The organism is Sphingopyxis panaciterrae (genome assembly GCF_011762125.1).
GTDB lineage: Bacteria > Pseudomonadota > Alphaproteobacteria > Sphingomonadales > Sphingomonadaceae > Sphingopyxis > Sphingopyxis panaciterrae.
The window spans coordinates 262,587-306,903 of record NZ_JAASQN010000006.1 but is presented as its reverse complement, the minus strand read 5'-3'; the positions used below and the strand labels follow the sequence as shown (position 1 = coordinate 306,903).

Annotated in this window: 42 protein-coding genes, 1 tRNA gene and 1 riboswitch (1 of these 44 running past the window's edge); of the genes, 21 read left to right on the top strand and 22 right to left on the bottom strand. The window is 67.1% G+C overall.

Features of this window, described 5'->3' with window-relative positions; translation table 11 throughout:
* Positions 1 to 182 precede the first annotated feature (182 nt).
* On the bottom strand, positions 183 to 2,015 hold the full coding sequence (gene typA / locus FHR22_RS19425; protein ID WP_166945318.1) for a translational GTPase TypA: 1,833 nt from the start codon (positions 2,013 to 2,015) through the stop codon (positions 183 to 185).
* A gap of 206 nt (positions 2,016 to 2,221) precedes the next feature.
* On the opposite strand from typA, the gene FHR22_RS19420 reads away from it, so the two are divergent.
* Entirely contained in the window at positions 2,222 to 3,619 is a 1,398-nt protein-coding gene (locus FHR22_RS19420) for a cytochrome ubiquinol oxidase subunit I (RefSeq protein ID WP_166945317.1), read from the top strand.
* Positions 3,616 to 4,623, top strand: coding sequence for a cytochrome d ubiquinol oxidase subunit II (locus FHR22_RS19415; protein ID WP_166945316.1), 1,008 nt, complete (start codon positions 3,616 to 3,618; stop codon positions 4,621 to 4,623). The genes FHR22_RS19420 and FHR22_RS19415 overlap by 4 nt, the downstream gene beginning before the upstream one ends.
* Before the next feature lie 324 nt (positions 4,624 to 4,947).
* On the opposite strand, the gene FHR22_RS19410 is transcribed toward FHR22_RS19415, so the two are convergent.
* A complete protein-coding gene (locus FHR22_RS19410; protein WP_341786972.1) occupies positions 4,948 to 5,544 on the bottom strand; it encodes a 5'-methylthioadenosine/S-adenosylhomocysteine nucleosidase family protein in 597 nt (198 codons plus the stop codon).
* A 79-nt stretch (positions 5,545 to 5,623) separates the two neighbouring features.
* Positions 5,624 to 6,154 carry a hypothetical protein gene (locus FHR22_RS19405; RefSeq protein WP_166945315.1) on the bottom strand — a complete coding sequence of 177 codons (531 nt, stop codon included), beginning with the start codon at positions 6,152 to 6,154 and terminating at the stop codon, positions 5,624 to 5,626.
* A gap of 279 nt (positions 6,155 to 6,433) precedes the next feature.
* Between FHR22_RS19405 and FHR22_RS19400 the strand changes: the two genes are divergently transcribed.
* The 3 genes from FHR22_RS19400 (at position 6,434) to FHR22_RS19390 (ending at position 9,412) form a co-directional block, all read left to right on the top strand.
* Positions 6,434 to 7,402 carry a bile acid:sodium symporter family protein gene (locus FHR22_RS19400; protein WP_166945314.1) on the top strand — a complete coding sequence of 323 codons (969 nt, stop codon included), beginning with the start codon at positions 6,434 to 6,436 and terminating at the stop codon, positions 7,400 to 7,402.
* A 65-nt stretch (positions 7,403 to 7,467) separates the two neighbouring features.
* Entirely contained in the window at positions 7,468 to 8,679 is a 1,212-nt protein-coding gene (locus FHR22_RS19395; RefSeq protein ID WP_166945313.1) for a toxic anion resistance protein, read from the top strand.
* 7 nt (positions 8,680 to 8,686) lie between these two features.
* Complete coding sequence (locus tag FHR22_RS19390; RefSeq protein ID WP_166945312.1) at positions 8,687 to 9,412, top strand: hypothetical protein; 726 nt, start codon at positions 8,687 to 8,689, stop codon at positions 9,410 to 9,412.
* A gap of 60 nt (positions 9,413 to 9,472) precedes the next feature.
* On the opposite strand, the gene FHR22_RS19385 is transcribed toward FHR22_RS19390, so the two are convergent.
* From FHR22_RS19385 to hemC, 7 genes are all read right to left on the bottom strand, one after another.
* The gene (locus FHR22_RS19385) at positions 9,473 to 10,876 is read right to left on the bottom strand and encodes an FAD/NAD(P)-binding protein (protein ID WP_341786962.1); all 1,404 of its coding nucleotides are present in this window, start codon (positions 10,874 to 10,876) and stop codon (positions 9,473 to 9,475) included.
* Entirely contained in the window at positions 10,873 to 11,766 is an 894-nt protein-coding gene (locus FHR22_RS19380) for a TauD/TfdA dioxygenase family protein (RefSeq protein WP_166945311.1), read from the bottom strand. Before FHR22_RS19380 ends, FHR22_RS19385 begins: the two co-directional genes overlap by 4 nt.
* Positions 11,767 to 11,928: 162 nt before the next feature.
* The gene (locus FHR22_RS19375; RefSeq protein WP_243853864.1) at positions 11,929 to 13,068 is read right to left on the bottom strand and encodes a CaiB/BaiF CoA transferase family protein; all 1,140 of its coding nucleotides are present in this window, start codon (positions 13,066 to 13,068) and stop codon (positions 11,929 to 11,931) included.
* A complete protein-coding gene (locus tag FHR22_RS19370) occupies positions 13,061 to 14,263 on the bottom strand; it encodes an acyl-CoA dehydrogenase (RefSeq protein ID WP_166945352.1) in 1,203 nt (400 codons plus the stop codon). The genes FHR22_RS19375 and FHR22_RS19370 overlap by 8 nt, the downstream gene beginning before the upstream one ends.
* A gap of 75 nt (positions 14,264 to 14,338) precedes the next feature.
* Entirely contained in the window at positions 14,339 to 15,250 is a 912-nt protein-coding gene (locus FHR22_RS19365; protein ID WP_166945310.1) for an MICOS complex subunit MIC60, read from the bottom strand.
* A 19-nt stretch (positions 15,251 to 15,269) separates the two neighbouring features.
* Positions 15,270 to 15,956, bottom strand: coding sequence for a uroporphyrinogen-III synthase (locus FHR22_RS19360; RefSeq protein ID WP_166945309.1), 687 nt, complete (start codon positions 15,954 to 15,956; stop codon positions 15,270 to 15,272).
* Positions 15,953 to 16,906 (bottom strand): hydroxymethylbilane synthase, encoded by a 954-nt coding sequence (gene hemC, locus FHR22_RS19355; RefSeq protein WP_166945308.1) that lies wholly within the window; start codon positions 16,904 to 16,906, stop codon positions 15,953 to 15,955. Before hemC ends, FHR22_RS19360 begins: the two co-directional genes overlap by 4 nt.
* A gap of 60 nt (positions 16,907 to 16,966) precedes the next feature.
* Between hemC and tsaD the strand changes: the two genes are divergently transcribed.
* From tsaD to FHR22_RS19335, 4 genes are all read left to right on the top strand, one after another.
* On the top strand, positions 16,967 to 18,001 hold the full coding sequence (gene tsaD / locus FHR22_RS19350) for a tRNA (adenosine(37)-N6)-threonylcarbamoyltransferase complex transferase subunit TsaD (protein WP_166945307.1): 1,035 nt from the start codon (positions 16,967 to 16,969) through the stop codon (positions 17,999 to 18,001).
* Entirely contained in the window at positions 17,998 to 18,993 is a 996-nt protein-coding gene (locus FHR22_RS19345) for an NAD(P)H-dependent glycerol-3-phosphate dehydrogenase (protein WP_166945306.1), read from the top strand. The genes tsaD and FHR22_RS19345 overlap by 4 nt, the downstream gene beginning before the upstream one ends.
* A gap of 106 nt (positions 18,994 to 19,099) precedes the next feature.
* Entirely contained in the window at positions 19,100 to 20,635 is a 1,536-nt protein-coding gene (locus tag FHR22_RS19340; protein ID WP_208417809.1) for a lipopolysaccharide biosynthesis protein, read from the top strand.
* A gap of 68 nt (positions 20,636 to 20,703) precedes the next feature.
* Positions 20,704 to 21,810 carry a DNA alkylation repair protein gene (locus tag FHR22_RS19335; protein WP_166945305.1) on the top strand — a complete coding sequence of 369 codons (1,107 nt, stop codon included), beginning with the start codon at positions 20,704 to 20,706 and terminating at the stop codon, positions 21,808 to 21,810.
* A gap of 17 nt (positions 21,811 to 21,827) precedes the next feature.
* On the opposite strand, the gene FHR22_RS19330 is transcribed toward FHR22_RS19335, so the two are convergent.
* From FHR22_RS19330 to FHR22_RS19315, 4 genes are all read right to left on the bottom strand, one after another.
* Positions 21,828 to 22,112, bottom strand: a complete 285-nt coding sequence (locus tag FHR22_RS19330) for a DUF3325 domain-containing protein (protein ID WP_166945304.1) — start codon at positions 22,110 to 22,112, stop codon at positions 21,828 to 21,830.
* Positions 22,109 to 23,635, bottom strand: a complete 1,527-nt coding sequence (locus tag FHR22_RS19325) for a PepSY-associated TM helix domain-containing protein (RefSeq protein WP_208417808.1) — start codon at positions 23,633 to 23,635, stop codon at positions 22,109 to 22,111. Before FHR22_RS19325 ends, FHR22_RS19330 begins: the two co-directional genes overlap by 4 nt.
* Before the next feature lie 20 nt (positions 23,636 to 23,655).
* Entirely contained in the window at positions 23,656 to 23,964 is a 309-nt protein-coding gene (locus FHR22_RS19320; RefSeq protein ID WP_166945302.1) for a hypothetical protein, read from the bottom strand.
* A 132-nt stretch (positions 23,965 to 24,096) separates the two neighbouring features.
* Positions 24,097 to 25,782: a YadA family autotransporter adhesin gene (locus FHR22_RS19315; RefSeq protein WP_166945301.1), complete on the bottom strand. Its 1,686-nt coding sequence runs from the start codon at positions 25,780 to 25,782 to the stop codon at positions 24,097 to 24,099.
* An 89-nt stretch (positions 25,783 to 25,871) separates the two neighbouring features.
* On the opposite strand from FHR22_RS19315, the gene FHR22_RS19310 reads away from it, so the two are divergent.
* Both FHR22_RS19310 and FHR22_RS19305 read left to right on the top strand, forming a co-directional pair.
* On the top strand, positions 25,872 to 26,249 hold the full coding sequence (locus FHR22_RS19310) for a hypothetical protein (protein WP_166945300.1): 378 nt from the start codon (positions 25,872 to 25,874) through the stop codon (positions 26,247 to 26,249).
* 7 nt (positions 26,250 to 26,256) lie between these two features.
* Positions 26,257 to 26,477: riboswitch (cobalamin riboswitch) on the top strand.
* A 178-nt stretch (positions 26,478 to 26,655) separates the two neighbouring features.
* Positions 26,656 to 28,509, top strand: coding sequence for a TonB-dependent receptor plug domain-containing protein (locus tag FHR22_RS19305; RefSeq protein WP_166945299.1), 1,854 nt, complete (start codon positions 26,656 to 26,658; stop codon positions 28,507 to 28,509).
* A 61-nt stretch (positions 28,510 to 28,570) separates the two neighbouring features.
* Here the strand turns inward: FHR22_RS19305 and FHR22_RS19300 are convergent, their stop codons facing one another.
* Positions 28,571 to 29,428, bottom strand: coding sequence for an ABC transporter substrate-binding protein (locus FHR22_RS19300; protein ID WP_166945298.1), 858 nt, complete (start codon positions 29,426 to 29,428; stop codon positions 28,571 to 28,573).
* Between the two features lie 53 nt (positions 29,429 to 29,481).
* Between FHR22_RS19300 and FHR22_RS19295 the strand changes: the two genes are divergently transcribed.
* From FHR22_RS19295 to FHR22_RS19285, 3 genes are read left to right on the top strand one after another with little or no spacing between them, the layout of a single operon-like run.
* The gene (locus FHR22_RS19295) at positions 29,482 to 30,474 is read left to right on the top strand and encodes a FecCD family ABC transporter permease (RefSeq protein ID WP_166945297.1); all 993 of its coding nucleotides are present in this window, start codon (positions 29,482 to 29,484) and stop codon (positions 30,472 to 30,474) included.
* A complete protein-coding gene (locus FHR22_RS19290; protein WP_166945296.1) occupies positions 30,468 to 31,244 on the top strand; it encodes an ABC transporter ATP-binding protein in 777 nt (258 codons plus the stop codon). Before FHR22_RS19295 ends, FHR22_RS19290 begins: the two co-directional genes overlap by 7 nt.
* 2 nt (positions 31,245 to 31,246) lie before the next feature.
* Positions 31,247 to 32,704 carry a cobyric acid synthase gene (locus FHR22_RS19285; protein WP_166945350.1) on the top strand — a complete coding sequence of 486 codons (1,458 nt, stop codon included), beginning with the start codon at positions 31,247 to 31,249 and terminating at the stop codon, positions 32,702 to 32,704.
* Positions 32,705 to 32,773: 69 nt separating this feature from the next.
* On the opposite strand, the gene FHR22_RS19280 is transcribed toward FHR22_RS19285, so the two are convergent.
* Positions 32,774 to 32,847 (bottom strand) — tRNA-Gln (locus FHR22_RS19280).
* 168 nt (positions 32,848 to 33,015) lie between these two features.
* Between FHR22_RS19280 and FHR22_RS19275 the strand changes: the two genes are divergently transcribed.
* Entirely contained in the window at positions 33,016 to 34,308 is a 1,293-nt protein-coding gene (locus FHR22_RS19275) for an FAD-dependent oxidoreductase (RefSeq protein WP_166945295.1), read from the top strand.
* Complete coding sequence (locus tag FHR22_RS19270) at positions 34,305 to 34,709, top strand: DoxX family protein (RefSeq protein ID WP_279588438.1); 405 nt, start codon at positions 34,305 to 34,307, stop codon at positions 34,707 to 34,709. The genes FHR22_RS19275 and FHR22_RS19270 overlap by 4 nt, the downstream gene beginning before the upstream one ends.
* An 84-nt stretch (positions 34,710 to 34,793) precedes the next feature.
* On the opposite strand, the gene FHR22_RS19265 is transcribed toward FHR22_RS19270, so the two are convergent.
* On the bottom strand, positions 34,794 to 36,065 hold the full coding sequence (locus FHR22_RS19265; RefSeq protein ID WP_166945294.1) for a dipeptidase: 1,272 nt from the start codon (positions 36,063 to 36,065) through the stop codon (positions 34,794 to 34,796).
* 127 nt (positions 36,066 to 36,192) lie between these two features.
* Here FHR22_RS19265 and FHR22_RS19260 point away from each other — a divergent pair, with 127 nt between their 5' ends.
* On the top strand, positions 36,193 to 37,368 hold the full coding sequence (locus FHR22_RS19260) for an acyl-CoA dehydrogenase family protein (RefSeq protein WP_166945293.1): 1,176 nt from the start codon (positions 36,193 to 36,195) through the stop codon (positions 37,366 to 37,368).
* Here the strand turns inward: FHR22_RS19260 and FHR22_RS19255 are convergent.
* A complete protein-coding gene (locus tag FHR22_RS19255) occupies positions 37,365 to 37,700 on the bottom strand; it encodes a metalloregulator ArsR/SmtB family transcription factor (RefSeq protein WP_243853862.1) in 336 nt (111 codons plus the stop codon). The genes FHR22_RS19260 and FHR22_RS19255 overlap by 4 nt on opposite strands.
* A 70-nt stretch (positions 37,701 to 37,770) precedes the next feature.
* Between FHR22_RS19255 and FHR22_RS19250 the strand changes: the two genes are divergently transcribed.
* From FHR22_RS19250 to FHR22_RS19240, 3 genes are read left to right on the top strand one after another with little or no spacing between them, the layout of a single operon-like run.
* Complete coding sequence (locus tag FHR22_RS19250) at positions 37,771 to 38,730, top strand: acyl-CoA desaturase (protein ID WP_208417807.1); 960 nt, start codon at positions 37,771 to 37,773, stop codon at positions 38,728 to 38,730.
* Positions 38,711 to 39,916: a M20 metallopeptidase family protein gene (locus FHR22_RS19245; RefSeq protein ID WP_166945292.1), complete on the top strand. Its 1,206-nt coding sequence runs from the start codon at positions 38,711 to 38,713 to the stop codon at positions 39,914 to 39,916. Before FHR22_RS19250 ends, FHR22_RS19245 begins: the two co-directional genes overlap by 20 nt.
* Complete coding sequence (locus tag FHR22_RS19240) at positions 39,913 to 40,158, top strand: GlsB/YeaQ/YmgE family stress response membrane protein (RefSeq protein WP_166945291.1); 246 nt, start codon at positions 39,913 to 39,915, stop codon at positions 40,156 to 40,158. The genes FHR22_RS19245 and FHR22_RS19240 overlap by 4 nt, the downstream gene beginning before the upstream one ends.
* A 50-nt stretch (positions 40,159 to 40,208) precedes the next feature.
* Here FHR22_RS19240 and FHR22_RS19235 read toward each other — a convergent pair whose 3' ends face one another.
* From FHR22_RS19235 to FHR22_RS19225, 3 genes are all read right to left on the bottom strand, one after another.
* Positions 40,209 to 40,592: a GxxExxY protein gene (locus FHR22_RS19235; RefSeq protein ID WP_166945290.1), complete on the bottom strand. Its 384-nt coding sequence runs from the start codon at positions 40,590 to 40,592 to the stop codon at positions 40,209 to 40,211.
* Between the two features lie 58 nt (positions 40,593 to 40,650).
* Positions 40,651 to 42,240: an L-aspartate oxidase gene (nadB, locus tag FHR22_RS19230; protein WP_166945289.1), complete on the bottom strand. Its 1,590-nt coding sequence runs from the start codon at positions 42,238 to 42,240 to the stop codon at positions 40,651 to 40,653.
* A 125-nt stretch (positions 42,241 to 42,365) separates the two neighbouring features.
* Entirely contained in the window at positions 42,366 to 43,289 is a 924-nt protein-coding gene (locus FHR22_RS19225) for an ABC transporter ATP-binding protein (protein ID WP_166945288.1), read from the bottom strand.
* 113 nt (positions 43,290 to 43,402) lie between these two features.
* Between FHR22_RS19225 and FHR22_RS19220 the strand changes: the two genes are divergently transcribed.
* Complete coding sequence (locus tag FHR22_RS19220) at positions 43,403 to 43,963, top strand: DUF4402 domain-containing protein (RefSeq protein ID WP_166945287.1); 561 nt, start codon at positions 43,403 to 43,405, stop codon at positions 43,961 to 43,963.
* A 64-nt stretch (positions 43,964 to 44,027) separates the two neighbouring features.
* Here FHR22_RS19220 and FHR22_RS19215 read toward each other — a convergent pair whose 3' ends face one another.
* On the bottom strand, positions 44,028 to 44,317 hold the 3' portion of the coding sequence (locus tag FHR22_RS19215) for a TetR/AcrR family transcriptional regulator (protein WP_208417806.1). The gene runs 280 nt beyond the window's last position; only the last 290 of its 570 coding nucleotides appear in the window; its start codon lies beyond the right edge, outside the window — the gene reads right to left on this strand; it ends in the stop codon at positions 44,028 to 44,030.

Below are 44,317 nucleotides of genomic sequence, written 5' to 3'. Positions count from 1 at the left end.
GGGGGTGGGTAGCCGCCGAAGGCGGCGCTCTTCCTCTTGCTCGCTGCGCTCGCGACCCACCCCTAACCCCTCCCTAAAAGGGAGGGGAATGTCTCAAATCCACCCCAAAGCTGCCCGCGGGTTTGTCATTGCACCCATCACACAAAGAAAAACCGGCGGCCGTTGGGCCGCCGGTTTTCATCTTATGCCGCTTCCTTCTTGCGCGACGCTTTCTTGCGCTCGTGCGGATCGAGCAGCGCCTTGCGGATGCGGATGTTCTTCGGGGTTACCTCGACCATCTCGTCATCGTCGATATAGGCGATCGCCTGTTCGAGCGTCATGCGGCGCGGCGGGGTCAGGCGGATGGCGTCGTCCTTGCCCGTCGAACGGAAGTTCGTGAGCTGCTTGGACTTCATCGGGTTGACCTCGAGGTCGTCGGGCTTGGCATTCTCGCCGATGATCATGCCCTCATACAGCGCCTCGCCGGGCGAGACGAAGAGGATGCCGCGTTCTTCGAGCGGGCCGAGCGCGTAGGCGACGGCTTCGCCGCTGCCGTTCGAGATCAGCACGCCATTCTTGCGGCCTTCGATCGGGCCCTTGTGCGGGCCATATTTCTCGAACAGGCGGTTCATGATTCCGGTACCGCGCGTGTCGGACAGGAATTCGCCATGATAGCCGATCAGGCCGCGCGACGGACCGCTGAAGGTGATGCGCGTCTTGCCGCCGCCCGACGGACGCATGTCGGTGAGGTCGGCCTTGCGGATCTGCATCTTCTCGACGACCGTGCCGCTATGTTCGTCGTCGACGTCGATGACGACGGTTTCATAAGGCTCGGTGCGCTTGCCGTTTTCATCTTCGCCGAACAGCACCTTCGGGCGGCTGATGCCGAGTTCGAAGCCTTCGCGGCGCATCGTTTCGATGAGCACGCCGAGCTGAAGCTCGCCGCGGCCCGCGACGTCGAAGCTGTCCTTGTCGGCGCTTTCGGTGATGCGGATCGCGACATTGGTTTCGGCCTCGCGCAGCAGGCGGTCGCGGATCATGCGGCTCGTCACCTTGCTGCCCTCGCGGCCGGCCATCGGCGAATCGTTCACGGCAAAGCGCATCGACAGCGTCGGCGGATCGATCGGCTGCGCGGCGATCGGTTCGCTGACGCTGGTGTCGGCGATCGTGTTCGCGACGGTCGCATTGGTCAGGCCCGCGATCGCGACGATGTCGCCCGCTTTCGCTTCTTCGACCGGAACGCGCTCGAGCCCGCGGAACGCCAGCAGCTTCGACGCGCGGCCGGTCTCGATGACCTTGCCGTCCATGTCGAGCGCGTGGATCGCCTGGTTGACCTTGACCGTGCCCGACTGGACGCGGCCGGTCAGGATGCGGCCGATGAAGTTATCGCGGTCGAGCAGGGTCGCGAGGAAGGTGAACGGCGCATCTTCGTCGAGACCCGGCGTCGGGACGTGCGACACGATGGTCTTGAACAAAGGCTCGAGCGTGCCTTCGCGCGCTTCGGGGCTTTCCGAGGCATAGCCGCCGCGGCCCGAGGCGTAGAGGATCGGGAAGTCGAGCTGTTCGTCATTGGCTTCGAGCGCGAGGAAAAGCTCGAATACCTCGTCGAGCACTTCGGCGGCGCGCGCGTCGCTGCGGTCGATCTTGTTGACGACGACGATCGGCTTGAGGCCCAGCGCGAGCGCCTTGCCCGTGACGAACTTGGTCTGCGGCATCGGGCCTTCGGCCGCGTCGACAAGCAGGATGACGCCGTCGACCATGCTGAGGATACGCTCGACCTCGCCGCCGAAGTCGGCGTGACCCGGGGTGTCGACGATGTTGATGCGCGTCAGGTCGGCGCCTTCTCCCCACTCGACGCTGGTGCACTTCGCGAGGATGGTGATCCCGCGCTCTTTCTCAAGATCGTTCGAATCCATGGCGCGTTCTTCGACGCGCTGGTTGTCGCGGAAGGTGCCCGACTGGCGGAACAGCTGGTCGACGAGGGTGGTCTTGCCATGATCGACGTGCGCGATGATGGCGATATTGCGCAAAGACATGCGAAAGAAGCCTTGATGGAAGGGGGCAGCGCCCGTGGCGCCGCGAAACGCCGCGCCCCTAACAGAAGCGATGCTGCGGCGCAACGAAATTGCCGCACGCCGTCATTGCGGACAATCTGTCCAGGTTCGCCGTTCGCGGTATCCGTGGTAGAAGACGGCCGGGCCAGGACAGACTCTCAAACCCGTCCGGCAGGGGAATGGCATCGATGGACGCTCTCGACCCGCTGATTCTCGCGCGTATCCAGTTCGCGGCGAACATCAGCTTCCACATCCTCTTTCCGACGATCACGATCGCGCTCGGCTGGGCGCTGCTCGGCTTCAAGCTCGCCTATAACCGCACGCGCGACGCGGCGTGGATGGATGCCTATCGCCTGTGGGTGAAGATTTTCGCGTTGAGCTTTGCGATGGGGGTGGTGTCGGGGATCACGATGAGCTTCCAGTTCGGCACCAACTGGCCCGGCTATATGGAAAAGGTCGGCAATGTCGCGGGACCGCTGCTGGCCTATGAGGTGCTGACCGCCTTCTTCCTCGAAGCGGTGTTCCTCGGCATCATGCTGTTCGGGTTCAGCCGCGTTCCCAACTGGGTGCACACGATGGCGACGCTGCTGGTCGCCGGCGGGACGACCTTGTCGGCTTTCTGGATCATCGCGCTCAACAGCTGGATGCAGACGCCGGCGGGGTATGAGATACGGGGCGGCGTCGTCCATGCGACCGACTGGTGGGCGATCATCTTCAACCCCTCGATGCCGTACCGGCTGACGCATATGCTGATCGCATCGGCGCTGACCGTATCCTTCCTGATCGCGGGGCTGAGCGCGTGGCGCTGGCTGAGGGACGGCGGCGGCGAGGGGGTGCGGCGGACGTTGAAGGCTGCCGTCTATGCCGCGGCGCTGCTGATCCCGGTCCAGATATTCGTCGGCGACCAGCACGGGCTCAACACATTGGAGCACCAGCCGCAAAAGATCGCGGCGATGGAGGCGAATTGGGAAACGCAGCCGCACGCGCCGCTGATCCTGTTCGCCATCCCAGACGGCAAGGCGCGCACCAACCATATGGAAATCGCGATCCCGTCGGGCGCGAGCCTGATCCTGACACATCATGCGGCAGGCGTCGTTCCGGGCCTCAATGATTATATCGGCAACCACCCGCCGGTCGGCCCGCTGTTCTGGGGCTTTCGGGTCATGGTCGGGATCGGCGTGCTGATGCTGCTCATTTCGTGGCTGGCGGCCTGGCATATCGCGCGCCGCGGCGTCGATGCGCTGCCGCGCTGGCTGGCGCGCCTGCTCGCGCTGATGACCTTTGCCGGCTGGGGCGCGACGCTGGCCGGCTGGTACGTCACCGAGATCGGCCGCCAGCCGTGGCTGGTCACCGGGGTGCTCAAGACCGCCGATGCGGTCGGGCCGGTCGGATCGACGATGGTCGCGAGTTCGCTGACGCTCTACCTCGCCGTCTATGCGGTGCTGCTGACCGCCTATGTCGCGGTGCTCTATCGCCTCGCGCGGCTCGGCAAGGCGGCGCCCGACAGCAAGCCGATGTTTCCGCTGCCGGGGGTCGGCGCCGAGGTTCCCGGGGCCCCTGCCGCGCCATTGGAGGTCAAGCCATGACGCCCTTTTTCGATCCCTGGTGGCTGCCCGTGATCTTCGCCGGGCTGATGGGGCTGTCGATCCTGCTTTACGTCATCCTCGACGGATACGACCTTGGTGTCGGCATGCTGACCCGGCTTGAGAAGGACGAAGAGCGCGACCTGATGGTTGCGTCGATCGGCCCCTTCTGGGACGCGAACGAAACATGGCTGGTGCTCGGCATCGGGCTGCTGCTCGTCGCTTTCCCGGTCGCACACGGGCTCATCCTGACGCAGCTTTACCTGCCCGTCGTGCTGATGCTCGTCGCGCTGATCCTGCGCGGCGTGTCATTCGAATTTCGCGCCAAGGCCCCGCCCGAGCACAAGCATCGCTGGGACCACGCATTCTTCGCGGGATCGCTGCTCACCGCGCTCTGCCAGGGCTATATGCTCGGCGCCTATGTGCTGGGGTTCGACCAGAGCTTCGCTGCGGTGCTGTTTTGCCTGCTCGCGGCCCTGGGCCTTGTTGCCGGCTATCTGTTCGTCGGCGCCTGCTGGCTGATCTACAAGGTCGAGGGCGATTTGCAGCAACGCGCCGTGCGCTGGGCCGAGGTGACCCTGTGGCTGACCGCGCTCGCGATGGCGATCATCTCGATCGCGACGCCGCTCCTGTCGACACGCATTTTCACTCGCTGGTTCCGCTTGCCCGAGATTATCGCGCTGCTGCCGATCCCGATCGCCTCGGCAACCTTGTTCGTCGGCCTTGCCATCTTCCTCCGCCGGCCGCTGCGCCCGAAGGACGAGCTGTCATGGGTGCCGCTCGCGACCGCGGGCATATTGTTTGCGCTGGGCTTCGTCGGCATCGCCTACAGCTTCTACCCCTATTTGATCGCCGACCGGCTCGACATCTGGCAGGCGGCGGCGAGCCCCGAATCGCTCAGCATCATTCTGATCGGCGCGCTGTTCGTGCTGCCGGTGATATTGGGATATTCGATCCTGTCGCACTGGATTTTTCGGGGCAAGGCGACGCACCTCAGCTATGAGTGAGTGCGGAGGGGTCTATCGGTTTTGGGGTGGATTCGAGACATTCCCCTCCCTTTTAGGGAGGGGTTAGGGGTAGGTCGCGAGCGGAGCGAGCAAGAGGAAGCGCGCCGCCTTCGGCGGCTACTCACCCCCAGCCCCTCCCTAAAAGGGAGGGGAGAAGAACATCCGCAATCGGCCGCTTTCGCCCTCTCCCTCGTCATCCCGGGCTTGACCCGGGATCCCGCTTTTTAAGGTCATCCGGCAGTTTTCGACATCAAGCGGGACCCCGGGTCAAGTCCGGGGTGACGATGATGGATAGGGCGGCAACCAGCCGTTCGCCGCTATTCGTCACAGCATCGCCACCAGCTGCTCGGTCTGTTGCCCCGCTGTCCGCGCTGCCCGGGTCAGGTTCGTCTGGAAACTGCCGCCGCTGTCGCCGTTCGCTTCGTCGGTCACCGCCTTGATCGCTGCCCATGGCTTGCCCAGCCGCGCCGCGGCCTGCGCCACCGCGCCGACCTCCATGTCGACGAGCGTCGCGCCGAGCGATTGGAGATCGGCGGCGGCATCGGGGCAGGCGATGAAGCTGTCGCCGCTGGCGATCCGCGCGTGCGGCAGGCCGAGGCCCGGATCGGACATCGCGGCGAAATGCGCGCCGGGCGATTCCGGGCCCGGCTCACCCATCGGCCAGTCGCCGGCGCGATAGCGGCGAAAGCGGCCGGGATGGGTCGCGCCATAATCATGCTGCACCGCCTCGGCGAGCCAATAGGCCCCCGGCGCGGCGCCGAGCGCGCCGCAGGTGCCGGTCATCAGCAGCATATCGGCATCGGCGCCAAACAGGCCGGCGGCGAGCGCGGCGTTGACCTTCCCCAGCCCGCAGGTCGCGATGGTGAGATCATGGCCGTGCGCCGCGAGGCGCCGGACCGCGAAGGCTGCCGCCGTGCATATCCCGGCGCCGGGAAATACGGCATCGGCCTCTTCAGACAGCGCGGCGAGGATCAGGATCGCGGACAGCGGAGTCGCCCTTTCAGTTGCGGGCCGTGGCGGCGGCGCGCCGTTCGAGCCAGATGTCGGCCACGATCTGGCCGCTGTCGTAGCTGACGAGCTTGCTGTTCAGGCATTTATGCGCCTTGGCCGGGTCCGTGCTGTCGACATGATCTTCATCCTTGAACAACGAGCGGAGGCTGCCCTCGCTTTCGGGGATCAAATGGGTCATTTCGTGCGCCAGCGTTTCGATCATCTGCGCCTGACGCCGGGGGGCGCCCGACGCCCAGGCGGCAAAGCGCTGCTTGCGGATCGCGATCGCCGGATATCCCAGATTGGTGACGGCTTCGGCCTGCCACGGCTTTTCAGCAACGACCGAGAAGGGGGTGCGGGGCGGCACCAGCGCGGCGATGACCGCGGCGCCGGTCACCGGCTTGCCCGGCATCTTGTTGCTCAGGCAGTCGGCAAGCCATTCGGGTTCGCGTTCGATCCGCCGCGAAAATTCGGGATCGGCGAGGATATCACAGACGTCCGCCAGCGCCGCGAGCAGCGCCGCGCTCCGTTCGGCGGACAAATTCTGTATCCCACCGCGGGGCAGGGCGCGGTCGTCGCGGCGCGGCGATAATCGCTCGCCGCCGGCGCGCGGAAACCCGACCAGACACCGAACGGCCCCGCAAAACCGCCGAGCAGGACCAGCGCGATCAGCGCCAATCCGATACGATATTGCTGCTTCATCACCGCCCCCGCTTCCCCTGGCACCGAAATGACACAGCGGCGGACGCGGGGCAATCCCGTGCGGTCCGGCTTTGCGTGCGCTTGCGCCGCGGCCGCCGATCGCCCATCACGCCGTTTGATGCTCGCGCGTATCTTTCCCGACCGCTTCGTCCCCGTGCTGTTCGTGACGATCCTGCTCGCGAGCCTGCTGCCGGTGCGCGGCGCGGCGGTGCCGGTGGCGCAGGCTGTGTCGACCGCGGCGGTCGTCTTCCTCTTCTTCCTGAACGGGGTGCGCCTGCCGCGGGACGAAGTGCTGCACGGCATCCTGGGCTGGAAGCTGCAGGGCGGCGCGCTCGCCTTCTGCTTTGGCGCCATGGCGCTGTTCGGGCTGGCGGCGCAGGCGGCAACCGCGCCGTTCGTGCCCGCGGCGCTCGCGCTCGGCTTCCTCTTTCTCGGCATCCTGCCCTCGACGGTCCAGTCGGCGGCGGCGTCGAGCAGCATGGCGGGCGGCAATGTCGCCGCCAGTGTCGTCGCTGCGGCGCTGCTCAACCTCGTCGGGGTCGGCGCCTCGCCCTTGCTGTTCGCGGCGCTGGCGGGCAACGCGGGCGAAATCCACAGCGACGGGGTGCTGCGGATCGTGGCGATCCTGCTGCTGCCCTTCCTCGCGGGACAGGTCGCGCAGCGCTGGCTGCGCCCATGGGTCCTCGCGCATCGGCCGCTCGTCACCATCCTCGACCGTACGACGGTGGCGATCGCCGTCTATGTCGCCTTCTCCGCCGCAGTGGTTGCCGGGATATGGCAGTTGCTCGACGCGCGCGAGGTCGGCGTCATATGCGCCGCGGTCGCGGCGTTGCTCGCGCTATCCTTTGGCGGCGCGTGGACGCTCGGCGGGCTGCTCGGGCTGCGCCGTCCCGACCGCATCACCCTGCTTTTCGCGGGGGCGCAGAAAAGCATCGCGGTCGGGGCACCGCTTGCCTCGACGCTGTTTCCGCCCGCCATCGCCGGCATGGTGCTGGTCCCGATCCTCGTCTATCATATGGCGCAGCTGATCTTGTCCGCATGGATTGCGCCGGCGCTGCGCGGCGACGAAGGTGTGGTGCTTGAATAACACAGGTCCGCGTGCCATATAGGCGGCGGCCCAAATCCTCTCTTTGGGGGCTGGAAGGAAGACGAATGAGCGAATTGACCGCAACGGCGACCGCGACCGACGAGCTGAAGCTGACCCCGCCCGATCCCGTGCCTGCGGTCGCGCCCGAAAAGGCCGCCGGCCTTGTCCCGCTGTCGACCGAACAGAAGTCGAAGCTGGAGGAACGCGTCGACGGCTTCATCGACGATCTCGTCGCGCAGGACGTCAATTCGCCCGCCTTCGGGCAGAAGGTCGACCAGATCACCAACATGGGCCGCAAGGAAATGCTCGAAGCGGCGAACCAGTCGAACCGCTTTCTCGACCGCCCGATCAAGGCGATGGACCGCGACACCGACATCGGCCAGAATCTGATCGAACTCAGGAATACGGTCGAGCGGCTCGATCCGTCGGCGAATGGCAAGCTGCTGAGCAAACGCGGATTCCTCGACAAGATCTTCGGCGGCAAGGTGAGCAATTATTTCGCGCAATATCGCAGTGCGCAGACGCATATCGGCGGCATCCTGACCGCGCTCGCCAATGGCAAGGACGAATTGTTGATGGATAATGCCGCCATCGACGTCGAGCGGCGCAAGCTGTGGGAAGCGATGGGCAAGCTGGAGCAGATGGTCCATATCGCGCAGACGCTGGACGAGAAACTCGAAGCGAAAGCGATCGAACTCGACGGCGTCGATCCCGCCAAGGCAAAGGTGATCCGCGAAAATGCGCTCTTCTATGCGCGCCAGCGGACGCAGGACCTGCTCACCCAGATGGCGGTGACGGTGCAGGGCTATCTGGCGCTCGATCTGGTCAAAAAGAATAATGTCGAGCTGGTGAAGGGCGTCGATCGCGCGAGCACGACCACCGTCGGCGCCCTGAAAACCGCGATCACCGTCGCGCAGGCGATGACCAACCAGAAATTGGTGCTCGAACAGATCACCGCATTGAACACGACGACCGCGAACATCATCGACGGCACGTCGAAGATGCTGAAGGACAATACGGCGCGCATCCACGAACAGGCGGCGTCGAGCACGATTCCGATGGAGACGCTCCAGCGCGCGTTCCAGAATATCTATGACACGATGGACGCGATCGACACCTTCAAGCTGAAGGCGCTCGACAACATGAAGACCACCGTCACCACGCTGGAGGGCGAGGTCGCGAAGTCGAAGGGCTATATCGCGCGCGCCGAAGGGGCGAGCCAGGCGCAGGCGAGCGTCGGCGGCGCCGACAGCCCGCTCGCCGCGCTCGAAGGTTAGGCGTACGATGACGATGAGCGAGGTCGACAAGGTCCGGCTTTCGGCGACATCGGCGATCGAGCGGTCGCGGACACGGCGACGCCCGATCGGCACCAAGAGCGTCGCGCTGCGGCGCCAGCATCTCTACAAGAAGCTCGGCCGGATGCTGATCGCGGCCGGGGTGGTGCTGATCGGCGCGGCGGTGTTCGGCGCGCTGATCCAGCCGCTCGGCTTCACCGGGCTGCTGGCGCTGTTCATCCTGCTGATCGGGGTCGCGGTGCTGTTCGGCCGCTCGCCCTTTCCCGAACCGCGCCAGGCCGACCTGCCCAAGGCCGATCTGAAGCAGCTCGCGGGGCGCACCGAAATCTGGCTCGAGGCGCAGCGGCCTGCCTTGCCGGCGCCGGCGCGCCAGCTCGTCGACGGCATCGGCGTCCAGCTCGACCTGCTCGCGCCGCAGCTCCAGACGCTCGATGCGGCGAGCCCCGCGGCAGCGAATATTCGCAAGCTCGTCGGCGAAGACCTGCCCGAACTCGTCGCCGGCTATCAACGCATCCCGGCGGGGCTGCGCGGCGAAGCGCATGCCGGGCGGACCCCCGACGAAACGCTCGTCGGCGGCCTCAAGACGCTCGAAAGCGAGATCGGCCACGCCGCGCGCAGCCTCGCGGCAGGTGAACTCGATAAACTTGCGACGCGTGAACGCTATCTCCAGCTCAAATATCAGGGGCTGGAAGGTGACGAGACGCCGGGGGCCTAAATTCCGTCATAGCGAGCTGGCGCTGGGTCTCATTACGCTAGAACGTCATGTCATCACGTTCTAAAGCCCCTCGCCCGCGACCCAGTGCGCGTTGACCAGGCGGCGGGCGAGCGCGCTGACCTGGATGCGGATGTCAGGAACCGCGACGACTTCCCACAGGTCGCCGCGCGTCATCGGCCCGATCGCGAGGATATGTTCGGACGCGCGGCCCTTCGCATCGACGATATGGCCGTCGCGGTCGATGTCGAGCCCGAGGCGCAGCGCGTCGGGCCGGATGCGCCCCGCCGCGAGCATGCGGCGAACGAGCGGGTCGGACGAGCGGAGCAGGTCGCCCTGCGGCCCGGTGCAATTGATCATCCGCGCGCCGCGCCATGTTTCGATCCGGTCGGTGCCGCGCGGGCGCCAGTCGACGGCGAGCGCGTCAGGATCGGCGCGGACACCCGCGATCTTGCCGGCATGATATGCCAGCTGTCCCGACGCGACGAGCGCGTCGATGCGATCCGCCACCTCGGGCGCGAGCCGGTGGCGGTGGACGTCCCAGAAGGGGCGCATATGGCGCAGGAAGCGCGCGCGCTTTTCGGCATCGGCCGACGCCCACATCATCTGGGTGATCGGGCGGATCGAATCGACGGCGAGCCGCCAGTCCTGCTGCCGGGCTTCGCCCCGCGCCCAATGCACCAGTTCGGACAGTTCGGGCGCGGGCTTGGCCAGCACCGGCCGCGGCCGCGGCAGCCCGTCGAGATGGCGGTGGGGGCGCAGCCCGCGCCGCGACAGAGCGGCGATCGGCCCGGTAAAGCCGTGCGCGGTCAGCCGCAGGATGACGTCGACCGCGGTCAGCCCGGTGCCGATGATCAGCACCGCCTCGTCGTTCGCCAGACCTTCGGTGAAATCGCCCGCCCACGGATCGCCGATGTAGCGATGCGACGGCAGCCCGGTGCCCGCGATGGCGGGCGGATCGTGCGGCGGCAGGTTGCCGATCGCGAGCACCGCGCGGTCGGCCTCGATCAGCCCGCCGTTGACGAGCCCCAGCGTCACCTGTCCGCCGCGCTCCGCGATATCGAGCACTTCGTCGTCGACCAGCTTCAGCCGCCGGCCGTAACGCTCCATCGCCGCCGCCAGCGCCTCGCGCAGATAGCGGCCATAGGTGGCGCGGGTGACGAAGGCGGCGTCGCAACCGAGCCCGCGCGAGGCGAGCCAGTCGCAGAAATGGTCGGGCCGGTCGGCAAAAGCGCTCATATTGCCCGCGCGCACGTTGAGGAGATGCGCGCTTTCGCTGCTGCTATAGGCGACGCCGGCCCCCATCCGGTGGCGGTCGCGTTCGATCAGCAGCACCTCGACATCGGCCTGTTCGAGCAGGTTCAAGGCGAGCATCGTGCCCGAAAAGCCCGCCCCGACGATCGCGACGCGCGTCGCGGTGCGAAAGCGCGGGCGCGGCGAGTGAAGTTCGGTGGTGATCAGGTTCACCGGGTAACCACGTCGCCGGAGACGGTCACCCGTTCGAGCAGCCGGTGCTCGGGCCAATAATCGCCGACCGCATAATGCTGGGTCGAGCGATTGTCCCAGATGCCGATTGCATTCGGCGTCCAGCGGAAACGCACCTGATATTCGGGCACCTTGATCCGGTCGAAGAGCAGGCGGAGCAGGCTGTCGCTTTCCTCCTCGGGCAGGCCGACGATGCGGCTGGTGAAGGTGTAATTGACGTAGAGGATCTTCTCGCCCGTTTCGGGATGCGAGCGCACCACCGGGTGGCGCACCGGCGGGAAGTCGCGGGCGAGCTGTGCCCGCTTTTCCTCGGTCACGCGGCCGCCGAAACTGCGGACGATGTCATGTTCGGCCTCCAGTCCCGCGATGCGGTCCTTCACCGGCTGCGGCAACCCGGCATAGGCGGCGGCGGTGTCGGCCCACATCGTGTCGCCGCCAAGCGGCGGCAGGATGCGCGCGCGCAGGATCGAGGCGATCGACGGCCGTTCGCGAAAGGTCACGTCGGTGTGCCATTTATTATAGGCCTGGAAGGGCGCGAGCGTCTCGGCGGTGAGTTGCACGCCTTCGACGCCTTCGATGCGCAGGATTTCGGGATAGCCGTCGACCGACGGGATCACCGGATGACCTTCGAGCTCACCAAATAGCTCGCCGAGCCGGACATGGCTTTCATGGCTGATATCCTGGTCGCGGAAGAAGACGACCTTGAAGCGCAGCCACGCGGCGCGGAGCAGGTCCGCCTCGCCGGAAGAAAGCGGGCGGTCGAGGTTCAACCCGCTGATTTCGGCGCCGATCGCCGGGGTTGCGGGGATGATCGCGACCCCCAGCGAGCGGGCGGTTTCGAACAGGTCGGGCGCGTGAAGCTGGGTGGCCATGGGCGATCCTTTCGGCACGGAAAGACGGTTTGGCTCGGTCGACTCGGACTACGTCCCGATGTTCGAGATATAATTCAACTGATTTGATTGACAAGTGTCGCGCGACAGTCCGCACCGCATCCGCGACTGGCCGCAGGGCGAGCTCGCCTCGTTTTGCCGCTGCTACCCGCCCAGCGGCGGGGCGCCGGTGACGGCGATCATGCGTTCGCCGTCGATGACGATCGGGCTGGCGACGCCGTCGATCGATGCGCCTTCGGGGCGGAAGCGCAGGCCGCGGGCGATCACCTGCGGGTCGGCGAACACCCCCGCCATGTCGTTGATCGGGCCTGACGGCACGCCTTCGGCTTCGAGCGCGAGCGACAGCGGCTGCGCATCCCAGGCCGCGATCTTCGCCGCGAGTAGCGGGATCAGCTCGGCGCGGTTGGCGAGTCGCGCGGCATTGTTGAAGAAGCGCGGATCGTCGCCCCATTCGGGCATGCCGAGGATCGCGCACAGCTTGCGATACTGGCTGTCGTTGCCGACCGCGATGACGAGCTGGCCATCGGCGGTCGCGAACACCTGATAGGGCACGACATTGACATGGCCGTTGCCCATGCGTTTGGGCACGATCCCGCTCGCCAGATAGTTGGCGGCCTGGTTGGCGAGTACCGCGACCTGGCTGTCGAGCAGCGCCATGTCGATATGCGCGCCCGCTCCGGTGTTATCGCGGCGCCGCAGCGCGGCGAGGATCGCGACGGTCGCATACATGCCGGTGAAGATGTCGGCATAGGCGATGCCCGCCTTTTGCGGTGCGCCGCCGGGCTCGCCGGTCAGCGACATGAAGCCGCTCATCGCCTGGACGATATAATCATATCCCGCGCGATGCGCATAAGGGCCGGTCTGCCCGAAACCGGTCACCGAACAAACGATCAGCCGCGGGAAATCGGCGCGCAGCCGCGCAGGATCGAGGCCATATTTGACCAGCCCGCCGACCTTGTAATTTTCGATGATGACATCGGCGTCGGCGAGCAGCGCGCGCACCGCCGCTTGGCCCTCGGCGCTGGCGATGTCGATCGCGACGCTTTGCTTGCCGCGGTTGCAGCTGTGATAATAGGCGGCGCCGAGATTCGCACCGTCGGCACCCGTTACGAAGGGCGGACCCCATTCGCGGGTGTCGTCGCCGGCGCCCGGCCGTTCGACCTTGATCACCTCGGCACCAAGGTCGGCGAGCAATTGCCCGCTCCACGGCCCCGCGAGCACGCGCGCCAATTCGACGACGCGAATGCCCGCCAGCGGCTTCGGCGCCGGTTCGCGGTCAGGCAAAGGCGGCGATACCCGTGATCGCGCGGCCGAGGATCAGCGCATGGACGTCGTGCGTGCCCTCATAGGTGTTCACCGTCTCGAGGTTCACCGCGTGGCGGATGACATGATAGTCGGCCGAAATGCCGTTGCCACCGTGCATATCGCGCGCGATGCGGGCGATATCGAGCGCCTTGCCGCAATTGTTGCGCTTGAGCAGGCTGATCGCGTCGGGGACGAGCCGGCCGTCGTCGATCAACCGCCCGACGCGCAGCGCGGCCTGCAATCCGAGCGAGATTTCGGTGAGCATATTGGCGAGCTTCAACTGGACGATCTGGTTCGCCGCGAGCGGGCGCCCGAACTGCTTGCGCTCGAGCGTGTAATTGCGCGACGCCTCGTAGCAGAATTCGGCGGCGCCCATCGCGCCCCAGCCGATGCCATAGCGCGCACGGTTGAGGCAGCCGAACGGGCCTTTCAGCCCCGAGACATGCGGGAGCAGCGCGTCTTCGCCGACCTCGACCCCGTCCATCACGATCTCGCCGGTGATCGAGGCGCGCAAGGACACCTTGCCCTCGATCTTCGGTGCCGACAGGCCCTTCATGCCCTTTTCGAGCACGAAGCCGCGAATCTCGCCATCGTGCGCCTCCGACTTCGCCCAGACGACGAAGACGTCGGCGATGGGCGAATTGGTGATCCACATTTTGGCGCCCTTGAGGCGGTAGCCGCCTGCGATCTTCTCGGCGCGGGTGCGCATGCTGCCGGGGTCGCTGCCCGCGTCGGGCTCGGTCAGGCCGAAGCAGCCGACCAGTTCGCCCGAGGTCAGCCCGGGGAGGAACTTCCGCTTCTGTTCTTCGCTGCCATAGGCGTTGATCGGATGGATCACGAGCGAGCTTTGCACCGAGCAAGCCGAACGATAGCCTGAATCGACGCGTTCGACTTCGCGCGCGATCAAACCATAAGAGACATAATTGAGACCCGCGCCGCCATATTCGGGATCGATCGTCGCGCCGAGCAGGCCGAGTGCGCCCATTTCGGACATGATCTCGCGGTCGAATCGCTCGTCGAGGAAGGCCGAGGTGACGCGCGGCAGCAATTCGCCCGTCGCATAAGCGCGCGCGGCGTCGCGGATCATCCGCTCTTCTTCGCTCAGCTGATCGTCGATCTGAAGCGGGTCGAACGGGTCGAGCGCTTCGATGCGCTGCGGATCGGCGAGGGCCATGGTCACGGGCTTTCTCTGGCAAGCGAACGCCCGGCGGGCGGCGCGTTAAGGTCTGAACGGCCGGTTTTTGCCGGCCTAAGGGGCGGTCGCAGCCGGTCGGCGACCGGCGATCGCGGCAGGCGGGCTGTCGCGCGGTTCCAATATCGCCGCGGTTTCGATCAGGTCAAGCGCGCGGCGTGCCTCGTGATAGCGCCCCGCATCGATCAGCCATTCGCCGGCGGCGTCGACGCCGGGCATCGCCTTGACCTCGGTGATCGCCTTGTCGGCCTGCCCCGCGGCCAGATAGCGGCGCGCGCGGTCGAGCCGTTCCGACGCGCGCGTCGATTGCGTCCCCGCCGCGCGGACGACGAACAATTCGCTGATTTCGCGGCGCAATCCGGTCCACAGGCTGCCATTTCCCTCGCTGCGCCCGACGAGTTGTGGCGCCAGCGCGTCGAGGTCGGTGCGCAATTGTTCGAGCGTTACCGGCTCGCGCGAGGTTTCAATGATCGTCTTGACCGCATTGGGCTGGTCGTCGCCGAAACGCAGGCGAAGCTGCGCGTCGAGATAGCCGAGCGACAGCCCGCGATCGAGCGCGCGGCGGACGGCGAAGGCGACGAGCAGGCCCTCGGCGCGCGACGCATTGCCCGACGCCGATTCGGCTTCGAGCGTGATGCGCGACAGGCGCTGTTCGAGTTCGGCGACGCGCGCGGCGAGCGCATTGGCGCCGTCGATCGGGGCGACCGCCATCACGGGCTGGCCCGCGGCGGCATCCGGCTCGGTCCCCCCCACGATCGCCAGCGCGGCGTCGGGCATCGCGGTCTCGATCGCCTTTGTCACCGGCGCATTGCCCCGGTCCGCGAGCAGGCGATTCATCGTCCAGCCACCGCCCACGACGCCGACGAGGAGCAGGATGAACGCGCCGATGGCGAGTGTGCGGAACGATAGCTTCCTCGCCGGAGCCTCGCCCCCGATGGGCGAGGACGTGTCGATGCTGTCGATTGGCATGTGTTTCTTTCGAACGACCCTATTTGCCCCCCTTGTGGCACAAAGCATGCGCCTCTGCCAACATTGCCGCGTCGTCGGGGCGGTCGGAAATCGCGATCATCGCCCAGCCATCGCCCGCCGCTGCGGCGGCTTTGGCGCTGATTGCGACGAGTTTCAGATGCTTACGCGCCACGCCGGCCAGATCGGCAATCCGCGCCGCGCCGCGCGTCGAATGTGCCAGCAGCACCGCGGGGGCCGCGATCAATCGGGGCCAGCCGGCAGGCGGCGGGACGGGATCGACGGCGTAGCAGGGCAGGCAGGTGAGCCACGCGCCGCGCGCATCGAACGCCGAACGGTCGCGGCCGCAAAGCCACAGGATGCGGCCGATGGCCTGCGCCGCCATGGCGTCGAGCAGATCCTGCGCGTCGCTTTCCCCGGTCATCGCGACCGACAGCCCCGCCCCGCGCGCGGCCTGGGCGGTTGCGGCGCCGACCGCATGCACGGGGAGCGCCGCGAGCCGGCCGAGATCCGCGCCGGCCAGCCGCACCGCCTGCGCGCTGGTGAGCAGCATCGCGTCGAAGTCCGCCGGATCGGGCGCGGTCCATGACAGGGCATGGGCGGCGAACAGTGGCATATGATGCGCATCGAGCCCTAGCGTCGCCGCGCGCGCCACCGTCGCCGCGCCGCCCGGATCGGGCCGCGTGACGATCAGCGGCAGGCCGGTCATGCCGCGAACAGCTGCCGCACCGATTCGGGCGCTTCGCCGAGCAGGCGGCGGGCCAGGTCGCCTGCGGCATCGGCGATCGTCATCAGCGTATGGCCCGCGACATGCCCGGCACCATCGGCCGAATAGATTTCGGCGTCGAGCCGCAGCGTGCCGTCGCCCCGCCAATGCGCATGCGCGGCGACGGGTGAACGGCAGTCGCCGCCGAGCGCCGCCAGAAAGGCGCGCTCGGCGGCGACTGCGGCATGGGTCGGCGCATGGTCGACCGCCGCAAGCAGCGCGCGCGTGGCGGGATCGTCGGCGCGGCACTCGATGCCGATCGCGCCCTGCGACGCGGCGGGCAGCAGCAAGTCGATCGGTATCACCGCGCCGATATCGTGCATCGCGAGCCGGTCGAGCCCTGCGGCGGCGAGCAGCGTTGCATCGACATCGCCCGCCGCGAGCTTGCCAAGCCGCGTTGCGACATTGCCGCGCAGCAGCGCGGTTTGAATGTCGGGGCGCAGCCGCCGCACCTGCGCGGCGCGGCGCGGGCTGCTCGTCCCCAGCCGCACGCCCTGCGGCAGGCCGGCGATCGTCGCCCCCTCGATCCCCTCGCGCGTCACCAGCCGGTCGCGCGGATCGGCGCGTTCGAGCATCGCGATGAGCGCGAAGCGCGGATCGCGCAGCGTCTCGACATCCTTCAGCGAATGAACCGCGATGTCGATGCCGCCGGCATCGAGCGCGGCGTCGAGTTCGCGCGTCCACAGCGCCTTGCCGCCGACCTCGGCAAGCGCGCGGTCCTGGATCCGGTCGCCGGTCGCGGTCATCGGCACGATTTCGAGCGCGGCGAGGTCGAGCGCGTGCGCCGCGACAAGCGCCGCAGCAGCTAAATTCGCCTGCGCGAGCGCGAGCGGCGAGGCGCGCGTGCCGATACGCAGCGGACGAGCGGGGGTGGGAAGCGGGATCGAAGCCATGCGCGCTGCTAGCGCGGCTTGCCCTCGGGATAAAGGGGCGGGTAAAGGGCGCGCGACAATATGACCCTGATCCTTGGCCTCGAATCGAGCTGCGATGAAACCGCGGCGGCGCTTGTCGATAGCGACCGGCGCGTTCTGGCGCATCGCGTCGCGGGGCAGGAGGCCGACCACGCGCCTTTTGGCGGGGTGGTGCCCGAGATCGCGGCGCGCGCGCATGTCGACCGGCTGGCGCCGATCGTCGAAGGCGTGCTGAAGGACGCCGGGGTGACGCTGAGCCAGGTCGATGCGATCGCCGCGACCGCGGGGCCGGGGCTGATCGGCGGAGTGATGGTGGGGCTGGTCACCGGCAAGGCGCTCGCGCATGCTGCGAACAAGCCGCTGATCGCGGTAAACCACCTCGAAGGCCATGCCCTTAGCCCGCGCCTCACCGACGCAACCCTCGCCTTTCCCTATCTGCTGCTGCTCGTCTCGGGCGGCCATTGCCAGTTGCTGCTCGTGGGCGGCGTCGGCAACTATCGCCGCCTCGCAACGACGATCGACGACGCGGCAGGCGAGGCGTTCGACAAGACCGCGAAGCTGCTCGGGCTCGGCTATCCTGGCGGCCCCGCGGTCGAGCGCATCGCGAGGGACGGTAATCCCCGCGCCGTGCCGTTGCCGCGCCCGCTGGTCGGCAGCACCGAACCGCATTTCTCCTTCGCGGGCCTCAAGAGCGCGGTCGCGCGCGCCGCGGCGAGCGGTGAGCATGGCGTCCCCGACCTCGCCGCCTCGTTCCAGCAGGCAGTCGTCGACTGCCTCGTCGATCGCAGCCGTATCGCGCTCGCCGCCTGCCCCGACGCGACCGCCTTCGTCGTCGCGGGCGGGGTGGCGGCCAATGGCGCGATCCGGGCCGCGCTCACCGAACTCGCTGCGCGCTTCGACAAGGCTTTCGTCGCGCCGCCGCTGTGGCTGTGCACCGACAATGGCGCAATGATCGCCTGGGCGGGCGCCGAGCGTTTCGCCGCCGGGCTCACCGACCCGCTCGACGTCGGCGCGCGTCCGCGCTGGCCGCTCGATCCCGCAGCAGAGGCCGTCCGCGGCGCCGGAGTGAAAGCATGACGTCACATTTTTCGAATTTCGGCGTGGTCGGCGGCGGCGCGTGGGGCACCGCGCTCGCGCAGTTGCTCGCCGCCGAAGGTGCGCCGGTCCGGCTGTGGGCGCGAGAGGACGACGTGGTCGCCGCGATCAACGTCGAGCATCGCAACCCGCTGTTCCTTCCCGATGCCGCGCTGTCGCCGTCGCTGACCGCCACCGGCGATCTTGCCGATCTGGCTGCGTGCGATGCATTGCTCGTCGTGGTGCCTGTGCCCTTCCTGCGCGCGGTGCTCGCCGAACTGCCTCCCGGCGACGCGCCGCTGATCTTCTGTAGCAAGGGCATGGAAGCGGGCAGCTTCGCCTTTCCGATCGACATGGCGCGCGAGCTGGCGCCCGGCCGCCGGCATGCGGTGTTGTCGGGGCCGACGTTTGCGCACGAAGTCGCTGCCGGGCTGCCGACCGCGATCACGCTTGCCGCCGATGATGCCGCGCTCGCGGCGAGCATCGCGCAGGCGCTCGCCCGCCCGCATTTCCGGCCCTATGCCAGCACCGACGTCATTGGCGCCGAAATCGGCGGGGCGATCAAGAATATCCTCGCGATCGCATGCGGCATCGTCGATGGCGCCGGGCTCGGGCTCAATGCGCGCGCCGCGCTGATCAGCCGCGGCTTTGCCGAAATGACGCGGTTCGGGCTGGCGCGTGGCGCACAGGCCGAAACGCTCGCCGGCCTGGCCGGTCTCGGTGACCTTGTCCTCACCTGCACCTCGTCCAATTCGCGCAATTTCGCGCTCGGGCAGGGGCTGGGGCGCGGCGCGGCGGCCGAAACCTTGATGGCCGACCGCCGCACGGTGGCCGAGGGAGCGTTCAGCGCACCGGTCGTCGCGGCGGCGGCGCGCGCCGACGGCATCGACATGCCGATCACCGACGCCGTCGCGCGGCTGGTCGCGGGGGAAATTCGCGTCGCCGACGCTGTTCAGGCGTTGCTCAGCCGGCCGTTGCGAACCGAGGGCCAATGACCCTGCCCGTTCAAGCGATCCTGTCCGCACCGCTCACCATTCAATTGCCTGCCCCCATCCGCCGCGCTAGACTAGGCGCAGCGGATCAGCAGAAGGGGCGCCAGGCTTGAGCCAGACGGATAGCGCAGCCGCGCCCCAACCATCTTCGGCGTCCTCCGGCACCACGCAACAGGATGCCGATGCCGCCGCGCTGGCCAAGGGCGGGCGCACCAATTTCCTCGGCTTCATCATGCGCCTCGTCGCGCGCCTGCCGTTCCTTTATGTCGCCGGCCGCTGGTACGGGCCCGAGGCGGTCGGGCGCTTCGCCTTCGCGGTGCTCGTCATCGAACTTGTCGCGCAGCTCGCGACCCTGGGGCTGAAACGCGGCCTCGCCGAGCAGTTGAGCGCGCCGGGTGCCGATCACCGCATCGTCGTGTGGGACGGCATGTTCGTCGCCTTCCTCGCCTCGGCGGCCGGATCGGCGCTGCTCTTCCTGCTGCCGCAGTTGATGTTCCCCGCGGGCGAACTCGACGGCACCGACCGCTGGATGGCGCTGCTCGTCTTCGCCATCGCGGGCACCGATATCGCGCTTGCCGCCTGCGCCTACCGCTTCGATATCGGCGCGACGGTGCGCGCGCGCGCGATCGTCGAGCCTTGGGTGATCAGCGCCGCGGCGGCGGGTTTCTGGTTCGTGTCGGTGCGCGACGGGCTGATGCTGTCCTATGCCACCGCGATGGTCGGCGCCTTTCTGACCGCGCTGATTCCGATGATCCGCCATTATGGCGGGCCAGGCGTCTGGCGGCCGCACCCCGCGCATCTGATCGCAGTTGCGCGGCGCAACGCCCCGCTCGCCGCCGCGGACGCGATCGAATGGGGCACGCGCCGGCTCGACCTGTTCATCCTCGGCCAGTTCACCTCGCCGACGATCTACGGCATCTATTATATGGCGCAGCAGGTCGCCTCGCTGCCGCAGAAGCTGAAGACCAGCTTCGAGCCGATCCTTGGCCCGGTGATCACGCGCAACCTGGCCGAAAACCGCCTTGCCGCCGTGGCGGCGCAGGTCAGTCAGGTCGGTTTCTGGATCATCGCGGCGCAGGCGGGGGTCGCGCTCGCGCTCGGCATCCCGGGCGAGGCGGTGATGGGGCTGGTCGGCCCGCAGTTCGTCAGCGGCACCGGCGCGCTTGCCTTCCTGCTCGCCGCCGAAGTCGTCGCGGCGACAGCGGTCGTCAGCGAAGCCGCGCTCGTCTATGTCGCGCGCCACCGCAACCTCGCGATCAGCCTCGCGACGCTGGCGCTGCAGGCGATCCTCAGCGTCGGGCTGATCCTGATCGCCAAGTCGATGGGGCTGCACCCGATTTCCTATGCCGTCGCGGTTGCCGGCGCGCTGATGCTCGCGCTCGGCTTTGCGTCGGTAGTCAAGGCGCGGCTGCTGGCGCGGATATTGAAAGCGCCGGTGAACAGCCTGCGCTGGGCGCTCGTCTGGGCGACGGGGGGAGCCGCGGTACTCGGCTGGGGCGCGACGCAGCTTCCCGAATGGGCCGAACTGCTGATCGGCGTTCCCTTCATCCTCGGCATCTATGCTTGGCTGATCTGGACGCGCGGCTTCGGCCCCGCCGACCGCGCGCTGTTCGCGAAGCATCCCGAGGCCGCGGCGGCCGATTGAGGCGGGGCGCGTAGCTTCGACAGCCATGGGGGCTGGCGCGGCGCCGCTGGGTCCGCCATGCAGCGATCATGACCGATGAAAAATCCGCGCCGCTGCTGAAGGACATATTGGGACCCGCGGCGCTCGCGGTGATCGCCGATGCGGGGACGGCCGCATCATCGCGTTTCGATCGCACCGCTTTCATCGCCGCCGCCTCGCGCGGGCTCGATGCGCTGTCGATCATGGAGCGGGTGCGCCATATCGCCGACGCGCTTCCGGCGGCGCTTCCCGCGGATTATCGCGCCGCGCTGGAGGTCCTTCACGCGATGGCGCCGCGGCTGACCCATGGTTTTCAAGCCGTCGCCCTCACCGAATATGTCGCGCGATACGGCCTCGACGATTTCGCCGCGTCGATGGACGCGCTTGCCGGACTGACGCGCTTCGGGACCGCCGAATTCGCGATCCGTCCCTTCCTTGCGCGGGACGCCGCAGCGACGCTCGCGGTGATGGCGCGGTGGAGCCATGACGAAAACGAGCATGTCCGCCGCCTGGCGAGCGAAGGCTGCCGGCCGCGCCTGCCTTGGGCGGCGCGTGTGCCCGCGCTCAAGGCCGATCCGACGCTCGGCGCGCCGATCCTCGAAACGCTGCAGGCCGATCCGAGCCCTTATGTCCGCAAATCGGTCGCGAATCATTTGAACGACATCGCCAAGGATCGGCCCGCTTGGGTGCTCGACCGGCTGGGCACCTGGCCGGCCGACGACCCGCGCACCGCGTGGATCATTCGCCACGCGCTGCGCACGCTGATCAAACAGGGCGACCCGCGCGCGCTGGCGCTGATCGGGGTGCGCCACGGCGCGGCGGTCCGCGTGACCCGTTTTGCGGTCGAACCGCAGGCGGTGCGGCTCGGCGATAGCGTCACGATCGCCGCCGACCTCCTGTCGACGGCGACGGAGGGCCAGAGGCTGGTCGTCGATTATCGCATCCATTATGCCCGCGCGGGCGGCAAGACCGGCGCCAAGGTGTTCAAGTTCAAAAGCTTCGACCTCGCCGCCGGCGCCGCCGCGGCGCTCGCGATCCGCCAGATCATTCGCGACTTCAGCACCCGCCGCCATTATCCGGGCCGCCACGATGTCGAACTGATCGTCAATGGCGAGACGATGGCGCGCGCGGCTTTCGATATCGCGCCCGCGTCCTGACCGTCAGTCCGCGGCGATCAACGCCGCGCGTTTTGCCGGGTGGCGCGCGACAGCAGCGCCATGGCGGCGAGAGCGCCGAGGCTGGCGAAACCCAGCGCTTCGACCAGCCCATAGCCGGAACCGAAGTTGATGCAGGCAAGCATGGTGGCCAGCGCGAGCATCGACCAGCCCGCTCTTTTGAGTATCCGGGCGCGCCGCTTCGGCAGCGCGCGGCCGAACAGGGCGGGCTGATGGCGCGCGACGCTGGCACACAGACAGGCGAAGCCGGCGGCGGTCAGGAGGAGGAGCGCGAGGTCGATCATGCCGGGGCGGTGTTCCGCTGCGGGCGCCGGCCCTCTGCTGCGCCGCGCGCGCGCCGGACGATGCGGCGATGCGCGGTCCAGAAGCCCGCGGCGAGCGCGAGCATGGCGAGATCGAAGCCGGCGAATATCCATTCGCCCGCGGCGATGCTGTGGAAAAGATTGCGGCCGGTGGTCAGCGCGCTGACGATCGGCACCGCGGCGAACAGCAGCACGGTGACGGCGGTCGTTTCGGCCCAGGCGCGTGGTGACGGGCGCACCGCCGCCCAGATGAAGGCGGCCAGCCAGGCGAGAAACAGGCTGTCGATTTCCCAGTCGCCGCGCCCGGCCAGCCCGACGGGCAGCAGGCGGTTGGCAAGGAAATAGATGGCGATGCCGAGCGGCAGCCCGACGATCGCGCCGATGTTGAGCTTTTCGACGAGCTGGAACCCGAAATGCGGCTTGTCGGGATCGGCGAGGCGCGGTCGCCGCTTGACCGTCCACAGGATAAGCCCCGAGGCGATCATGACGCAGCCCGCGATGCCCGACAGGAAATAGAGGCCGCGCAGGATCGGCTGCGCATAGCGCCCGGCATGCAGGCCGATCATCACCCCCTCGGTAGCGGTCGCGGCGCCCGACGGATCATGGGCGCTGACCAGCCGGCCGGTCGCGCCGTCGAAGGTCAGCGAACGCGGGCGTGCCGACATATTGCCGTCGACGCCGCTCGATACGATCACCTGTGCGCTCCGGTCGCCGGGATTGAGGACCCGGACGCCGCCCGCCGCCATGCCCCAGTTCCGCTCGGCCGCAGCCACCATCGGGCCGATCGGCGCGAGTTTCGCGGCGCCGGTCTTTTCGGGCGGCGAGGGGTAGGGGAAGGCGGCAGCGTAGAATTTTTCGGTATCGGCATAATTGGCTGCGATGCCCCACGGCATATAATGCGTCGCCAGCGACACCAGCCCGGTATAGGTCATCATCAGCACGAAGGGCAGGAACAACACGCTCGACGCATTATGAACGTCGAGCCAGCTGCGCTGCCCCTTGCCCAGCCGCAGCATGAAATAATCGGTGATGATCTTCTTGTGCGTGATGATGCCCGAAAGGATCGCGACCAGCATCGCCATCGCCGCAATGCCGACCAGCCACCGCGCCCAATACCAGTTGATATAATGCAGGTCGTAGTGGAAGCGGTACAGGAAATAGCCGCCCTGCGTTTCGCGCGCCTTCACCTCGCGGCCTTGCCGGTCGAGCCGTGCCTCGGTCGGCGCATCGGCGGGCGCGTCGGGGCCGTTCGTCCAGTAAAGCTGCAGGCCGGGGGCGCGCTTGCCGGCCAGAAAGATTGACCATTCCTGGGCGTCCGGCGCCTTATGCTGGACCCAGTCGGCGGCGGCCGCGAAGCTCTTGTCGCTGGCTACGGCGGCGCTCCCGATTTCGGGCGTCATCCACTGGGTGATCTCTTCCTGATAATAGGCCGAGGTGCCGGTGACGAAAATCGCATAAAGCAGCCAGCCGAGCACCAGCCCCACCCAGGTGTGGAGCCACGCCATCGATTGGCGGATCCCGCCCTTCACAGCCGGCCGCCGGTCAGGACGAGCAGCCAGTCGGCGAGCGCGAACGCCAGGCCCGCGCCGATCATCGTCAGCCACAGCTTGCCCACCGACTGCACGGTAAAGCACAGCATCGCGACGACGGCGAAAATGGCAAAGCACAGTGTCGTCGCGCCGATCGACGCCTGCGCCGGGCTGCCGGGCAGGATGCGCGCCACGAAAATCGTGGCGAGCGCGGTCAGCGCATAGTTCAGCGGCACCGCGGCCACCGTCCGCAGCGCCACGTCGCGCCGATTCGCCCGCACCGATTTACCAGCCGCCTTTGCCATGGCGGCCCCTCTCGCAATGATGCGAATAATTTGCAATAGCGTAATTTATCCGCCCGTGGCGGCGATCTGAAAATATGCCGCTCGGGAGGGAGCCGGAGGCAGCCCGGGCCGTCCCGGACCGCCCCCCGCCGGTCAGAAGCCGATCGTGGCGCCGGCGCCCGCGGCGATCTTTCCATTGCCTGCGGTGCCGGCATTGAAACGGAACTGCGCATTGTCGCCCGCGCGCGCGATCAGCGCGAGCGAGAAGGCGACGCGGCCGTCATAGGTGCCGGTGCCGAAACCGATGCCGAAATTTTTGTCACCGTCGAGCGCCGGGACCGAAGCCAGCGCGGTGGCGATCGCGACGCCCCGGCTCGCCATGCGATCGATCCGGCGGATGTCGAAATCATGCTGCGTCACCCGGTCCTCGAGGATGTTGACGCGGCCCCCGATGGCGTTGACGTTGTTCGTCAGCGCGGTCAGTTGCGACATGTTGACTGCGTCGGCCGGGGCGACGCCGGCCGAGACGTTGACGATCCGGCGCGTCGCCGCGGCGGTCCCTACCGATACCGTGGCCGCCTCATCGGCGACCGATCCATTGCCGAGCGCGACGCTGTTTTCGGCGGTCGCCGCTGCGCCATTGCCGATCGCGACCGCGCCGTCGCCGGTTGCGGTATTGGCATTGCCGATCGCGACCGCGCCGGTCCCCGTCGCACTGTTGTCGGCGCCCATCGCGACCGCCCCGGTGCCGGTTGCGACATTGGGATCGCCGATGGCCACCGCGCCGTTGCCGGTCGCGACATTGCCCGCGCCGATCGACACCGCCTTGCCGCCCAGCGCCTGCGCCCCCGCGCCCATCGCGACCGACTGATCACCGCTCGCGACGCTGTCGGTCCCGATCGCGATCGCGTCGGCACCCGTCGCCTGCGGCACGGCGCCGCTGCCGTTCGCCTTGACGTATTTGCCGTTGGCGAGCGCGGTGTTGGCGGTCGCCTGCGCATTGTTCGCGGACGTCTGCGCGGTCCTGGCGAGCCCCTCGATCCGCGCATCGCCCTGGTCGGCATAGTCCTTCGCTTCGGCCACCGCATCCTCGGTGCCCTGTTCGATCGAGGCCACCACATCGGCGCCCAGCTTGCTCATCGTCACCGAGCCATCCTGGAGGTTGCGCGTCGAAACCGATCCGTCAGCGAGATCCTCTTCAACAATGGTTCCGTTCGCGATCTTTCCGCTGGTCACCGCATCGGCGGCCAGCTTGTCGCCCGTCACCGTGGCGTTGGCCAGGTCGACGCCGCGCACGCTGCCATCGACGATATTGCTGCCGGCGACGGCGTTGCTTGCAAGGTCGAGGAAGCCCACCGATCCGTCGGCGATCTTCGCCCCGGTAACCACGCCATTGCCGAGATCATCGGTGCCGATCGATCCGTTGGCGATCTCGGCGCCCGTCACGGCATCAAAGGCTATGTCGTCGGTGCCGATCGACCCGTCGGCGATATTGTAACCGGTGACCGAACCTTCGCCTAGGTCTTCATTGGTGATCGATCCGTTGGCGATCTCGGCGCCTGTCACGGCGTCGAAGGCGATGTCGTCGGTGCCGATTGACCCATCGGCGATCTTGTCGCCGGTGACCGAACCTTCGCCGAGGTCGTCATTGTCGATCGTTCCGTTGCAGATGATTTCGTCGCGTCGCTCGGCGGTGTCGACGGTGAAGGGGTCAAGGCCGATGAGATCGATGGTGACGGTCGAACCGCAATAGGTCCCCGCCTGCGCCGGCGCAGCAAAAGCGACGGGCATGGCCGCGACGCATGCGACGCCGAGCAGATATTTCGATTGCCTGTTCATGGTGATATCCTCTTTTTGAATTGCGATGGGCGAAGGCAAAACGGTGCAATATGCTGCGTTTTCAGTGGCCTTCCGCAAGGAGACGGATTTTGCCGGCCGAGACCGACACGCCGCCCCAAAAAAAAGCTGCCGGGCCGCGAAGCCGCAGCGCGCTTTGCTCGGTTCGGGGCCGAGCGGCGCATGCTCGCCAGCCTCGATCATCCGCGATCGCGCGGCGGGCCGACGGCGGGTGCCGCTATTTGATGATGGGCTATGTCGAGGGGCAGAAAATCAATCGCTGGTGCGCCGACCTCGTTACCCGCCTCGGCCTGTTCCTCGAACTCCGCGACGCGAGCGACGGTTTTGATTTATGTCCGGCTCCGGGCGTTTCCCGCCACCCGCCCTCATCCCGGCTTTCCCCGCGATATGCCCGCGAGGCAAAAGCCGATTGCGAAACCGCCGCGTTCCGCTATGGGCGAGCGCCGTAAGGGCAATTCCTTACATGATCGCGCCGGTGCCCGAGAGGGCTTAATATGGGAACGCGGTGAGAAGGCCGGTCAAAGGCCCTCGAATCCGAGGCTGTCCCTGCAACTGTAAGCGGTGAGCGAGATGCCGGGACCCGAGCGAACTCGGGCCAGCCACTGGGGTAACCTGGGAAGGCGTGCATCGAGCCTTGACCCGCGAGCCAGGAGACCTGCCGGCGTGGGTCGCTCAATGCCTCGGTCCAGGAGAAGGCCAAGGCACGGGATCTTCCGTCGAGCGACGACCAAGCGGCTGGAGCCGCTTCGGTGCAGGGGGTGCGGGCGTATTCGCCCGCCCGCAACCCGTGCGCCGGTCGATCGCGCGTGCGTTTCGGCAGGCTCCGCCTTCGTTGCCGGCGTCGGGGGGACTCCCATGTTGAAGCATACCGCCATTTCCTTGATCGCATTGACCGCGGCAACGCCCGCGCTTGCGCAAACCAGCTCGCTGGGCGACGATATCGTCGTCACCGCATCGGGCATCGAACAGCCGCGCGACGAGGTCGGACAGGCGATCACGATCGTCGACGCCAAGACGATCGAACAGCGCCAGACGATCGACATCGTCGACCTGCTCGCGACGACGCCCGGGGTGCGGTTCAATCGCAACGGCAGCACGGGCGGCGTAACCGGCGTCTCGCTGCGCGGTGCCGAAACGACGCAGACCTTGGTCCTGATCGACGGCGTCAAGGTCAACGACCCCAGCGGCATCGGCGACGGATATGATTTCGGCCATCTGCTGACCGGTAACATCAGCCGGATCGAAGTGCTGCGCGGCTCGAACTCGGTCGTGCACGGCAGCCAGGCGATCGGCGGCGTCGTCAGCCTGATGACCGCGACTCCGGCCGAAGGTTTCGCGGCGAACGCCTCGGCCGAATATGGCTATAGCGACACGCTCAGCACCAAGGCCGACGTGTCGGGCACCGCCGGGCGCGTGTCGGGCGGCATCGGTGCCGCCTATTTCCGCACCGACGGCATTTCATCGGCCGCGGTCGGCACCGAAAAGGACGGTTACAAGAATTTCGCCGGCAACGCGCGGCTGAAGGTCGCGTTCAGCGATGCGCTCAGCCTCGACCTGCGCGGCTATTATATCAACGCCGACGTCGACTTCGACAGCTTCTTCGGTGCCCCGGCGGACAGCGGCGACGTTGCGAAGCTCAACCAATATGTCGGTTATGCAGGGCTGAACCTCGGCCTGTTCGACGGCCGCTTCACCAGCCGCGCGGCGGTGACCTATCTGCGCAACGACCGCGACAATTATTTCGTGCGCGGTACCCCGGCCGACTATGGGTATAAGGGCACCAACCTGCGCTTCGAATATCAGGGCGTCGTCGCCCCGGTCGAACAGGCGAAGCTGGTCTTCGGTTACGAGCATGAACGCCCCGATTATGATTTCTTCGGTTTCGGGTCGACCGCGACCGCGCGCGCCAATATCGACAGCGTCTATGCGCTCGGCATCGTTCAGCCGTTCACCGGCCTGTCGGTGACCGGCGGCGTTCGTCACGACGATCACAGCCAGTTCGGCGGGGCGACGACCTTTGGCGCCAACGCCAATTATTCGCCGAACGGCGGCGCGACCAACTTCCGCGCCAGCTATGGCGAGGGGTTCAAGGCGCCGTCGCTCTATCAGCTTTACGACAGCTTCAGCGGCAATGCGGCGCTGCGTCCCGAACAGTCGAAAAGCTATGATTTCGGCATCGACCAGAGTCTGGCGGACGGGCGCGCGCAGCTGTCGCTCACCGCCTTCCTGCGCAACACCACCGACCAGATCAACTACGACAATGCGACCTTCACCTATGGCAATATCGACCGCACCCGCGCCAAGGGCGTCGAGGCGACGCTGGCGCTGCGGCCGGTCGATGCGCTGAACCTCAGCGCGTCGTACAGCTATATCGACGCGCGCGACCGGTCGGGGCGGCCGGCGTTCGACGGCAAGCGGCTGCCGCGCCGCGCCGAACAGGCGATCAGCGTGTCGGTCGATTATGACTGGTCGTTCGGCCTGTCGACCGGCGCGACGATCACGATGGTCGGCGACAGCTTCGACGACGCGGCGAACAATGTGCCGCTCGACGGCTATGCACTCGCGGGCATCCGCGCCTCCTTCCCGGTCGGCGAGCATTTCGAGGTCTATGGCCGCGTCGATAATCTCTTCGATGCAAACTATGCGACCGCGTTCAACTATGGCGTCTATGGCCGTGCGGCCTATGGCGGCGTGCGCGTGAAGTTCTGACCCTCAGGCGCTGCCGGGTGATCCGGCAGCGCCGCAGGTGCGGGAGCAGGCGGAAATTCCTTTAGTGCGCCCTGACCGGAACCCTGGCGATCTGATCGGCCATGCTGCGCGCCGCGGTGGCATAGGCGGGGCTACCGCAGACCGTCCACGCCTGCGAGATGCTGATACGCGGAATGCCCTGGAGTGCGGGGTGATGGAGCATTTCGCTCCCCTGATCGGTGACGCGGTCGGTGGCGCTTTCGACGATCAGAAGGTCGGGCTCGGCCGCGACCATTTCCTCGAGGCTGAGCTGCGACAGCGGCGGCTTGCCGAGCTTGGCGGCGAGATTGACGACGCCGACGCGCGTCATCAGATCGTCGATCAGCGTGCCGGTGCCCGTCATATAGCCGCGCCGCTGATAATATGCGGCGACGCGTCCCTTGCCGGGCCGCACGACTGTCGCGAGCTGCCGGTCCATGTCGGCGATCATCGCCTCGCCGCGCGCGGGGTGCCCGACCGCCATGGCGGTCGCGCGGATCGCGGCCTGGATTTCGGCCAGCGTGTTCGCGCTCTGCAAGTCGAGCGTGCGGTAATTCTGTCCCTCGACCACCCCGAGCGTGGCGCGCGGCAACGGCATGCCGGCGACCAGATCGGGATCGAGGATCAATATTTCCTCGGCGGAATTACGCATCAGGCGCAGGCCGTGCGCCTTCGTGGCTTCGGCCGACATTTCGGGATCGCCCGCGTTGCGCGTCAGCCCGGCGATCTGGTCGCGGTCGGCGAGCGCGAGGATGAGCTGGTCGGTGCAGAGGTTGAGCGAGACGATGCGTTGTGGCTTGTGCCGCTGCGCCGCCGGCCGTGCGGTCGCGGCCCACAGCGCGGCGGCGCCCGCGCCCGCTATGGCAAGGCTTGCAAGCAGCAGGAGCGGGGCGCGGCGCATGGGGGCTTCCTTAATGCTGTGCGTCGCTGCTGCAAGCGGCTATCGCGGCGCCTATGACCGGGCGGCGCAATCTTCTTCTCTTGACGCTTGTCGCCCTGACGTTCGCGACCGCCATCGGCTCGCTGCTCCTCGGGCCGGTCGATCTGCCGCTGGCAGGCATCGCGGCGGCGCTTGGCGGTCATGGCGACAAGGTTACAGATATCATCCTCTTCGACCTGCGGCTCCCGCGCACGCTGCTTGCGATCATCGTCGGGGCGATGCTCGGGCTCGCCGGTGCCGCGCTCCAGGGCTATTTGCGCAATCCGCTCGCCGAGCCGTCGGTTCTCGGCACCTCGAATGCCGCCGCGCTCGGCGCGGTCGCGGCGATTTATTTCGGTCTTGCCGAGCTGCATCCGCTCGTCCTGCCGATCCTGTCGATCACCACCGCCTGCCTGTCGCTCGGCCTGCTCTTCGCGCTCGCCGGCCGGTCCGAAAGCCCGCTGACGCTGATCCTTGCGGGGATCGCGGTCGCGACGCTCGCCGGCGCGGGAATCAGCCTGTCGCTCAACCTTTCGCCCAATCCCTTCGCGGCGATGGAGATCATGACCTGGCTGATGGGCAGCCTCGAAAACCGGTCGTTCGGCCATGTCTGGATCGCGCTGCCCTGCGTCGCCGCCGGCATGGCGCTGTTGCTGTGGAACGGGCGCGCGCTCGACGCGCTGACCTTGGGCGAGGACGGCGCGCAGGCGCTCGGCGTCGACCTCAGGCGTACCCGTCTGCGGCTGCTCTTCGGCACCGCGATCGGGGTCGGCGGGGCGGTCGCGGTCGCCGGGTCGATCGGTTTCGTCGGGCTGATCGTGCCGCACCTGCTGCGTCCCTTCACCGACCGCAGCCCGTCGGCGATCCTGCTGCCGTCGGCGATCGGCGGCGCCGCGCTGCTCCTCCTCGCGGACCTTGCGGTGCGGGTCATCGCCACGAGCAGCGAGTTGAAGCTGGGCGTGGTGACAGCCTTTCTCGGCGTCCCCGTCTTCCTCCTCCACCTGATGCGCGAGCGGCGGCTATGGTGACGCTTACCCTCGATCGGGTCAGCGTCGCGCTCGGCCGACGCCAGGTCGTTCGCGACATAAGCGCCACCTTCGCCGCCGGCACGCTCGTCGGTATCGTCGGCCCCAATGGCGCTGGCAAATCGACGCTGGCGCGCGCGATGCTGGCGCTGGTGCCGCGCGAGGGCGACATCGCCATCGACGGCGACGATGTCGCGCGCTTGCCGCGTGCCGCGCTCGCCCGGCGCATCGCCTATCTGCCGCAGGGGCAGACATTGCACTGGCCGCTGACGGTCGCGCGGCTCATCGGCCTCGGCCGCCTGCCGCACCTCGGCCCGATGTCGAAAATAGGCGCGGCCGACGACATTGCGATCGAACGTGCGATGGCGCGCGCCGATGTGCTCGATTTGCGCGATCGCGATGCGACCGAGCTTTCGGGCGGCGAGCGGGCGCGCGTCCTGCTTGCCCGCGCGCTGGCGGTCGAGGCGCCGGTGCTGATCGCCGACGAACCGCTCGCCAGCCTCGACCCCGGGCACCAGATCGACGTGATGGAATTGCTGCACGCCGAAGCCGAAGCGGGCGGGCTCGTCATCGCGGTGCTCCACGACCTCACCATGGCGGCGCGCTATTGCGACCGTTTGTTGCTGGTCGACGCGGGAAGGCTGGTCGCCGACGGCGCGCCCGCCGCGGTGCTGACGAAGGACAATCTGCGCGCCGTTTACGGCATCGACGCCGAGGTCGACCTCGGCGGGAAGTGGCCGACGATCACCACGCTGGGCCGCATCCGGGCATGAGCATGGGCGCCCTGATGCTTCAGGGAACGGGGTCGGACGTCGGCAAGTCGGTGCTCGTTGCCGGCCTCTGCCGCGCCTTCGCCAACCGCGGCCTCGCCGTGCGGCCGTTCAAGCCGCAGAATATGTCGAACAATGCCGCGGTCACCGCTGACGGCGGCGAGATCGGCCGCGCGCAGGCGCTGCAGGCGATCGCCTGCCGCGTCGAACCGCACACGGACATGAACCCGGTGCTGCTGAAGCCGCAAGCCGATCGCACGTCGCAGCTGATCGTGCGCGGCAAGGTGCGCGGCACGCTCGGCAGCGGCAATTTCCGCGAAGCCCGCGGCGCGCTGCTCGCCGAAGTGCTTGAAAGCTATGAACGGCTGCGTGGCCAATGCGACCTGGTCGTCGTCGAGGGCGCCGGGTCGCCGGCAGAGATTAATCTGCGCGCCGGCGATATCGCGAACATGGGCTTCGCGCGCGCCGCCGGGGTGCCGGTGATCCTTGTCGGCGACATCGACCGCGGCGGCGTCATCGCATCGGTGGCCGGCACCCGGGCGGTGATCGACGAGGCGGACAGCGCGATGATTCGCGGCTTCCTGATCAACAAATTCCGCGGCGATCCCGCGCTGTTCGAGGACGGCTATCGCGAGATCGAACGGCGGACCGGCTGGCAAGGCCTGGGCGTCATCCCGTGGCTGGCGGCGGCGGCGCGGCTGCCGAGCGAGGATGGCGTCATTCTCGAGCGCCGCGCCGACCCGCGCGAGGGCCGCAAGATGATCGCTTGCCCGATCCTGCCGCGCATCGCCAATTTCGACGATCTCGATCCGCTACGGCTCGAAAGCGCGGTCGAGATCGTCATGGTGCCGCCGGGGCAGCCGATCCCGGCGGAGGCGGCGCTGATCATCCTGCCCGGATCGAAGGCGACGATCGCCGATCTCGCCGCGCTGCGGCGTGAAGGCTGGGATATCGACATCCAGGCGCATCACCGGCGCGGCGGCATGGTCCTGGGCCTGTGCGGCGGCTACCAGATGCTCGGCCACCGGATCGCCGACTCGCTTGGCATCGAGGGCGCCCCGGCGGCCGTCGATGGTCTCGGCCTGCTCGATGTCGAGACGCTACTGTCGCCCGCCAAAATATTGCGGCATGTCGCGGGGGAGGCGCTGGGATCGCGGGTCGAGGGTTATGAAATGCATATGGGCGAAACCGCGGGGCCCGGCACGGGTCGGCCCTTCGCGAGGCTCGATGACGGGACGGATGACGGCGCGATAAGTCCGCAAGGGACTGTCATGGGCTCCTACCTTCACGGGCTTTTCGCCTCGCCCGACCTGCGACGGTCGCTGCTGGCGCGTATCGGGCTGGTCGGCGACGGCCGCGACTATCGCGCGGACATCGACGCCGCGCTCGACGACATTGCCGCTGAACTGTCCGAACATGCCGATATCGATGCGATGCTCGCGTTCGCAGCCGACGCCGCATGATGCGGCGAAGCGCGTTAGCCCTCGGCGGGGTCGCGCCCGGGAAATTCGCTCGATTTAAGGGGAGGTCAGTGGATGCCCCGCGAGGATTCGAACCTCGATAGGCGGTATCAGAAACCGCAGTCTTACCATTAGACGACAGGGCACCAGTGAGGCGGGCGCAATATGACTGCGGGACCGTGCTGTCAAGGCTGCTGCACCGGAAAGAAGCCGTTCGTAACAGGTCGCTTGCCCTGCCGCATTTCGCCGCTAGCATCGCGGTATAACAAGATGAGGGACCGCGGTCCACGCGGATACCCCGAAGGAGTGGGCTGATGCGTCATGTCGCGATCGTCGGGTCGGGTCCCGCGGGCTATTATACCGCCGAAACATTGCAGAAGGCCGGCGATATCGCGGTCGACGTGATCGATCGGCTGCCCGTCCCCTATGGTCTGATTCGCACCGGCGTCGCCCCCGATCACCAGTCGATCAAGGCCGTATCGCGCCGCTACGAAGGCGTCGCGCTGGCCGACAATGTCCGTTTCGTCGGCCATGTTTCGGTCGGCAGCGACGTGACGATCGACGAACTGGTCGACCTCTATGATGCGGTCGTGCTGGCCACCGGCGCGCCGAACGACCGGCCGCTCGATATCCCCGGCGCCGACCTGCCCGGGGTGATCGGCAGCGCGGCGTTCGTCGGCTGGTATAACGGCCATCCCGATTTCGCCGGGCTGAACCCGGCGCTGGACGCCGCCGGGGTTGCGGTGATCGGCAACGGCAATGTGGCGCTCGACGTCGCGCGCATCCTCGCCAAGACGCCGTCCGAATTCGGCGGCAGCGACATCGTCGCGCACGCGCGCGAGGCGCTGGGGGGAAGCGGGGTGCGGCACATCCACATCCTCGGCCGCCGCGGCCCGCACCAGATCGCAATGACGCCGAAGGAGCTGGGCGAGCTTGGCCATCTCGACCGCGCCAGCCCGCGTGTCGACCCCGCCGACCTGCCGCCCGAGGGCGACGATGCGCTGCTCGAGCCGGGGATGCGCAAGTCGGTCACCCATTTGCGCAGCTTTGCCGCCAATCCGGTCGCGAAGCCGGTAACGATCGATTTCGATTTCTTCGCCATGCCGATCGCGATCGAGGGGGAGGGGCGGGCGCAGCGGATCATCGTCGAGCGGACGACGCTCGACAGCGACCTGCGCAGTCACGGCACCGGCGAAACCTATGCGATCGACGCGGGGCTGGTGATCAGCTGCATCGGCTATCAGACGCCGCCGATTCCCGGGGTGCCATACGAGCATGGGCGCGGCCGCTTCGCCAACGACGACGGGCGTATCCTGCCGGGGCTTTACTGCGTCGGCTGGGCGCGGCGCGGGCCGTCGGGGACGATCGGCACCAACAAGCCCGACGGGGCACGGATCGGCGAGATGGTGCTGGACGATATCGGGCGCGGCGGCGGCAAGGCGGGGCGTCCCGGGCTCGACGCGCTGCTCGCGAGCCGCGGCGTCACCCCAGTGACCTTCCGCGACTGGCGGCGGATCGAGGCGGCCGAGATCGCCGCGGCGCTCGATGGCAATCCGCGCGAGAAATTCGTCAGCGTCGAGGCGATGCTCGAAGCCATCGGGCGTTGAACGCAGCCTCGCGTACGGCGCTGCGCTGGCTGCTCGTAATCGCCTATGCGGCGGCGGGCTGTCTGCACCTCGCTCGCCCCGCGCCCTTCCTTGCGATCATCCCGCCATGGGTGCCGGAGCCCGAACTCGTCATCGCGGCGACGGGCGTCGCCGAACTGGCCGGGGCGGCCGGGCTGATGCTTCCCGCGACCCGCAAGGTGGCGGGCTGGGGGCTTGCGTTTTATGCATTGTGCGTATGGCCGGCGAATTTCCATCATGCGCTCGCCCATATCGCGATCGGCGGCGAGACGCTGGGCTGGTGGTATCACGGCCCGCGGCTCGCGGCGCAGCCGCTGATCATCTGGTGGGCGCTATGGGCAAGCGGCGCGGTCGATTGGCCGTTCGGAAGACGGCAAAGCTAGTCCGTCATTGCGAGCGAAGCGAAGCAATCCGGGGCAGTTGACGCGCGCTCTGGATTGCTTCGCTTCGCTCGCAATGACAGCGTCTTACTTCGCCACCGGCGTTTCGCCCGGCGGATCGCCGGCATGCGCGCTGGCATAGGCCTCGACCGCCTTCAGCACGCGCAGCATGTTGCCGCTGGCGATTTTTTCGAGATCGGCCTGGCTGTAACCGCGCTTCGCGAGTTCGGTGAACAGCGCCGGATAGCCGGTCACATCCTCCATGCCGACGGGGGCGGCGTCCATCCCGTCATAATCGCCGCCGATCCCGATATGATCGATGCCGATCGTCTTGCGGATATGGTCGATATGATCGGCGGCCTTGGCGATCGGCGTTTTCGGCGCCGGGTTTGCCGCGTCCCAGGCCTTGAGCCCCGCCTCGGCGGCGGCGGGATTGCCCATATATTGCGCGTCGAGCCGCGCCTTCTGCGCGGTGCGGGCGAGGCCGTGCTCACGCGCGGCGGGGTCGACGAAGCTGGCGTAGAGGACGACCATGATTACGCCGCCATTGGCCTTGACCGCGGGCAGCACGCTGTCGGGCACGTTGCGCGGATGGTCGTTGACGGCGCGCACCCCCGAATGGCTGAACATCACCGGGGCTTTCGTCGTTTCGAGCGCGTCCTTCATCGTCGCTTCGCTGACATGGCTGAGGTCGACGATCATGCCGATGCGGTTCATTTCGCGCACGACCTGGCGGCCGAAGTCGGTGAGCCCGTCGTGGAGCGGCGCGTCGGTCGCGCTGTCGCCCCACGGCGTGTTCTTGCCGTGGGTCAGTGTCATGTAGCGTGCGCCGAGTTCGCGCATCTGGCGGAGTACCGCGAGCGACGAGCCGATCGACTGGCCCCCCTCCATGCCCAGCATGCCCGCGACCTTGCCGGCCTTCATCGCCTTTTCGAGTTCGGTTGCGTTGGCAACGAGGACGAGATTGTTCGGATAGCGCGCGACGAGCCGCTTCATGACGTCGATCTGCTCGATCGTCTGCTGCACCGCTTCGGATTCATCGTCGTTCGAGGGGACATAGACCGACCAGAATTGCGCCCCGACATGGCCTTTGCGCAGGCGCGCGAGGTCGGTGTGCATCATCGGTACCGGCGGCGTCGCGTCGGGCTTGGCGGTGTCCGTCGTATCCTGGAAATCGAAGCCGTTGATCACATTGCCGACGCGCTCGCGCAGCGCCCACGGCACGTCATTATGCCCGTCGAACACCGGCGCGCGCTTGAGCGCCGCTTCGGCGACCGCTTCGGGCGCGGTCTGCGCCGCGGCGGGGGTGGACAGGAGGGCGAAAGCGGCCAGGCCGGCGAGCAGTTGGGGCTTGTTCATGGCGCGCGACCATAAGGCAGCGCACGAGGAAATCGAGCCCTAGATTTTATGGCAGCGCGCACGAATTTCCCTGCGGCTCGTAGCCGCGGCTCTTGACGTCGCGCCGTGCGCCGCACAGCCTCCCGTCATGACCGCTTTCGACGACTGGCGCGCCCGCTCGCCCTATTATGACGACACGCACGCGGCGCTGGCCGACAGCGTCCGCCGCTTCGTGACGCGCGAGATCGCGCCGCACATCGACCGCTGGGAGGCCGAGGGTGAATTGCCGCGCGAACTGCACAAGAAGGCGGCGGAAGCGGGGATATTGGGCCTTCGCTATCCCGAGCAATATGGCGGCCATTCGGAAGGCTTCGACCCATTCCACAGCCTGGTCGTCACCGAGGAACTCGCCGCGGTCGGCGCGGGCGGGCTCGGCGCGTCGCTGATGACGCACGGCATCGGCCTGCCGCCGATCCTCGCGCTCGGCGCGGACGAACTCAAACAGCGCGTCGCGCCGCCGGTGCTCGCGGGCGACAAGATCATCGCGCTCGGCATCACCGAGGCGGGGGGCGGCAGCGACGTCGCGAACCTCAAGACCACCGCGGTGCGCGACGGCGACGATTATATCGTCAACGGCGGCAAGATGTTCATCACCAGCGGCATGCGCGCCGACTGGCTGACCTGCGCGGTGCGCACCGGCGGGCCGGGCGCGGCGGGCATCTCGCTGCTGCTCATCGATATGGACAGCCCCGGGGTCGAGCGCACGCGGCTCGACAAGATGGGCTGGCGGTGCAGCGATACGGCGGCGATCCATTTCGGCGACGTGCGCGTCCCCGCCGAAAATCTGATCGGGGCAGAGAACGCCGGCTTCATCGGCATCATGCGCAATTTCAATTCCGAGCGGCTCGGCATGGCGATGGGCTGCTGCGCTTACGCCCGCGTTGCGATGGCCGAGGCGGCCGAATGGGCACAGCAGCGCGAAACCTTCGGGCGCCCGCTCGTCGGCCACCAGTCGATCCGCATCAAGCTCGCCGACATGGAACGCCAGATCGAAGCGACGCAGGCGTGGGTCGACCTCTGCGCGTGGCAGGTGAAGGAGGGCCGCGACCGCTCCGCCGACTTCGCGATGCTGAAGGTGCAGGCGACTCGGATGCTGGAGGCCGTCGCACGCGAGGCGGCGCAGGTGCTGGGCGGTGCATCCTATATCACCGGCAGCAAGGTCGAACGCATCTACCGCGAGGTTCGCGTCAATGCGATCGGCGGCGGCAGCGAGGAAATCCTGCTCGATCTGGCGGGGCGGCAGTTATTCGGGGGGAAGCGCTAGCCTTCTTCGCGCTGCTGTTCCGCCAGCACGCGCGATTCGGCTTTTAATGGCCGCGACACCGGGCAGACCTCCTGCGCATAGCCGTTGAGCACGTTGGTCAACGTGTCGGGGATCAAACGGTAAAAAACGAACTGGCCGCGTTTCTCGCTCACGATCAGCCCGGCATTTTCCAGCACCGAAAGATGCTGCGACACCGCCGGCTTGCTCATCTCGAAACGCGCCGCGATGTCGCCCGCACTCAGCTCCGCATGCGCAAGATAAGCGAGAATCTTGCGCCGCGGCGTCGATGCCAATGCCTGAAAAACCCGTTCCATAAGTCCCGAAATGGGCATTGCCAGCCCCCTTGACAAGAAATAATTTATTTAAGTAATTACTTATATTCTTTCTTCCAGGAGCCGGGCGATGCGAAGCAACCATGATCCCCATGCCGTCAACTTCCTGATCGAAGAGGTCGGCCCCGACCCACGCAAGGGCCGCGTGCGCCCCGACGCGCCAAGCATAATCTGGAATGGCGGCATGGCAGCGACCGCGCTCGCCGCCGGCCCCTTCTTCGTCACACCCTCGGCAATCCTGCTCTTCTTCGTCACGACCGGCGCAGCGCTGCTCCTCGGGCACAGCGTCGGTTATCACCGCATGATGATCCATGGCAGCTTCGCCGCCCCGCGCTGGCTTGCCCGCGTGCTCGTCTGGTTCGGCGCCTTCGTCGGCATGGCCGGTCCTTATGGCATCATTCGCGCGCACGACACGCGCGACTGGGCGCAGCGGCAGGCCGATTGTCACCCCTTTCTTGCGCACAAGACGCACATCCTCCGCGACGCCTGGTGGCAAATCTATTGCCGGCTCGACCTCGATCATCCGCCGCGCTTTGATTTGAGCGAACTCGAAACCGATCCCTTCTATCGCTGGCTCGAAGCGACGTGGCGCTGGCAGCAACTCCCCGTCGCTTTCCTGTTCTTCGCCATCGGTGGCTGGAGCTGGGTCATCTGGGGTGTCGCCGCGCGGGTCGCGATCGCCAACCACGGTCACTGGCTTGTCGGCCATCTCGCGCACAATCGGGGTCCCCAGCATTGGACAGTCGATGCCCATGGCGTGCAGGCCTTTGATGTGCCCTGGGCGGCAATCCCGACGATGGGTGAGGCGTGGCACAATAATCATCACGCCTATCCGGGGTCGGCGCGCATCGGGCTGCATCCCGGGCAGAGTGACTGGGGCTACGCGTTCATCCGCTTATGCGAGCGGCTCGGCCTGATCCGGAATGTCCGCACGCCCGAAACCATGGGTCTGCGCGATGGCCTCTCCGAGGTCCCTCGACACGGGCCCGGCTTCACGGCACAATTGCCGCATGGACACGCCATCACATAGCTGGCCCGCCGCGGCCGAAACCCTCCTCGACGACCTCGTCGATCTCCGCCGGGCCATCCACCGCGAGCCCGAATTGGGGCTGCAGAATCCCAAGACGCTTGCGAAGATCAAGGATGCGCTCGCCGGTCTGCCGCTCGAATTTCGCGAGGGGCCGTCGACCACGGGCCTGATTGCCATTTTGCGCGGGCCCGCCAATGGCCGCACGGTGCTGCTGCGCGGCGACATGGATGCGCTGCCGTTGCTCGAGGATACCGGGCTCGACTTCTCCTCCGAGACGGCGGGCGCGATGCACGCGTGCGGGCATGACACGCATGTCGCGATGCTCGTCGGCGCGGCGAAGCTGCTGTGCGCCGCCCGCGACCGGCTGCCCGGGACCGTGATGTTCATGTTCCAGCCGGGCGAGGAAGGCCATCATGGTGCGCGCTTCATGCTCGATGACGGCATCATCGATCCGCTGCCCGACGCGGCCTTTGCGCTCCACATCATGCCCAACGCGCCGCACGGCATCTTTGCCGGGCGCGCGGGGCCGCTGCTCGCCTCGTCCGACGTACTGTCGATTACCGTCAAGGGCGCGGGCGGCCATGCATCGATGCCGCACGACAGCATCGATCCGATCCCGGTGGCCTGCGCGATCGTCACCGCGATCCAGACGATGGTGACGCGCCGCATTTCGGTATTCGACCCCGCGGTCGTCACCATCGCCAAGATCGCGGCGGGAACGACGAACAACATCATTCCCGAAACGGCCGAGATGCTCGGTACCATCCGCACGCTGTCGCCCGAACGGCGGGCCATGGTGGCGCGCGAACTGAAACGTCTCGCCCCCGCGATCGCCGAGGCGCATGGCTGCGCCGCCGACGTGACGATCGACGAGGGCTTTCCGGTCACCATTTGCGACGCCCGCGCGGTCGCCTTTGGTCAGGAGGTGGTCGAGGCGACCTTCGGCGAGGCGGCGTGGCTGACGATGGACAATCCGGTGATGGGCGCCGAGGATTTCTCCTACGTCCTCGAAAAAGTCCCCGGCGCGATGTTCTGGCTCGGCGCGAGCGAGGCGGGGAGCGACTGGCGCCAGTGCTGCGGGCTGCACAGCAACCATATGGTGCTCGATGAAAGCGTGATGGCGCGCGGTGCGGCGCTGCATGCGGCGCTGGCCGAACGGTTTTTGAACGAGGGGTTCAACGCATGATCAACATCATCGGAGCGATCATTTCGGGCTTGATCATCGGCGCGCTGGCGCGTTTCTTCTATCCGGGTGCGGTCGAGATGGGATGGGTCGCGACGATCCTGCTCGGCATCGGCGGGTCGTTGCTCGCCGGCCTCGCCACCTCGCGCGGCCGCGGCGACTTTCACCGCGCAGGCTGTCTCGCCTCGGTGATCGGTGCGATCGTGCTGATCCTCGTCGGGCGGCTGCTGGGTGTTGGCGGATAAGGAGGATTATCTCACGCAAAGGCGCAAAGGCGCAAAAAGAAGATGCGAAGTCAATTTTGGTGATTGTTGACGATGCGCTTGACGCCTTCTTTAAATGTTTCGCCGCCGAAATTGATCAGCAGGCCCAAGGGCAGATCAAGCAGTCGAAGATAGGTCAGGACTTGTTTGCCGTGAAGCGGCGAAAGCCGTTCCACGGATTTCAGTTCGATCAGCAACGCCCCTTCGACGAGCAAGTCGGCTCGAAAGCCTTCTGGCAACTCGATACCATCATAGTGGATCGCGATAGGTGCTTGCCGTTGGACATATAGTCCGCGCCGCGCCAGCTGGTCAGCCATGACGGCTTCATAGACCGATTCGAGCAAACCCGGACCGAGATTCTTGTGAAGATGAAATCCGCAATCGACGGTGATGCGCGCAATGTCTTCGATATTCACCGCGGCGTCCCCTTCTTTGCGCCTTCGCGCCTTTGCGTGAGGTTTTCCTAAATCACCCTCACGGCACCAGCACCGTATCGACAGCTTGCGGCAGCAATTCGGGGTAATCGAGCGTATAGTGCAGCCCGCGGCTTTCCTTGCGGTGGAGCGCGCTGCGCACGATCAGCTCGGCGCATTGCAGCAGGTTGCGAAGTTCGATCAGGTCGGTGGTCACGCGGAAATGGCCGTAATAGTCGCCGACTTCGTGCGTCATCATGTCGATGCGATGCCGCGCGCGCTCAAGGCGCTTGGTCGTCCGCACGATGCCGACATAATTCCACATGAAGCGGCGGATTTCGGTCCAGTTCTGCTTGATCACCACCTCTTCGTCCGAATCGGTGACGCGGCTTTCGTCCCACGGGCGGATCGCGGGCGGGGTGTCGAGTTCGTCCCAGCGCGCGATGATATCCTTCGCCGCCGCCTCGCCGAAAACAAAGCATTCGAGCAGCGAATTGGAGGCGAGGCGGTTCGCGCCGTGGAGCCCGCTTTCGGTGCATTCGCCCGCCGCATAGAGGCCGGGCAGGTCAGTACGTCCGTCGAGGTCGATCAGCACCCCGCCGCAGGTATAATGCTGCGCGGGCACCACCGGAATCGGCCCCTTGGTCATATCGATGCCGAGCGTCAGCAGCTTTTCATAGATGTTCGGGAAATGCCCGGCGACGAAATCGGGGTCCTTGTCGCTGATGTCGAGATGGACATAGTCGAGCCCCGACCGCTTGATCTGATCGTCGTTCGCGCGCGCCACGACATCGCGCGGTGCGAGTTCGGCGCGCGCGTCATAATCGGGCATATAGCGGTGCCCGGTAACCGGGTGCTTCAAGATGCCGCCCTCGCCGCGCACCGCTTCGGTGATCAGGAAATTCTTGACGTCGAGATTATAGAGGCAGGTCGGGTGGAACTGCATCATTTCCATGTTCGATACCCGCGCCCCCGCGCGCCACGCCATCGCGATGCCGTCGCCGGTCGCGCCGCGCGGCGCGGTCGAAAATTGGTAGACGCGTCCCGCCCCGCCGCTCGCAAGGATCGTCGCGCGGCCGACATGCGCGTGGACCTTGCCCGTCTTTTCATCGAGCGCATAGACGCCCCAGACGCGTCCCGACCCCGAATAGCGCGCTTCGTGGCGGCCGGTGATCAGGTCGATGCATGCCTGCCCGGGCAGCAGGGTGATGTTCCGATGCGCCTCGGCGGTCTTCAATAGCGCCGCCTGCACCGCCCAGCCGGTCGCGTCGTCGACATGCACGATGCGGCGGTGCGAATGGCCTCCCTCGCGCGTCAGGTGGAGCGCCTCGGCTTCCTTGTTGAACGGCACGCCCATCTCGATCAGCCGCAGAATCGCATGCGGGGCGTTTTCGACGACGAACTCGACCGTCTCGCGCCGGTTGAGCCCGGCGCCCGCGACCATCGTATCCTCGATATGATTTTCGAACGTGTCGCCGGCATCGAGCACCGCGGCGATGCCGCCCTGCGCCCAGGCGGTCGACCCGCCGGTCAGCTCACCTTTCGCGAGCACGAGCACGCGGCAATGATCGGCGAGCGCGATCGCGGCGGTGAGGCCCGCGGCGCCGGAGCCGACGATGATGACGTCGTGCTGGCTAGTCGGTTCGGCCATGGCCCTTCCCTCTCATCCGTTCGTCCTGAGCTTGTCGAAGGACCGTATTTCTTGACCGCTAAAGAAAGGGCAGGGCTTCGGCAATCCCGGATCCGGCCCCGGACCGAACGGCAAATAGCTATGCGTTATCCATTCGCCGCCCGCGTCAAATTCAGGAACACATCTTCCAGATCGGCTTCGCGGGTCGAAACGTCGACGATGCCGTGGCCCATCGCGTTCACCGCCGCGAGCACTTCGCCCGCGTTCATGCGATCCTTGTTGTAGCTGATCGCGAGCCCGCGTGTTCCCTCGCGTTCGACCTTGTCGAAGGCAGGGTGCGTCGGCAGGTCAGTGATTTCCTGATCGAGGGTCACCACGACGATCTTCTCGCGCGCCATGTCGAGCAGCTCGCGCGTCGGCTTGTTCGCGATCAGCCGGCCGTGGTTGATGATCGCGATCCGGTCGCACAGCTCCTCGGCCTCTTCCAGATAATGCGTCGTCAGCACCACGGTGACGCCGCGATCGTTGAGCGACTGGACGTAGGACCAGAGCTGCTGACGCAGTTCGATATCGACCCCCGCGGTCGGCTCGTCGAGCACGATGATCGGCGGCGAATGGACCATCGCCTTCGCCACCAGCAGCCGGCGCTTCATCCCGCCCGACAGCGTGCGCGCATAGGCATCGCGCTTGTCCGACAGATGCACCGCGGCGAGCAACTCATCCGAAATCCGCTTGTGCTTGGGCACGCCATAGAGGCCGGCCTGATTCTCGAGCGTCTCGAACGGGGTGAAGAAGGGATCGAAGACGATTTCCTGCGGCACGATGCCGATCGAATATTTGGCGTTCCTGGGATCGGCGTCGATGTCGAAGCCCCAGATGCTTGCCGAGCCGCTCGTCTTGTTGACCAGCCCGGCGAGAATGTTGATCAGCGTCGACTTGCCCGCGCCGTTCGGCCCCAGCAGCCCGAAGATCTGCCCGCGCGGCACGTCGAAGCTGACATTGTCGAGCGCCCGCTTGCCGCCGGCATAGGTTTTCGAGACGGCGTCGATGCGGATGGCGGCTTCACTCATGGCGGCTTCCATAGCCGCGCGCCCTGACCTGCGAAAGCCTTCTTCTCGGACCTGATTTTCTGGTCAGCGCCGCGTTAACGCTAAATTGGAAGGTGGCCGCTAGAGGGGGAGGGGTGAGGACCAGGCACATATTATGCCCGCTGCCTGCGCAGCGCGGCCTGATCGCCATTGCGCTGCTGATCGCGCCCGCCGCGGCTTCGCCGGCGCTGGCGCAGAACAGCGCGCAGAGCGAGGCCGAAGCGATCGTGCTTCGCCCGCTCTCCTTTTTCAAAGCCAATGACCTCGACTTCGGCGATATCATCGCATCGGGCAGCGCGGGAACCGTGCGTCTCTATCCCGATGGGTCACGCACGAAGACCGGCGGCGTGACGCTGGCGGGCGGCGGCGGCGAACCCGCGCGTTTCGCCGGGCTCGGCACGCCGCAGCGCCAAGTCAATATCTCGCTGGGATCGAGCACGATCTGGATCACCGGCCTCGGCACGCGGATGCGCGTGCGCGATTTCGAGATCGGGTCGACGCCGACCGCGATCCTTTCGACCTCGCCGACGCGCTTCCGGATCGATAGCGCGCTCGGCAACTATAATTTCCCGGTCGGCGCGACGCTCGAGGTCGGCGCCAACCAGACGCCGGGCGATTACAGCGGGACCTTCACGATCACCCTGAATTATCTCTGATTCCGCTTGTGGGGAGGACGGAACCGGGGACCACTCGCGTCTGAAGAGGCGCGCGCCGGTGCCGTCATTTGGCGGGCATGAGCAACCGCACCAATATCGCCGTCGTCGCATCGAGCGGCGCCGGCGACTGTTCGGTCTTTGCCATCGTCATCGCCCCCGAATAAGCCGCGACGATGAAGCGGGCGAGGTCGGCGGGTGCGGCGCCGGCAAAGGCCGGCGGCATCGGTCCGGCGGCGAGGCGCGCGGCGATGCTGTCCTGCCAGCCGGCGAAGATCGCCCGCAACGCATCGCGGAAATCCGCATCGGAAAAGGCGAGTTCGACCGCGAGATTGTTGACCGGGCAACCGCGGACGA

Coding starts and splice junctions, on each gene's coding strand:
- FHR22_RS19390 (WP_166945312.1), top strand. CDS start 8,687: ATGACGATGAGCGAGGTCGACAAGGTCCGGCTTTCGGCGACATCGGCG.
- FHR22_RS19335 (WP_166945305.1), top strand. CDS start 20,704: ATGACCGATGAAAAATCCGCGCCGCTGCTGAAGGACATATTGGGACCC.
- FHR22_RS19305 (WP_166945299.1), top strand. CDS start 26,656: ATGTTGAAGCATACCGCCATTTCCTTGATCGCATTGACCGCGGCAACG.
- FHR22_RS19300 (WP_166945298.1), bottom strand. CDS start 29,428: ATGCGCCGCGCCCCGCTCCTGCTGCTTGCAAGCCTTGCCATAGCGGGC.
- FHR22_RS19285 (WP_166945350.1), top strand. CDS start 31,247: ATGGGCGCCCTGATGCTTCAGGGAACGGGGTCGGACGTCGGCAAGTCG.
- FHR22_RS19345 (WP_166945306.1), top strand. CDS start 17,998: ATGACGTCACATTTTTCGAATTTCGGCGTGGTCGGCGGCGGCGCGTGG.
- nadB (WP_166945289.1), bottom strand. CDS start 42,240: ATGGCCGAACCGACTAGCCAGCACGACGTCATCATCGTCGGCTCCGGC.
- FHR22_RS19265 (WP_166945294.1), bottom strand. CDS start 36,065: ATGAACAAGCCCCAACTGCTCGCCGGCCTGGCCGCTTTCGCCCTCCTG.
- FHR22_RS19260 (WP_166945293.1), top strand. CDS start 36,193: ATGACCGCTTTCGACGACTGGCGCGCCCGCTCGCCCTATTATGACGAC.
- FHR22_RS19250 (WP_208417807.1), top strand. CDS start 37,771: ATGCGAAGCAACCATGATCCCCATGCCGTCAACTTCCTGATCGAAGAG.
- FHR22_RS19420 (WP_166945317.1), top strand. CDS start 2,222: ATGGACGCTCTCGACCCGCTGATTCTCGCGCGTATCCAGTTCGCGGCG.
- hemC (WP_166945308.1), bottom strand. CDS start 16,906: ATGGCTTCGATCCCGCTTCCCACCCCCGCTCGTCCGCTGCGTATCGGC.
- FHR22_RS19295 (WP_166945297.1), top strand. CDS start 29,482: ATGACCGGGCGGCGCAATCTTCTTCTCTTGACGCTTGTCGCCCTGACG.
- FHR22_RS19370 (WP_166945352.1), bottom strand. CDS start 14,263: ATGGCCCTCGCCGATCCGCAGCGCATCGAAGCGCTCGACCCGTTCGAC.
- tsaD (WP_166945307.1), top strand. CDS start 16,967: ATGACCCTGATCCTTGGCCTCGAATCGAGCTGCGATGAAACCGCGGCG.
- FHR22_RS19330 (WP_166945304.1), bottom strand. CDS start 22,112: ATGATCGACCTCGCGCTCCTCCTCCTGACCGCCGCCGGCTTCGCCTGT.
- FHR22_RS19325 (WP_208417808.1), bottom strand. CDS start 23,635: ATGGCGTGGCTCCACACCTGGGTGGGGCTGGTGCTCGGCTGGCTGCTT.
- FHR22_RS19225 (WP_166945288.1), bottom strand. CDS start 43,289: ATGAGTGAAGCCGCCATCCGCATCGACGCCGTCTCGAAAACCTATGCC.
- FHR22_RS19365 (WP_166945310.1), bottom strand. CDS start 15,250: ATGCCAATCGACAGCATCGACACGTCCTCGCCCATCGGGGGCGAGGCT.
- FHR22_RS19240 (WP_166945291.1), top strand. CDS start 39,913: ATGATCAACATCATCGGAGCGATCATTTCGGGCTTGATCATCGGCGCG.
- FHR22_RS19395 (WP_166945313.1), top strand. CDS start 7,468: ATGAGCGAATTGACCGCAACGGCGACCGCGACCGACGAGCTGAAGCTG.
- FHR22_RS19315 (WP_166945301.1), bottom strand. CDS start 25,782: ATGAACAGGCAATCGAAATATCTGCTCGGCGTCGCATGCGTCGCGGCC.
- FHR22_RS19360 (WP_166945309.1), bottom strand. CDS start 15,956: ATGACCGGCCTGCCGCTGATCGTCACGCGGCCCGATCCGGGCGGCGCG.
- FHR22_RS19245 (WP_166945292.1), top strand. CDS start 38,711: ATGGACACGCCATCACATAGCTGGCCCGCCGCGGCCGAAACCCTCCTC.
- FHR22_RS19255 (WP_243853862.1), bottom strand. CDS start 37,700: ATGCCCATTTCGGGACTTATGGAACGGGTTTTTCAGGCATTGGCATCG.
- FHR22_RS19380 (WP_166945311.1), bottom strand. CDS start 11,766: ATGGCCACCCAGCTTCACGCGCCCGACCTGTTCGAAACCGCCCGCTCG.
- FHR22_RS19415 (WP_166945316.1), top strand. CDS start 3,616: ATGACGCCCTTTTTCGATCCCTGGTGGCTGCCCGTGATCTTCGCCGGG.
- FHR22_RS19275 (WP_166945295.1), top strand. CDS start 33,016: ATGCGTCATGTCGCGATCGTCGGGTCGGGTCCCGCGGGCTATTATACC.
- FHR22_RS19320 (WP_166945302.1), bottom strand. CDS start 23,964: ATGGCAAAGGCGGCTGGTAAATCGGTGCGGGCGAATCGGCGCGACGTG.
- FHR22_RS19290 (WP_166945296.1), top strand. CDS start 30,468: ATGGTGACGCTTACCCTCGATCGGGTCAGCGTCGCGCTCGGCCGACGC.
- FHR22_RS19400 (WP_166945314.1), top strand. CDS start 6,434: ATGCTCGCGCGTATCTTTCCCGACCGCTTCGTCCCCGTGCTGTTCGTG.
- typA (WP_166945318.1), bottom strand. CDS start 2,015: ATGTCTTTGCGCAATATCGCCATCATCGCGCACGTCGATCATGGCAAG.